The sequence below is a fragment of the Sulfurimonas sp. NWX367 genome (assembly GCF_039667065.1).
Taxonomy (GTDB): domain Bacteria; phylum Campylobacterota; class Campylobacteria; order Campylobacterales; family Sulfurimonadaceae; genus Sulfurimonas; species Sulfurimonas hydrogeniphila.
Genome location: NZ_JALCZM010000001.1, coordinates 805,026 through 862,696 on the forward strand (window position 1 = coordinate 805,026; position 57,671 = coordinate 862,696).

General features: G+C 38.2%; 60 protein-coding genes and 6 tRNA genes (2 of these 66 cut by a window edge). 12 read left to right on the forward strand and 54 right to left on the reverse strand.

Annotated features, from left to right (window positions below; genetic code table 11):
• Window positions 1–640: the 5' end (the start) of an ABC transporter transmembrane domain-containing protein gene (locus MNY28_RS04165; protein WP_346388994.1), read on the reverse strand. It extends 1,073 nt beyond the left edge of the window; the window shows 640 of its 1,713 coding nt (coding positions 1–640); its start codon is at window positions 638–640; its stop codon lies beyond the left edge, outside the window.
• Window positions 641–732: 92 nt separating this feature from the next.
• Between MNY28_RS04165 and MNY28_RS04170 the strand changes: the two genes are divergently transcribed.
• Entirely contained in the window at window positions 733–1,815 is a 1,083-nt protein-coding gene (locus tag MNY28_RS04170) for a glycosyltransferase family 9 protein (RefSeq protein ID WP_346388995.1), read from the forward strand.
• A gap of 139 nt (window positions 1,816–1,954) precedes the next feature.
• On the opposite strand, the gene MNY28_RS04175 is transcribed toward MNY28_RS04170, so the two are convergent.
• From MNY28_RS04175 to MNY28_RS04205, 7 genes are all read right to left on the reverse strand, one after another.
• Window positions 1,955–2,031, reverse strand: a tRNA-Asp gene (locus MNY28_RS04175).
• A gap of 253 nt (window positions 2,032–2,284) precedes the next feature.
• Window positions 2,285–2,360 (reverse strand) — tRNA-Val (locus tag MNY28_RS04180).
• A gap of 28 nt (window positions 2,361–2,388) precedes the next feature.
• A tRNA-Glu gene (locus tag MNY28_RS04185) sits at window positions 2,389–2,464 on the reverse strand.
• A 32-nt stretch (window positions 2,465–2,496) separates the two neighbouring features.
• Window positions 2,497–2,573, reverse strand: a tRNA-Asp gene (locus MNY28_RS04190).
• Between the two features lie 253 nt (window positions 2,574–2,826).
• Window positions 2,827–2,902: transfer RNA gene (locus MNY28_RS04195), tRNA-Val, on the reverse strand.
• Window positions 2,903–2,917: 15 nt separating this feature from the next.
• A tRNA-Lys gene (locus MNY28_RS04200) sits at window positions 2,918–2,993 on the reverse strand.
• A gap of 74 nt (window positions 2,994–3,067) precedes the next feature.
• Window positions 3,068–4,156, reverse strand: coding sequence for a CinA family protein (locus tag MNY28_RS04205; protein ID WP_151899936.1), 1,089 nt, complete (start codon window positions 4,154–4,156; stop codon window positions 3,068–3,070).
• 114 nt (window positions 4,157–4,270) lie between these two features.
• Between MNY28_RS04205 and ileS the strand changes: the two genes are divergently transcribed.
• The 6 genes from ileS (at window position 4,271) to MNY28_RS04235 (ending at window position 13,460) form a co-directional block, all read left to right on the forward strand.
• Complete coding sequence (gene ileS / locus MNY28_RS04210) at window positions 4,271–7,039, forward strand: isoleucine--tRNA ligase (RefSeq protein ID WP_346388996.1); 2,769 nt, start codon at window positions 4,271–4,273, stop codon at window positions 7,037–7,039.
• A gap of 108 nt (window positions 7,040–7,147) precedes the next feature.
• Window positions 7,148–8,488 (forward strand): Asp-tRNA(Asn)/Glu-tRNA(Gln) amidotransferase subunit GatA, encoded by a 1,341-nt coding sequence (gatA, locus tag MNY28_RS04215; protein ID WP_346388997.1) that lies wholly within the window; start codon window positions 7,148–7,150, stop codon window positions 8,486–8,488.
• A gap of 51 nt (window positions 8,489–8,539) precedes the next feature.
• Window positions 8,540–8,947 (forward strand): hypothetical protein, encoded by a 408-nt coding sequence (locus MNY28_RS04220; RefSeq protein WP_193150172.1) that lies wholly within the window; start codon window positions 8,540–8,542, stop codon window positions 8,945–8,947.
• An 84-nt stretch (window positions 8,948–9,031) separates the two neighbouring features.
• Entirely contained in the window at window positions 9,032–9,382 is a 351-nt protein-coding gene (locus MNY28_RS04225; protein ID WP_230973306.1) for a hypothetical protein, read from the forward strand.
• A gap of 65 nt (window positions 9,383–9,447) precedes the next feature.
• Complete coding sequence (guaB, locus tag MNY28_RS04230) at window positions 9,448–10,893, forward strand: IMP dehydrogenase (protein WP_346388998.1); 1,446 nt, start codon at window positions 9,448–9,450, stop codon at window positions 10,891–10,893.
• Between the two features lie 80 nt (window positions 10,894–10,973).
• Window positions 10,974–13,460 (forward strand): EAL domain-containing protein, encoded by a 2,487-nt coding sequence (locus MNY28_RS04235; protein WP_346388999.1) that lies wholly within the window; start codon window positions 10,974–10,976, stop codon window positions 13,458–13,460.
• On the opposite strand, the gene MNY28_RS04240 is transcribed toward MNY28_RS04235, so the two are convergent.
• Window positions 13,453–14,796, reverse strand: coding sequence for a PepSY domain-containing protein (locus MNY28_RS04240; protein WP_346389000.1), 1,344 nt, complete (start codon window positions 14,794–14,796; stop codon window positions 13,453–13,455). The genes MNY28_RS04235 and MNY28_RS04240 overlap by 8 nt on opposite strands.
• Window positions 14,790–16,841, reverse strand: a complete 2,052-nt coding sequence (locus tag MNY28_RS04245) for a TonB-dependent receptor (RefSeq protein WP_346389001.1) — start codon at window positions 16,839–16,841, stop codon at window positions 14,790–14,792. Before MNY28_RS04245 ends, MNY28_RS04240 begins: the two co-directional genes overlap by 7 nt.
• An 86-nt stretch (window positions 16,842–16,927) precedes the next feature.
• Between MNY28_RS04245 and MNY28_RS04250 the strand changes: the two genes are divergently transcribed.
• A complete protein-coding gene (locus MNY28_RS04250; protein WP_346389002.1) occupies window positions 16,928–17,431 on the forward strand; it encodes an RDD family protein in 504 nt (167 codons plus the stop codon).
• On the opposite strand, the gene MNY28_RS04255 is transcribed toward MNY28_RS04250, so the two are convergent.
• The 35 genes from MNY28_RS04255 to MNY28_RS04425 all read right to left on the reverse strand — a co-directional run bounded on the left by MNY28_RS04255 (window position 17,415) and on the right by MNY28_RS04425 (window position 43,422).
• Window positions 17,415–18,137: an ATP-binding protein gene (locus MNY28_RS04255; RefSeq protein WP_346389003.1), complete on the reverse strand. Its 723-nt coding sequence runs from the start codon at window positions 18,135–18,137 to the stop codon at window positions 17,415–17,417. The two genes, MNY28_RS04250 and MNY28_RS04255, sit on opposite strands and share 17 nt — an antisense overlap.
• A gap of 16 nt (window positions 18,138–18,153) precedes the next feature.
• A complete protein-coding gene (locus MNY28_RS04260) occupies window positions 18,154–18,846 on the reverse strand; it encodes a 5'-methylthioadenosine/adenosylhomocysteine nucleosidase (RefSeq protein WP_346389004.1) in 693 nt (230 codons plus the stop codon).
• Window positions 18,847–18,848: 2 nt separating this feature from the next.
• Window positions 18,849–19,571: a nitrilase-related carbon-nitrogen hydrolase gene (locus tag MNY28_RS04265; protein WP_346389005.1), complete on the reverse strand. Its 723-nt coding sequence runs from the start codon at window positions 19,569–19,571 to the stop codon at window positions 18,849–18,851.
• Between the two features lies 1 nt (window position 19,572).
• Window positions 19,573–20,511 carry an ACP S-malonyltransferase gene (fabD, locus tag MNY28_RS04270; protein WP_346389006.1) on the reverse strand — a complete coding sequence of 313 codons (939 nt, stop codon included), beginning with the start codon at window positions 20,509–20,511 and terminating at the stop codon, window positions 19,573–19,575.
• On the reverse strand, window positions 20,508–21,311 hold the full coding sequence (locus tag MNY28_RS04275; protein WP_230973305.1) for a Fis family transcriptional regulator: 804 nt from the start codon (window positions 21,309–21,311) through the stop codon (window positions 20,508–20,510). Before MNY28_RS04275 ends, fabD begins: the two co-directional genes overlap by 4 nt.
• Window positions 21,259–21,783 carry a peptidylprolyl isomerase gene (locus MNY28_RS04280; RefSeq protein ID WP_151899923.1) on the reverse strand — a complete coding sequence of 175 codons (525 nt, stop codon included), beginning with the start codon at window positions 21,781–21,783 and terminating at the stop codon, window positions 21,259–21,261. The genes MNY28_RS04275 and MNY28_RS04280 overlap by 53 nt, the downstream gene beginning before the upstream one ends.
• A gap of 75 nt (window positions 21,784–21,858) precedes the next feature.
• On the reverse strand, window positions 21,859–22,764 hold the full coding sequence (locus MNY28_RS04285) for a tetratricopeptide repeat protein (protein WP_346389007.1): 906 nt from the start codon (window positions 22,762–22,764) through the stop codon (window positions 21,859–21,861).
• Between the two features lie 9 nt (window positions 22,765–22,773).
• Window positions 22,774–23,331, reverse strand: a complete 558-nt coding sequence (gene pal, locus MNY28_RS04290; RefSeq protein ID WP_151899921.1) for a peptidoglycan-associated lipoprotein Pal — start codon at window positions 23,329–23,331, stop codon at window positions 22,774–22,776.
• A 72-nt stretch (window positions 23,332–23,403) separates the two neighbouring features.
• A complete protein-coding gene (tolB, locus tag MNY28_RS04295; RefSeq protein WP_346389008.1) occupies window positions 23,404–24,654 on the reverse strand; it encodes a Tol-Pal system protein TolB in 1,251 nt (416 codons plus the stop codon).
• A gap of 3 nt (window positions 24,655–24,657) precedes the next feature.
• Window positions 24,658–25,374, reverse strand: a complete 717-nt coding sequence (locus MNY28_RS04300) for a TonB C-terminal domain-containing protein (RefSeq protein ID WP_346389009.1) — start codon at window positions 25,372–25,374, stop codon at window positions 24,658–24,660.
• Window positions 25,367–25,759, reverse strand: coding sequence for a biopolymer transporter ExbD (locus MNY28_RS04305; protein ID WP_346389010.1), 393 nt, complete (start codon window positions 25,757–25,759; stop codon window positions 25,367–25,369). Before MNY28_RS04305 ends, MNY28_RS04300 begins: the two co-directional genes overlap by 8 nt.
• A 4-nt stretch (window positions 25,760–25,763) precedes the next feature.
• The gene (locus tag MNY28_RS04310; RefSeq protein WP_346389011.1) at window positions 25,764–26,330 is read right to left on the reverse strand and encodes a MotA/TolQ/ExbB proton channel family protein; all 567 of its coding nucleotides are present in this window, start codon (window positions 26,328–26,330) and stop codon (window positions 25,764–25,766) included.
• Between the two features lie 7 nt (window positions 26,331–26,337).
• The gene (gene atpC, locus MNY28_RS04315) at window positions 26,338–26,730 is read right to left on the reverse strand and encodes an ATP synthase F1 subunit epsilon (protein ID WP_151899917.1); all 393 of its coding nucleotides are present in this window, start codon (window positions 26,728–26,730) and stop codon (window positions 26,338–26,340) included.
• Between the two features lie 27 nt (window positions 26,731–26,757).
• Window positions 26,758–28,152 (reverse strand): F0F1 ATP synthase subunit beta, encoded by a 1,395-nt coding sequence (gene atpD, locus MNY28_RS04320; RefSeq protein ID WP_151899916.1) that lies wholly within the window; start codon window positions 28,150–28,152, stop codon window positions 26,758–26,760.
• 11 nt (window positions 28,153–28,163) lie between these two features.
• Entirely contained in the window at window positions 28,164–29,054 is an 891-nt protein-coding gene (gene atpG, locus MNY28_RS04325; protein WP_151899915.1) for an ATP synthase F1 subunit gamma, read from the reverse strand.
• A 10-nt stretch (window positions 29,055–29,064) separates the two neighbouring features.
• Window positions 29,065–30,582 carry a F0F1 ATP synthase subunit alpha gene (gene atpA / locus MNY28_RS04330; protein WP_151899914.1) on the reverse strand — a complete coding sequence of 506 codons (1,518 nt, stop codon included), beginning with the start codon at window positions 30,580–30,582 and terminating at the stop codon, window positions 29,065–29,067.
• A gap of 23 nt (window positions 30,583–30,605) precedes the next feature.
• On the reverse strand, window positions 30,606–31,139 hold the full coding sequence (locus MNY28_RS04335; protein WP_151899913.1) for a F0F1 ATP synthase subunit delta: 534 nt from the start codon (window positions 31,137–31,139) through the stop codon (window positions 30,606–30,608).
• 1 nt (window position 31,140) lies between these two features.
• Window positions 31,141–31,653, reverse strand: a complete 513-nt coding sequence (locus tag MNY28_RS04340; protein ID WP_193150191.1) for a F0F1 ATP synthase subunit B — start codon at window positions 31,651–31,653, stop codon at window positions 31,141–31,143.
• Window positions 31,654–31,662: 9 nt separating this feature from the next.
• Window positions 31,663–32,085 (reverse strand): FoF1 ATP synthase subunit B', encoded by a 423-nt coding sequence (locus MNY28_RS04345; RefSeq protein WP_151899911.1) that lies wholly within the window; start codon window positions 32,083–32,085, stop codon window positions 31,663–31,665.
• A gap of 84 nt (window positions 32,086–32,169) precedes the next feature.
• Window positions 32,170–33,018: a ParB/RepB/Spo0J family partition protein gene (locus MNY28_RS04350; RefSeq protein ID WP_346389012.1), complete on the reverse strand. Its 849-nt coding sequence runs from the start codon at window positions 33,016–33,018 to the stop codon at window positions 32,170–32,172.
• Complete coding sequence (locus MNY28_RS04355) at window positions 33,018–33,800, reverse strand: AAA family ATPase (protein WP_151899909.1); 783 nt, start codon at window positions 33,798–33,800, stop codon at window positions 33,018–33,020. The genes MNY28_RS04350 and MNY28_RS04355 overlap by 1 nt, the downstream gene beginning before the upstream one ends.
• Window positions 33,797–34,432, reverse strand: a complete 636-nt coding sequence (locus MNY28_RS04360) for a biotin--[acetyl-CoA-carboxylase] ligase (RefSeq protein WP_346389013.1) — start codon at window positions 34,430–34,432, stop codon at window positions 33,797–33,799. Before MNY28_RS04360 ends, MNY28_RS04355 begins: the two co-directional genes overlap by 4 nt.
• On the reverse strand, window positions 34,413–35,327 hold the full coding sequence (gene fmt, locus MNY28_RS04365) for a methionyl-tRNA formyltransferase (RefSeq protein ID WP_346389014.1): 915 nt from the start codon (window positions 35,325–35,327) through the stop codon (window positions 34,413–34,415). Before fmt ends, MNY28_RS04360 begins: the two co-directional genes overlap by 20 nt.
• A gap of 2 nt (window positions 35,328–35,329) precedes the next feature.
• Window positions 35,330–36,091 (reverse strand): glutamate 5-kinase, encoded by a 762-nt coding sequence (gene proB, locus MNY28_RS04370; protein WP_346389015.1) that lies wholly within the window; start codon window positions 36,089–36,091, stop codon window positions 35,330–35,332.
• 4 nt (window positions 36,092–36,095) lie between these two features.
• Window positions 36,096–37,196 (reverse strand): GTPase ObgE, encoded by a 1,101-nt coding sequence (gene obgE, locus MNY28_RS04375; RefSeq protein WP_151899905.1) that lies wholly within the window; start codon window positions 37,194–37,196, stop codon window positions 36,096–36,098.
• A 149-nt stretch (window positions 37,197–37,345) separates the two neighbouring features.
• Window positions 37,346–37,603 (reverse strand): 50S ribosomal protein L27, encoded by a 258-nt coding sequence (gene rpmA, locus MNY28_RS04380; protein WP_151899904.1) that lies wholly within the window; start codon window positions 37,601–37,603, stop codon window positions 37,346–37,348.
• A 19-nt stretch (window positions 37,604–37,622) separates the two neighbouring features.
• A complete protein-coding gene (gene rplU / locus MNY28_RS04385) occupies window positions 37,623–37,931 on the reverse strand; it encodes a 50S ribosomal protein L21 (protein ID WP_151899903.1) in 309 nt (102 codons plus the stop codon).
• 97 nt (window positions 37,932–38,028) lie between these two features.
• Window positions 38,029–38,421, reverse strand: coding sequence for a RidA family protein (locus MNY28_RS04390; RefSeq protein WP_151899902.1), 393 nt, complete (start codon window positions 38,419–38,421; stop codon window positions 38,029–38,031).
• Entirely contained in the window at window positions 38,399–38,830 is a 432-nt protein-coding gene (locus MNY28_RS04395; protein ID WP_346389016.1) for a DUF255 domain-containing protein, read from the reverse strand. The genes MNY28_RS04390 and MNY28_RS04395 overlap by 23 nt, the downstream gene beginning before the upstream one ends.
• On the reverse strand, window positions 38,827–39,930 hold the full coding sequence (dapE, locus tag MNY28_RS04400) for a succinyl-diaminopimelate desuccinylase (RefSeq protein WP_346389039.1): 1,104 nt from the start codon (window positions 39,928–39,930) through the stop codon (window positions 38,827–38,829). The genes MNY28_RS04395 and dapE overlap by 4 nt, the downstream gene beginning before the upstream one ends.
• Window positions 39,931–39,933: 3 nt before the next feature.
• Window positions 39,934–40,284: a hypothetical protein gene (locus MNY28_RS04405; protein ID WP_151899900.1), complete on the reverse strand. Its 351-nt coding sequence runs from the start codon at window positions 40,282–40,284 to the stop codon at window positions 39,934–39,936.
• The gene (trpC, locus tag MNY28_RS04410) at window positions 40,271–41,074 is read right to left on the reverse strand and encodes an indole-3-glycerol phosphate synthase TrpC (RefSeq protein WP_151901490.1); all 804 of its coding nucleotides are present in this window, start codon (window positions 41,072–41,074) and stop codon (window positions 40,271–40,273) included. Before trpC ends, MNY28_RS04405 begins: the two co-directional genes overlap by 14 nt.
• Window positions 41,071–42,366: a hypothetical protein gene (locus tag MNY28_RS04415; RefSeq protein ID WP_346389017.1), complete on the reverse strand. Its 1,296-nt coding sequence runs from the start codon at window positions 42,364–42,366 to the stop codon at window positions 41,071–41,073. The genes trpC and MNY28_RS04415 overlap by 4 nt, the downstream gene beginning before the upstream one ends.
• Window positions 42,359–42,739, reverse strand: a complete 381-nt coding sequence (locus tag MNY28_RS04420) for a YkgJ family cysteine cluster protein (RefSeq protein WP_151899898.1) — start codon at window positions 42,737–42,739, stop codon at window positions 42,359–42,361. Before MNY28_RS04420 ends, MNY28_RS04415 begins: the two co-directional genes overlap by 8 nt.
• Window positions 42,727–43,422: a methyltransferase gene (locus MNY28_RS04425; RefSeq protein WP_151899897.1), complete on the reverse strand. Its 696-nt coding sequence runs from the start codon at window positions 43,420–43,422 to the stop codon at window positions 42,727–42,729. The genes MNY28_RS04420 and MNY28_RS04425 overlap by 13 nt, the downstream gene beginning before the upstream one ends.
• A gap of 55 nt (window positions 43,423–43,477) precedes the next feature.
• Here MNY28_RS04425 and kdsB point away from each other — a divergent pair, with 55 nt between their 5' ends.
• Window positions 43,478–44,194, forward strand: a complete 717-nt coding sequence (kdsB, locus tag MNY28_RS04430; protein ID WP_346389018.1) for a 3-deoxy-manno-octulosonate cytidylyltransferase — start codon at window positions 43,478–43,480, stop codon at window positions 44,192–44,194.
• A gap of 63 nt (window positions 44,195–44,257) precedes the next feature.
• Here kdsB and rpsO read toward each other — a convergent pair whose 3' ends face one another.
• On the reverse strand, window positions 44,258–44,533 hold the full coding sequence (gene rpsO, locus MNY28_RS04435; RefSeq protein ID WP_151899895.1) for a 30S ribosomal protein S15: 276 nt from the start codon (window positions 44,531–44,533) through the stop codon (window positions 44,258–44,260).
• Window positions 44,534–44,695: 162 nt separating this feature from the next.
• Here rpsO and MNY28_RS04440 point away from each other — a divergent pair, with 162 nt between their 5' ends.
• Genes MNY28_RS04440 through MNY28_RS04450 form a run of 3 tightly spaced genes read left to right on the forward strand, consistent with a single transcriptional unit; the run spans window position 44,696 to window position 48,397 of the window.
• Window positions 44,696–45,100, forward strand: coding sequence for an Rrf2 family transcriptional regulator (locus tag MNY28_RS04440; protein WP_151899894.1), 405 nt, complete (start codon window positions 44,696–44,698; stop codon window positions 45,098–45,100).
• Between the two features lie 20 nt (window positions 45,101–45,120).
• On the forward strand, window positions 45,121–47,307 hold the full coding sequence (gene flhA / locus MNY28_RS04445; RefSeq protein ID WP_346389019.1) for a flagellar biosynthesis protein FlhA: 2,187 nt from the start codon (window positions 45,121–45,123) through the stop codon (window positions 47,305–47,307).
• Between the two features lie 10 nt (window positions 47,308–47,317).
• Complete coding sequence (locus MNY28_RS04450; RefSeq protein ID WP_151899892.1) at window positions 47,318–48,397, forward strand: phosphoesterase; 1,080 nt, start codon at window positions 47,318–47,320, stop codon at window positions 48,395–48,397.
• A gap of 14 nt (window positions 48,398–48,411) precedes the next feature.
• Here MNY28_RS04450 and MNY28_RS04455 read toward each other — a convergent pair whose 3' ends face one another.
• The 8 genes from MNY28_RS04455 to MNY28_RS04490 all read right to left on the reverse strand — a co-directional run.
• Window positions 48,412–49,797 (reverse strand): N-acetylmuramoyl-L-alanine amidase, encoded by a 1,386-nt coding sequence (locus tag MNY28_RS04455; RefSeq protein WP_346389020.1) that lies wholly within the window; start codon window positions 49,795–49,797, stop codon window positions 48,412–48,414.
• A gap of 6 nt (window positions 49,798–49,803) precedes the next feature.
• Window positions 49,804–50,895, reverse strand: a complete 1,092-nt coding sequence (locus MNY28_RS04460; RefSeq protein ID WP_151899891.1) for a nitronate monooxygenase family protein — start codon at window positions 50,893–50,895, stop codon at window positions 49,804–49,806.
• A 1-nt stretch (window position 50,896) separates the two neighbouring features.
• A complete protein-coding gene (gene tyrS, locus MNY28_RS04465; protein WP_346389021.1) occupies window positions 50,897–52,096 on the reverse strand; it encodes a tyrosine--tRNA ligase in 1,200 nt (399 codons plus the stop codon).
• Between the two features lie 19 nt (window positions 52,097–52,115).
• A complete protein-coding gene (locus MNY28_RS04470; protein WP_346389040.1) occupies window positions 52,116–54,254 on the reverse strand; it encodes a RelA/SpoT family protein in 2,139 nt (712 codons plus the stop codon).
• Between the two features lie 19 nt (window positions 54,255–54,273).
• Window positions 54,274–54,495, reverse strand: a complete 222-nt coding sequence (locus MNY28_RS04475) for a DNA-directed RNA polymerase subunit omega (protein WP_151899888.1) — start codon at window positions 54,493–54,495, stop codon at window positions 54,274–54,276.
• 19 nt (window positions 54,496–54,514) lie between these two features.
• Window positions 54,515–55,225: a UMP kinase gene (gene pyrH, locus MNY28_RS04480; RefSeq protein WP_151899887.1), complete on the reverse strand. Its 711-nt coding sequence runs from the start codon at window positions 55,223–55,225 to the stop codon at window positions 54,515–54,517.
• Between the two features lie 66 nt (window positions 55,226–55,291).
• A complete protein-coding gene (locus MNY28_RS04485; protein WP_346389022.1) occupies window positions 55,292–55,900 on the reverse strand; it encodes a diguanylate cyclase in 609 nt (202 codons plus the stop codon).
• Between the two features lie 69 nt (window positions 55,901–55,969).
• On the reverse strand, window positions 55,970–57,671 hold the 3' portion of the coding sequence (locus MNY28_RS04490) for a nitrate reductase (protein WP_151899886.1). The gene runs 590 nt beyond the window's last position; 1,702 of the gene's 2,292 nt are visible here — the last part of the coding sequence; its start codon lies beyond the right edge, outside the window; its stop codon occupies window positions 55,970–55,972.

The window sequence follows — 57,671 nt, forward strand, 5'->3', positions numbered from 1 at the left end:
TTGCATTGGCTTTAATGATTTCACTGTTGTTAAAAACTTCTGTCAAACGCGATACCAAATCGGCATTTTTACTCTGGGAACGGTGTGAATATTTTTTGAGTTTTTTGGCAATAAGCATCAAAGGGTAAATAATCAAAGGCACAACAATAAGTGTATAAAAAGAGAGTAAAGGGTTGAGATAGACAATGTACCCCACGAGTGCAATAACCGTTAAAAGGTCACGAAACATATCAGGAAGCATATTTGAAACAAAATACTGAATTCGGCCTATGTCATTTGTCACACGAGAAATAAGCTCTCCGCTCCGGTTTGCATACAAAAATGCCATATCAAGATGAATCATTTTGTCTAAAAGTATTTCACGAAAACGGGTCACAATACTCTGTCCGATGTACTCCATGAAAATTGTCTGAATATACTTTCCAATCGCTTTTGTCACATAAATGGCAATAAGCCCAAGAGGAATAATGTAGAGCATTGTTTTGTCTTTTTTAATGAACATATCATCCATCATTGGCTTCATAATCTGGGCAGTTCCCACAGTTGACACAAGAATGAGCAACCCACCAAAAATGACAAGCAAATAGTAGAGTTTATACTCTTTTATATAAGGCCAAAACCGTTTAACAATCTCTTTCAAATGCACTCCGTTAAGTTAATATGACATTTTACACTAACTATCCTATATAAATGTTAATTGGCTATAATTACACAAAAAAAACAAAGATTCCTATGAAATATCCTTTACATGTAACCCTAAGAAAAAAACTCTCGAGTATTCTCAATAGTGTGCTTTCTTTATTTTCTCACAAATCACAGCCTGCTCAATATATTGACAAAGAGCGCATCAAAAGCATTGTCATAATACGGCCAAATTACCGAATAGGGAACCTGCTTTTTTTAACGCCTCTTATCAACGAACTTTCAAAAGAGATGCCAAACGCCAAAATAGACATCATTGTCGGTATGAAACTTGCCGGAAAAATTCTTGAACCTCTGCCAAATGTTGACAAAGTCATAGACATCCCCCGAAAACTGCTTTTGCATCCGCTTGAAATGTTTGCCTATATCAAACAGGCCAGAACAAAACAGTATGATGTTGCGTTAAATATTTCCGGTGGTTCCACCAGTGCCCAAATCGTCACGGCACTCACAAGAGCAAAATACAAAGCCAGCTTCGCAAGTGACAAACTCTGGGCAAATTTCACACATATTCAAGATAGAGGCTTAAAGACCTACAGGCATATGGGACTTGAAAGTCTGGAATTTTTACGGTTTTTCAAAATTGATTTTCCCAAAAAAATGCCAACACTTGATATAAAACCGACACAAGAGGAGAAAGAAAAGGCAAAGCAAGACTTGCTTTCACTGTTACATGTAAACAACATTGATACCGATACAAAGGTTATAGCCATCTTCAGAAATGCAAGATTTGACAAAAAAATAAGTGATGAATGGTGGAATGAATGGGTAGACACACTCCTTAAACTCGATGAGAATATTGTTATTATAGATATCCTTTCACCCGATATTCCTACAAAACTCAACGAAAAAGTTTTGGAATATGCCAACAAAGATTTAAGAGTTTTAGGGGCGTTTTTTCAGGCATGTGATCTGTATGTCAGTGCGGACACAGGACCTATGCATCTTGCAGTCGCTTCAGGTGCAAAAGTTTTGGCACTTTTCAACAAGACAGATATTCAAGTCTACGGTGCTTTGGGAAAACAGAACAGAACCATAAACATAGAAAAACTCTCCCCCGGGGATGTTGCACACATTACAACTGACTTTCTCAGTACTGTCAGTCCGGACTAATTGAGTCTCAATGCCACCGCAGTGAAGTACGGGCTCCGAAAAAACTGTTTGACGTAACAGTATTAATATACATTTGAATAGATGATGTGAAAACAGAATTTGATGATTGAATAAGTATACTGAATGAATGAAAAGAGAATGGCGCGGTGGATGGGGCTCGAACCCACGACCCCCTGCGTGACAGGCAGGTATTCTAACCAACTGAACTACCACCGCAACCTAAAATTATGCTTTTTGCTTTACTCGGCGTTAGAACCTTTCGCTCAATCGTCACATAGTATAACTATGCTCCTCTTTCACTCTAGAACCTGCCTTGATTAAAACAAAAATCAAGAATTTTATAAAAAATTATCACATTTTCTTTTTTAAAGAAAGAAAAAACTTGTTTTTTGCATTAGTTGTGCTTAAGTTTTTAGTGAAGCGTACTCAAGTACGTGAACTAAAAATTTGAGTGCAAATAATCAAAAAATGGTGGGCACTACTGGACTCGAACCAGTGACATCTACCTTGTAAGGGTAGCGCTCTACCAACTGAGCTAAGCGCCCAAAATTATGTTTCAAACACCAATTAAAATGGCGACCCCTAAAGGATTTGAACCTCTGTTACTACCATGAAGTGATAGTGTCCTTGGCCACTAGACGAAAGGGTCACTTTCTTCAATAACAAGGTTATTAAAACATATGGCGCGGTGGATGGGGCTCGAACCCACGACCCCCTGCGTGACAGGCAGGTATTCTAACCAACTGAACTACCACCGCAACCTAAAATTATGCTTTTTGCTTTACTCGGCGTTAGAACCTTTCGCTCAATCGTCACATAGTATAACTATGCTCCTCTTTCACTCTAGAACCTGCCTTGATTAAAACAAAAATCAAGAATTTTATAAAAAATTATCACATTTTCTTTTTTAAAGAAAGAAAAAACTTGTTTTTTGCATTAGTTGTGCTTAAGTTTTTAGTGAAGCGTACTTAAGTACGTGAACTAAAAATTTGAGTGCAAATAATCAAAAAATGGTGGGCACTACTGGACTCGAACCAGTGACATCTACCTTGTAAGGGTAGCGCTCTACCAACTGAGCTAAGCGCCCATTTAATAAAATAAATGGTGTCCTGTGATGGATTCGAACCATCGGCCACATCATTAAAAGTGACGTGCTCTACCAGCTGAGCTAACAAGACATTTGCCTCTTATTGTTAAGAGGTCGAAATTATAGACAAATAGATTTTAATTGTCAAGATATTTTCTCCTAAATTTAGAAAAAAGTCTCTTTATCAAGCAAAAGCAACATTTTTACTGCCATAAGGGCACTCTGTTCCTGCACATAATTCCTGTCACCGTGAAAATGCAGATGCTTTTCAGTGTGTTGCGTTTTACTTCGTACACCTATATACACCGTACCGACCGGTTTAAATTGTGTACCTCCTGTGTCTCCGGCGATTCCGCTTACTGCCAAAGCATAATCTGCTCCACTGACATTGAGTGCACCTTCACTCATTTCTCTGACAACTTCGGCACTGACTGCACCGTTTTCTTCAAGTATGGCATGATCAACTGCCAACCAGTTTTCTTTGAGTGTATTGGAATAAGTTACCAAGCCTCCCTCTAAAATTTTTGATGCGCCGTTGTGTTTTGTAAAAAAGTAACTGAGCAGTCCTCCTGTGCAACTCTCGGCAAATGTTATTTTTTTTCCTGAATGTGAAAGTTTTTCTATGATATACTCAATAATATTTGATGATGCAATAAGCTTTTTAGGCAACAGGTTTTTTGCTGCATGAATAAATTTGGTAATATCCCCGTACTTGTTACTCGTCACATCTACTCTGTGCCACCCTTGCACCTCCTGTGTTACATCAATATTGACTTCATATGTTTGTGCGATTGGAGTCAAAATTGTCACTATAGTGGATTTGTCTTCTTCAAATATATGTATGGTTGCCCTTATCTCTTCATTTTTCAAAAGCAATTCGGGCATTTTTTGTCCTTCATCCATCTGTACTACATTTATCAAAGAGCTTTGAAATTCCAAAAGATAGGAACGTTCTGCAAACAATGAGGCTTTCTGCGGTATGAGCATCCCCTCTTTTAAAATCTGATTATCACTGGTTGCAGTGCATATCACTTTTCCGACAGTTGAAAAGTTTTGTTTACATGTAACGATAATAACCCGGTTGGATGCATGGAGTTCTTCTTCAAGATAAAGAAAAAAGGAGTTGTCACTGTCCTTAAAATAAGTTATATTATCTATAAAACCACTGTTTTTTTCAATATCCCGCAAAATATATTCCTGTAACGATTTGTTATAAACAAATTTATTTCCAATGATTATCAGATGTGTTTTCATACTCTGTACAGCCTTGTTTGAAGAATTTTATTTGGCTTATTATAACACTTTTATTAGGTTTTAAACACTTAAAAGGTATACTGCAAAAATTTATAATAATATTTTGAGGTTTCAATGGACTACAAAGACACACTACTTTTACCAACAACTACGTTTGCCATGCGAGGCAACTTAATAAACAATGAACCGAAGCGTTATGCTGCATGGGACAAAAAGAAAGTTTATCATAAGATGAAGGCAAAACGTGCCGGTGCAAAACACTTCACCCTTCATGACGGTCCTCCCTATGCAAACGGGCATATTCACATAGGTCATGCACTCAATAAAATTCTCAAAGATATTATCATCAAAAACAACTATTTCAACGGTAAATCTGTCCGTTTTACTCCGGGCTGGGACTGTCACGGACTGCCAATTGAGCAGCAGGTTGAAAAAAAGCTTGGCGGAAAACAGAAAAAAGAGCAGCTTGAAACTGCCGAGATAAGAAAACTTTGCCGCGAACATGCTGCGAAGTTTGTAAACATTCAAAAAGAAGAGTTTAAAACACTTGGAATTATTGCTGACTGGGAAAAACCGTATGTGACAATGGACTACAGATTTGAAGCAAATATTTTCAGAACACTCTGCAGTGTTGCAAAAAAAGGTCTTTTGATTGAGCGCAGCAAACCTGTCTTTTGGTCATGGGCTGAACGAACTGCACTGGCAGAAGCCGAAGTTGAATATGAGGACAAAGAAGACTACTCGATTTTTGTAGCATTTGAACTCAGCAATGAAGCCAAAGAAAAACTCGGACTGGACAAAGAAACAAAAGCAGCACCGGTTATCTGGACGACTACACCATGGACAATTCCTGCAAATACGGGGATTTCGCTAAACCCTGAAGAAGAGTATGTTCTTACAACTGAGGGTTATATTGTTGCAAAAAAACTATTGAATGCTTTGGTTGAAGACGGCATTCTCAAAGGCGGTGTCGCCAAAACTTTTGATGCGACTCTGTTTGAAAACCTCAACGCCATCAACCCGCTCAATGGCAGAAATTCCCGTATTGTTTTAGGGGAGCATGTTTTAGTTGACAATGGTACAGGTTGTGTGCATACCGCTCCGGGTCACGGTGAAGATGACTACCGTGTCGGACTGAAATATGACCTTGAAGTTGTTATGCCTGTGGATGAAACAGGATGTTATGATGCAACTGTTGTGCGTGATGCTTTGATTCCGAATGCGCAGGATTTTGTAGGGCGTCACATCTTTAAATCAAATGAAGACATCATTGAGATGATGGGTGAGAACGTATTACATGTAAGCAAATTTATGCACTCGTATCCGCATTGCTGGAGAAGTCATACACCGCTTATCTATCGTGCTACAAAACAATGGTTTATCTCTGTTGATGAAAAACCGCAAGACGAGGAGAAGACACTCAGAAACATTGCCCTTGATGAGATTGAAAAAACACTTTTCATACCGCAAACCGGAAAAAACCGTTTGACTTCTATGGTTGCGAATCGTCCTGACTGGTGTATTTCCCGCCAGCGCGACTGGGGTGTTCCTATTGCATTTTTCAGAGTAAAAGAGACCGGTGAAGTTTTACTTGATGAAAAGGTGCTCAACTTTGTAGCCATGATATTTGAAATGCAGGGAAGTGATGCCTGGTACTCTATGGATATCGCACAGCTTCTCTACCCGGGAAGCGGTTACAAGCCCGAAGAGCTTGAAAAAGTAACAGATATTTTGGATGTATGGTTTGATTCAGGTTCTACCTGGAATTCGGTACTGAAATCCCGTAATTATGATGCGGGAGACTATCCTGCTGACTTGTATGTCGAGGGGTCTGACCAACATCGCGGCTGGTTCCAGTCATCACTCTTTTTATCTTCTGCGGTTGAGCACAAAGCACCCTACAAAGGTGTATTGACGCATGGTTTCACAGTAGATGAAAAAGGTGAAAAGATGTCCAAGTCAAAAGGCAATGTCATCGCACCCGAGAAAGTTTTAAAAGAATACGGCAGTGAAATTTTACGCCTATGGGTTGCTTCATCGGACTATCAGGGTGATTTGAAAATTTCTCAGGGGATTTTAAAGCAGACTTCTGAAAACTATCGTAAACTGAGAAACACCTTTAGAATTATGCTTGCCAATATCAATGACCTCGAGAACCTGACACCATACGAAGATATGGGTGATTTGGATAAATGGATTTTAAATGTTGCACAAAACACGCTTGATGAAGTACATAAACATTTTAGTGAATATAACTTTGTCAACGGTATGAGCACACTCAACAACTTTATTGTTAACGAACTCAGCGGCATGTATATCGATATGACAAAAGACAATCTTTACTGTAATGCTAAAGATTCTACGAGAAGACGTGCAAGCCAAAGTGCAATGGCAATCATTACAAAAACACTGCTTTTGATTATGGCTCCTGTTATAACCTACACAGCAGATGAGATAGTAGACAATGCCCCTGCCATCATCAAAGGTGATGCCGAAGATATTTTTGACATGACCTATGAAAAAATTGAAGCCGGTGACATACCTTTTGATGCTGAGTATATGGTAAAAGCCCGTGAAGGTTTCGGCGCAGAAGTTGATAAACTCAAAAAAGAAAAAATCATCAAAAACACCCTTGAACTTGTCATTTACACAGAATCAAAAACTGTCCTTGAGATGAACAGTACCGATGCAGAAGACTGGTTTGTTGTTTCCGGAATTTTTGAAGACAAACCCGAAGAAGAGATTATAGCCAGCTTTAAAGTTGATGAAGACACCTTCAGCATCGCAAAAGCCACACTGCACAAATGTCCAAGATGCTGGAAATACCAGGCTGAAGCAGAGGAGTGCCTTTGTAAAAGATGCCAAAGCGTAGTCAATGATTAATTACAGTGAGCCCGTTAGTACAACATTTATCGGAACAACCATACTTGCTGTATTTGTTATGATTGGCATAGGTATTTTAGCTGTTAAAAAATTTAAAAAGGAAAGTTAGTGATTACATTAAAAGAAGCGCTTGCAATGAGCAAAGATGAACTTAATAAATTTAAAGATGAATTACAAACAAAAATAGAAGCAAACAAAGATTTAAATGCGTATATAGATGTAAATACTTTTGGTGAGGGCGTGCCTGTTGCCATTAAAGACAATATTCAGGTCAAAGAGTGGTCTGTTACTTCTGCTTCAAAAATTTTGCAAGGCTACATTGCGCCTTACAATGCCACTGTCATAGAAAAACTTTTAGCTGCCGGGCTCTCTCCTTTTGGTCGTACAAACATGGATGAATTTGCCATGGGTTCGACAACTGAGACAAGCTGCTACGGCAAAACACTTAACCCTGTCAATCCTGAACATGTTCCCGGTGGAAGTTCGGGAGGAAGTGCCGCTGCAGTTGGAGCGGGTTTGGCTATAGCTGCACTTGGCAGTGATACAGGCGGAAGTATCCGCCAACCCGCAGCGTATTGCGGTATCGTAGGCATGAAACCGACTTACGGAAGAGTCAGCCGTTACGGTTTGGGGGCTTATGCTTCAAGTCTGGATCAAATCGGACCGATGACACAAAATGTAGAAGATGCTGCTATTTTTTATGACATTATCAGTGGGAGTGATGTCAAAGATTCAACAAATGCCATGAGAGATGACAAAGTCAGTGACAATCTCAATCCTGAAAGAAAACTCACTATTGCCATTTTGCCAAAGTATATAGAAAATGCGAGTGATGATGTGAAAGAGGCTTACCGCAAAGCAGTTGAAGCACTCAAAGCACAGGGACACACCATCGTTGAAAAAGAGATGATGGATGCAAAATATGACATTTCTGCATACTATGTGACGGCTACAGCAGAGGCAACAACCAATCTTGGGCGATATGACGGTATACGTTACGGCAACCGTGTTGAAGGTGCAAATTTAGAAGAGACCTACTACAAAACAAGAAGCGAAGGTTTTGGGGATGAAGTCAAACGCCGTATCCTGCTTGGCAATTTTGTGCTCTCAAGCGGCTACTATGAAGCCTACTATGTAAAAGCACAAAAAACACGCCATTTGATAAAAGAGGAGTATGCAAAAATCTTTAACGATGTTGACTTGATTCTCTCTCCGGTTGCTCCGAATGTTGCTCCAAAATTCGGAGAACTTGCAAATCCGATGGAGATGTATCTGAGTGATATCTATACAATCAGTGTCAACCTTGCAGGTCTGCCTGCCCTTTCATTGCCAATAATGAAAAATGCAGCAGGGATGCCTGTCGGACTGCAGCTTATAGCAAACGCCTATGAAGAGCAGACACTCTTTGACGGTGCTATGAGCCTTGAAAAAGAGATTGCCTATAAATAATGTAATGACAATGAGATAATTTTTTGCTACTATTTTAAAAAAGGAAGTAAAATGGCATATTTTGACAATGTAAAAGTAAAAGACAAACTCTACGGCTTGGTTTTTGGCCGGGGAAAGGTTTCTCAGGTTTTTGAAGATTCTCATTACAAAATGATGGTAAAATTTAAAAACGGGCATGAGGTTCCTTATACAGAAGACGGTATACCAGGCTGGGGAAATTTCAAAAAACAGACGATCTTTTACAAAGACGATATAGATTTGACAGATGTTGATTTTGCCCCTGTCACAAAAGTATTGAGTCCTAAAAAAATCATTAAACTCCGGGAAAAGAAAAAGCTCGAAGTCAGACTGCCCTCGGGAATATGGACAAACTGTACAAAATGTGTAGCAAGTTATGTTGAAGATATGCTCGAATCTGAGAACTATCATCTCTTTAGAAAAACACCTAAAAAAGGATAAGTCATCACATATACAATCATTCATACCATACATATTTTTGCTGTTTTTATTTACGGAGGATTTCTCTTTACCGATAATCTTTTTATGGCAAAGATGAAACAGTCATTAACGGAAGAAGAACATAAAAAGGCACGTGAAGCCATTATGATACATGTACGAAAAGTTGTACCCAAGGCTCTTATTGTTGCTGTACTTTCGGGAATGTATCTTTTTTCACAGGTTTTTGGAAAAATTTCCCCTGATGGATTAAGCAGTTTTCAGATAGCTCTTTCAATCAAAGCCTTTTTAGGTCTTTGGCTTGGTTTTCGCGGTGTCAATCAGGTATTTTTCGGTATACAGCCATGGGTATTCAAGAGCCATATTTTCCCTTTTGTTCTTGTCGTTATTATCATTTTACTTTCCCAGTTTATGTTTTTAGATTTTACCTCTTTTTAACCACAAAAGAGGTATAATGCAAAAATTTCTAATAATTAATTTTATACTCTGCAAAAGGATACCCCATGAGAATTCGTAAACGCGCCCTGACATTTGAAGATGTACTTTTAGTACCACAGTATTCGGAAGTACTTCCTAAAGAGGTCTCACTTGAGACAAAACTCACTCGTAATATCACTCTTAAAATTCCTATGGTTTCAGCTGCTATGGATACAGTTACAGAATACCGTGCGGCTATTGCAATGGCAAGACTCGGAGGTATCGGAATTATTCATAAAAACATGGATGTCGAAACACAGTGCAAACAGGTCAAAAAAGTAAAAAAATCTGAAAGCGGCATTATCATTGATCCGATTTATGTCCACCCGGATGCTACTTTAGCGGATGCAGAAGCCTTGATGAAAGAGTTTAAAATCTCCGGTGTTCCTGTTGTAGACGGACATAACAAACTTCTTGGTATTTTAACAAACCGTGATATGCGATTTGAAAAAGATATGCGAAAACGTGCAGACGAAGTAATGACAAAAATGCCGCTCATTACTGCAAAAAAAGGAATCTCTCTGGATGAAGCCGCTGATATAATGCACCAACATAAAATAGAAAAACTCCCTATCATAGATGATGAAGGCTTTTTAAAAGGGCTCGTAACCATCAAAGATATCAAAAAACGCATAGAGTATCCAAACTCGAACAAAGATGCCTTCGGTCGTCTGATAGTTGGCGCGGCTATCGGTGTCGGTCAGATGGACAGAGCCAAAGCCCTTGTGGATGCCGGTGCGGATGTTCTTGTTCTGGATTCTGCACATGGTCATTCCAAAGGTATTTTAGATACTGTCAAAGCGATTAAAGAGTCTTTGGAAGTTGATGTAATTGCCGGGAACATTGCAACCAAAGAGGCAGTTCTTGCACTAATAGAAGCAGGCGCCGATGCTGTAAAAGTGGGAATTGGCCCCGGTTCAATCTGTACAACACGTATCGTAGCAGGTGTCGGTGTACCACAAATTTCCGCCATAGATGAGTGTGCGGAAGTTGCCCGTCCCCACGGTGTGCCTGTTATCGCAGACGGAGGTATCAAATACTCCGGCGATATTGCAAAAGCACTTGCTGTCGGTGCAAGCTGTATTATGGCAGGTTCTCTTTTAGCGGGTACGGAAGAGTCTCCGGGTGAGACGATAATGTTTCAGGGACGTCAGTACAAATCATACCGCGGTATGGGCTCTATCGGGGCTATGCAAAAAGGAAGCAATGACAGATATTTCCAGGAAGGTACAGCCGCTGACAAACTTGTTCCCGAGGGAATTGAGGGACGTGTTCCCTTTCGTGGTTCAATCGCCGGAATTGTGCATCAGATGATGGGTGGATTACGCTCTGCTATGGGCTACTGCGGCAGTGAAAGCATTGAAGCTTTCTGGGACAAGGCAGAATTTGTTGAAATCACATCAGCAGGACTCAAAGAATCTCATGTTCATGATGTCATCATCACGCAAGAGGCACCGAACTATCACGTATAGTTAAATTTTTAAATACATACTTTAATGTTCAATCAATGTATTATAATATATAATAGATTATAACACTGAGGAATTAAAGTATGAACCTTCTGCAAGATGTAAGAGAGTACACAGATTTAAGAATTTTATATGTCGAGAACAGACTCTCGGTAAGAAACAAAATTCATTCTCTCCTTCAAAACCTTTCTTTACATGTAACGGTAAGTGATAATGTCAAAGAGGCGCTTTCTCTTTATAAAACATACTATTCCAAACACAGTAAATATTATGATATAGTTGTCCTTAGCCTGGATTTCACAAACTCCCAGGGCATAGAACTGGCAAAAGAGATTAAAAAACAGCATGAAAATCAGGTTATTGCCCTTATAACACAAAAAGGAAGCTCTCATTTTTTTCCGGAGGCTATCGGTTTAGGAATAGACAAATATATCAGTGAACCTCTTAAAAATACAGATGATACACTGCTTGCCCTACTGGAACTTGCAAAAAAATCTCTCCTTGTACAGGAGTTGGAAAATAAAGCATTTTTGTTACTGCAAAAAGAGAAAATGATTGATGAAAATATCTTTTTGACAGTTTCGGATATTCATGGAAATATAACAAATATTTCGCAGGCCTATTTGGATTTTACAGGCTACACAAAAGAAGAAATACTTGGCAAAAATCACAGTATTTTTAAAAACCATGATATCCACAGAGAAACCATAAAAAATTTGTGGGAGACTGTCTCTGCCAATAATACCTGGGAAGGTGATTTAAAAAATACAAAAAGTACAGGTGAAGAATATTGGGTACATGCAGTTATTACACCTTTGCATGACAAAAGCAAAAACATCATCGGTTATACCTCTTTGTTAAAAGACATCACCTATCAAAAAAGACTGGAATATTTTTCTACTCTTGACCCGATTACCTCTTTATATAACAAACAATACTTTCATAACTACCTCAAAACAGAATACAAGCGTGCCATTTGGAAAGAGGAATTGTTTGCCCTCTTACTGATTAAAATCGATGATGAACCCATTGAAGATGAGACAATCCTGCAGGTATCTCATTTTTTACAAGAACTCAAAAACCCGCAAAATTCTGAATTATTTCGGATATCACACAATGAATTTGCTCTGACTGTGCACAACAAAGAAGATGAATATATAAATGATACAGCAAAGAATATTCTTGAATTGAATACTCTAAAATCCTTACATCTTTCAGTAGGTGGCATTAATCTTGATACGTCAAAATTTTATCTTAACTGTGATGATTTATACAGCATAGCCGATGAAAACCTGCATAAAGCGCAAAAAAACACTGTGATGCTTGATGTCAACGAATATGCCATTAAAAATCTCAAAAGCCTGGATAGATTTACAAAACTTCCAAATCATACCGCACTGCATGAAGATCTTTCTCTGCTTAAAAAAGAGGCGATGCTGATAATTTTACATGTAAACCAGCTGAATGTATTAAAAGACCTTTACGGCAATGCTGTTGTCCAGGATATCATTAGACAAAAAACCAGAGAACTGCATAATATAGTCCATGATGAAGAAGTGACCTTATATAATCTTAATTTGCAGGAATTCGCATTTTTAATCACAAATAAAAATCTTTTTGAGAAGTATTTACTTTTAATGCAGCACTCTTTACTGCTTCCGACTGAAGCAGAGGAAAATGAAAGCAATGAATCTATAGTGGCTGACTTTACAGCAGGTATTGCCTACGGTATAGATACTGTTTTGGCACATGCAAACATTGCACTGCAAGAAGCACTTATTTCACAAAAAAAATACAAAATCTATAAAAACAGACAGTCCCTCAAAGATGAAAAAGCACAGAAAATTCAGAGACTTAAAGTCTATAAAACAGCACTTTACAACGGTGACATCATTCCGTATTTTCAACCTATTATAGAGGCAAAAAGCGGAAAAACTGTCAAATATGAAGCATTGGCAAGAATACAGACAAGCAGCGGTGAAATTATCTCGCCTTATTACTTTTTGGATGCGGCAAAAGAAGATAAAACATTTGAATTTTTTACACGACAGATGATGCAAAAAGTATTTAATGTCTATGCAAAAAACAATATTCAAATTTCTATCAATCTCAGTTATGAGAACCTCAACTCTGCCTCTATGCTTGATTATATAAAAAACCGTTTGGAAAAATACGGAGGGGAAAGAATTACATTTGAAATACTCGAATCAGAAGATATTGACGATTATGCTGTTGTCGAAGCCTTTATTTTATTTGTAAAAAAATACGGATGCCAAGTGGCTATTGACGATTTTGGTTCGGGCTATTCCAACTTTACAAATATTTTGAGACTGCATCTTGACTATATAAAACTCGATGGCTCACTGATAACACAGCTCAATAAAGATGAAAATATTAACAATATGGTACGGGGGATTATACAGTATGCCAAACAGGCTGATATTCGTACCGTTGCCGAATTTGTCAGCACAGAAGAACTGGCGCTGCTTGTCAAAGAGTTTGGCGTCGATTTTTTACAGGGTTATTACTATGGAGAACCGCAGGCTCCAAAGTACTATGGGCTCACTTAAAGAAAAGATACTTGAAATGCTTTCTTTTGTGTCTCCATCGTAGAAACCCGCTTACCAGCAGCAACAGCAAAGACAAAGCAGCTGCATCATTTACCCATATCCACCAGGAAGCGAAAAAACTGCCATCATGCAGTGTTAAAAGTACAGAGTAGAGTGTTGCCTCATGAAACTGTGGTAACTTTACACTCTTTTGCACAGGGCTGAAATATTCTACTCTGTTCTCTTTTTCTATAATGTCACGGAACATATGCGGTGCATTTTTTAAAATTTCAAAATGCTTTGCATCCAAAATACGGTTGGGGGCTCCCATTCCGCTGACATAGAGGCGTTTTCCTCTTCGTATCATTCTGTACGCAAAACCTCTGTTTTCCAATTGCCATTTGTTTAAATCCCTACTTTTGTAGATACCGTAACGATTCCCTATTCTATACACTTTCCCGTCGTAGTCAACAGACCAGATGTCAGCTTTTAGAGTATTGTATATTGGTGGTAAAACTTTATGTGGAATTGTCACAGATTTCATAAATTTTCCAAGTGCTGACGCATGATCTAAAAAAAGTCCGGTTGTCAATAAAATAAAAAGAGGGAATATAGAAAAAATGACAAAAATATTTGCATGTGTTTTTATCATTTTTCTTGCAAACTGTGCCTTTTGTTTAGAGCGTATCAAATACCAAATGATATACCCGCTTATACTGAGCCATAATAAAACCAGTGCCCCGTAATCATTGAGAAAAAGAGAAAGGTCTCCGTCAAAAAGTCCTCTTGCATAGTGTAAATCCCGTATAAATCTTGAAAGTTTTATATCTTCTTGCAGTGCTTCTTTTGGCAGAAATATTTCTGTGCTTGTTGTAACTTTTCTACTCTTTATATCTACTACATACACTCTCTCTTTCTCTTCAACCGCTACCAGTTTATTTTCATATAAGGCCAAGGAGCTTATATATCTGTTTTTAAGGACCAACGGTGTCAGTTTTTTAAAATCATAGCAGTATACGCCCTGCGATGTTGCTATGTACAGTGTGTGTTTCTGCTCCCTTATCGCATTACACTGCAGGGAACTGATTTTTTCAAAATGCTTTCCTGCATCCGTGCTTTTAAACAAACCCCGTTTACCGCCCGCTATGACAGTATCGGAGTTTTTTTTATCAATATAATACGCTTCAAAAAGCCTTTTGTCCGCCTCTATACTCTTTTGCGGCACACTCTTGAAAGTTATCGTATATAAAAAACTCCATTTGTCATGATCCAGTAAAAATCCCGTAAAAGCCAAAAGAGCCAATACTGCGGCAAAACTCAATCCGACAATTTTATGAAGTTTATAGATTTTTACCATTTATACTCTAAGCCCGCATAAAACTGTCTTGGATCACCGGGCGTATAGTCTTCTCTTCCGTAGGCATACCGAGCATTGACAGCATATCTTTTATCTGTAATATTGGTAATTTTGGCAAAAACTCTTACCCTCTTTGAGTAGTTATAATTCATTTTAACATTGCCGATACTGTATCCGTCATATTTCTCAACCGTATGTGCATCATCCATCCAATAGGAACCGACATATTGCCATTCGCCCTGCAGGGTAACTCCTTTGAGAGCGTCCGGCATATAAAAAAGACGTACATTTGCTATATTGTTCGGTGCTCCTGCCATTTCATTATCGCCAAGAACAGGATCATTGTCATAATTGTGTTTTGTATAGGTATATGCAACTGCCGTCTCCAGTTCCCGAGATATCTCCTCTTTGAGTGTCACTTCTACCCCTCTGTGTATAGAACTGCCACCATTGCGGTAACCGCCGGTATTTCTATCTCGTATGATGGTATCCTCTATAGTCATATAATAGACTGCCAATTCAAAAGATGTCTTTTTGGAAAAAGATTTTTTTAATCCTATCTCGTAGGTATTTGATGTTTCGGGATCAAGGTTTATCTGTTCGTATCCTGCCTTTACAGAATACAGACGTGTTGCCTGTGGAATTCTAAAACCGTTTGCATACCGTGCATAAAGATTTAAATCCTTCGCAGGAAAATAACTCAAAGCCAGTTTTGGACTTAGATAATTATAGCTGTCATCTCTGTCTGCAGGTCTGTAATATGTTCCCGAGGCGTCATAACTGTTATCTGCGAGTTTATTATCATAACTGTAACTGTTATAGTCATATCGCAAGCCGGCACTCACAATCAGGGCACTCCACAGTTTGTATTCTGTGTGGATGTAAGGGGCTATGGCAAAATAATTTACCGTATAGTCATACAATGCCCCTGTAAGATAGGTAGCACCGCCCCATCCTGTCGTTGTAATATCAAAATTCTGATTATATTTCAGAGAAGACTGTGTATATTCTGTATCAAAGCCAAAAACTATTTTTCCCCATTCTTTTTCATAAGTATTTCTCTGTTGCAGGCCAAAGGTATAAATTTCATTATCATTGCTTGGAAGATTTGTTTCCCAGGTTGCAACATATCTGTTTCTGTTGTAACGCAGATACGGGATCAGAGAAATTTCCAAATCATTATACCTGTAATTATTCAGTTGGACACTGACCCTCGCATAGTCAAACTTTCTCTCTACATCTGTTTTTTGCAAGGCTGTATAATAATTCGGATCATCACTTGCAGCCGTTGAGCCGTTTGTTATATTTGCATAGTTATTAAAACTGTCAGCCTGTTGCGCCACAGTTTTAGAAAAATTTGCAATAATTTTTATATCATTATCATCGTTCACTCTTTTGTCATAACGAAAATTGGATTCAACTCTGTCAGTTTTTGTATGCTCCCGCCAACCGTCACTGTGCATATAAGATATATTTGCACGATATCCGCTCTCTTTGTCTATAGCATCACTCACCTCCGCACTTCCAAGGCCGTATCCATAGCTTCCGCCCATACCTTTGAGTAAAACAACCTTCTCTTTTGAAGGTTTTTTCAAGGATTGTACATCAATGGTGGCAGCAACGGCATCGGATCCATACAAAGCAGTTCCTGCTCCCTTTATCACTTCAACAGACGAAGCACTCTGAAATGTAGTATAGGCAAGCCCGTTATGATTGAAAAAACCGCTTGACTGCACAGGAATTCCGTCCTGCATAAAGAGATAATAGGGACCGGTATTCACAGGCATACGAATGGAGGTCATATGTCCTATAACAGAACCGGTTTGTTCAATACGCACACCGGAAAGGGAGTTGAGCAGGTCTTTTTGAAATATAACCTGATCAAGCTCTATCTCCTTTTCCCCTTTCGTGCTTATACTCAGAGGCTGTTCTAAAATACTTTCTTTTACACCTGTTGCTATCACACTGACAGGACTGATTTCTACCACACTCTCTGCTAATGCCAACGATGCACACAAAGATAAAAACAAAATTTTTCTATTCATTACATTTCTCCCGCAAAATATGTAAAAGTGTATAGAAAAAGTGTTACATTAGTATTAAGTAAGATTTTTTACGCTATCTTTAGGGTATGAAAAAAAATATTAGATATGCAGGGTTTTGGATACGCTTTTTTGCCTCATTTTTTGATACGCTCTTTTTGGCTCTGCCTGTAGGTATCATTATTTATTTTGTAAGTGATGGCAACTGGTTTGATTTTGTACAGTACCAAAACAATATTCAAATGGCAATGAACGGGAATATACATGCTCTTGACCAACAGCCCCATACCTCTTTAACATGGGAATTTGTTTTTGAGATTTCAGTTTTGCTTGTAACAATTCTTTTTTGGGAAAAGTGGCGCGGAGCAACCCCCGGGAAAAAATTTCTACATGTAAAGATAGTTGATGCCTTTACATGTAAAGATATAAACAACAAACAGGCGATCACACGTTCTTTGGCCTATATCCCCTCATTACTGTTGTTCGGACTCGGATTTTTGATGGTGGCTTTTCGAAAAGACAAAAGAGGACTGCATGATTTAATTGCCGGAACCATTGTAATCTATGATGAAGAGGCTACTCCTCACTCATAAAAAAACTATCGACTGAGATGTTTTTAAAAGCGGCATTCAGTGAAGTAAAAAGCTGAGGGTGTTCTTTTTCCATTGATGAGAGCATCTCTTTCATCTGTGCTCTTGCATAGGGCATTTTGACATCAAAACGCATGGCAGGACAGGCTTCATCGCCTATGGCTTCTATGCCGTTGTCTTCCACAAAAGCACGCAGCTGACGTTCACGCATCTGAATCAGAGGACGAATCACAACAAGCCCGTTTTGGGCTGTATATTTCGGAGCAAGACTGCGCATCTGTCCATTGTAAATAAAATTCATAAAAAAGCTCTCTGCCGCATCATCCATATGGTGGCCAAGTGCAACCTTGTTACATCCCAGTTCTTTGGCAACACTGTAAAGATACCCTCGCCGCATACGGGAAAAAAAGCTGCAAAATGAAGAATTTTTGCGAATTTTTTCTTTTGCCAAATCATAGGTCTGGGTCTCTTTTACTATATGTTCTATACCATATTCCCTGCAATGTGCGGAGAGTTTGTCAAAATTTTCACCCATTCCGTAGCTTACGGTAACGGCAATAAAATCAAAGGCAAAAGGGGCCCGGCGCTGCTGCTCTTTCATCGCATGAATCATTGTCAGAGAGTCTTTACCTCCGCTGAGTCCGACAAGAATTTTGTCCCCCTCTTCTATCAAGGAAAACTCGGCATTTGTTTTACCGAGTTTTGACATAATTTTTTTGGAAAGTTTAACCGACAAGTTTATCAACCATTTTCATAATAAATTCAGCAGATTCCACGGCACTGGTCTCTAAAAACTCATCAAAAGAAAAACTTGCATCCATGTCTGCCGCATCACTTATTGCACGAAGAATAAAAAAAGGCACATCCAAAGCATCACATACAACAGCGACACTTGCCCCTTCCATTTCCAGTGCATCTGCATGAAACGTCTCTCCAATCCAGTTTTTTCTTTTTTCATCTGCTACAAACTGATCACCCGTTGCAATAATACCTTCTTGGACATTTTTGCCCATCTCTTTTGCAACCTCTTTTGACAGGGCTGTCAGTTCTTTGTCTGCTTCAACATAAACAGCACCCTCTGGCACATATCCAAAAGGATGTCCAAAGGCTGTAATATCAAGATCGTGTTGGGCAAGTTTTGTAGCTACAATCAAATCTCCTACTTTTAGCTTTGGCGATATTGCTCCGGCAACACCTGAAAACAGAAGTTTTTGCGCTCCAAAATGTTCACACATGGTGGTTGCCGTCAATGTTGAAAAAACTTTTCCTATTTTTGAATAGGCTATGACAAGATCTGTGCCTTTGTAATTTGCTTCATAATATTTGTTTCCTGCATATACAGTCGTTTTGTATTCACCTAATTTTTCTAAAATCGGTGCGATTTCTTCAGGCATTGCACCCATTATTGCTATTGTCATATTTATTCCTCGATTGTAAATGTCTGTATTGATTTTTCAAACAGTGGCAACTGATGCACTCTTTTGCCCTCTTTTTGAACGATACAGCTTCCGCCCCAAAAGCCAAGTCCGTCTTCAAATCCCACACGGTTGACAAAAAGAAGCTCTGCACGGCACTCTTTTGCAACATTGCTGATAATTCCATACCATTTGTCTTGAATATCCAAAGATTTTTCATTAAATCCGCGAGCAGGGGATGCCACAAGAACGATAATCAAGTCCGGATCAAGGCTGGTGAGTTCTTCATGCACACTGGTATGCCACAAATCCTCACAGATGAGCATCGAAACTTTTTTTCTCCCCGCAACAAATGATTCAAATCTGTCACCGCCTTCAAAATAGCGTGCTTCTTCAAACATTCCGTAATTTGGCAGGTGTACTTTTATATGTTTGGAGAGAAGTTTTCCGCCGCTGTAGTACAGTGCTGTATTTCTAAAAACATTCCCGTCTTTGAGTGCTGCGCCGACAACAATATCAATATCTTTGCTCAACTCTTCAAAAACACTCAGTTCTTCAAGCAAATAGGCATCTTCAAAAAGTTTATCCTGAAGCAAATACCCACTTAAAGAGAGTTCAGGAAAGACTATAAGATCTGAACTTTCTTTGACATCATTTATCCAGACAACTGCCTCGGTAATATTTGTACGGTTTAACTTCGGTGAAGTTTGTGCAAGTGTGACTCTCATATTAAGAGCAAACTTCCTCTTTCACTTTTTGTAATGATGCCATATCTGATATATTGAGTGTTTTCAACTCTTTTGCAATTCTTCTGTTAAGACCTTTTAGTACAACTCCGTTGCCAAATTCTATGGCCAGGTCAACTTCAGGCGCTATTGCCTGAATTGACTGTTTGTATTTTACCGGTTTTACAAGCTGCTCTTTTAAAAGGTCAACTGCTTCCGCTTTTGTACTGTAGGGTTTTGTTGTAACATTTGAAATCACAGGGGCTTCAAAATTCTCTTGTATCTGTGTTTGCATAATTTCGGCAAGAGATTCCTGTGCAGGTGCCAGTATATCACAGTGTGATGCAACAGACATATTTAAAAGCAAGGCTCGTTTTGCTCCTGCTTCTTTAAAAGTCTGCTCCAGTGATGCCAGGTCTTCTTTATTTCCCGCAACTACAAGTTGTCCGTCCTGGTTATAGTTGGCAGGCCATACCTGTTTGCCTTCGTTTTGTGCATCACTGCAGATTTTTTCCACACTTGCGTCATCAAGGCCGACAATTGCCATCATACCGGCATTTTTTCCTTCACAGGCTTCTTGCATAAAAGCACCGCGTTTATGCACAAGTTCTACGGCATCTACATAATCAATGGCACCTGCTGCACATAAAGCAGAAAACTCACCCAGAGAGTGTCCTAAAAAAAGTTCGGCTTTAGTATCGGGACAAGCCTCTTTGAAAAGTCTGTATGCTATCATCTGAACAAGTAAAATTGCCGGCTGTGTATAGGCCGTCTGTCCCAGTTTTTCATTTTCTTCAAAAATAAGTTCTTTAAAATCCACACCGATTCTTTCACCGGCTTTATCAAACATTTCACGTGCAGTTTCAGAATTTTCATAAAAATCTTTTCCCATACCAACTGCCTGAGAACCCTGTCCTGCAAATATCATAGCTATTTTTTTCATATTTTTCCTTCTATATATTTTTTATTTTCTGTTATCTTTTTTCGTAATGTGTTTCTGTTTAAACCCAGACTTTCAGCTAACTGTACCTGTGATTTAAACTTATGCAGACCTGCTTTGAGAAGCGGTACTTCATAAAGATACAAATAGTTTCTGTAATCACTCTTGGAACCAAGTTTGTCGTAAAGATAATGTTCAATAATGTCCATTAGCTCACTGTCTTGAATATCTTGAAGTAAATAATTTATCATCACCTGTCTTTTTAAAGAGATGGCATTTTGGGACAAATCAGGCTTAAAATTACTTACGTCAAAGTTACTGCACTCACCAAATAACACAATAGCTTCGCTCACAAACTTTTCGATTAATGCTTTGACATCTTCCATTCTCTCTCGTAAAGGAGGAATATTAAACTTCACACTGAAAAGTTCATCAATTGCCCGGTGGGAAAAAGAGTCTTTTGCCGTTGCTATAACTCTTACATTGTTTTCTTTTACAGCCTGTACCAAACGTTCAATATTGGGTGAATTGTCAAGATTTGTGATTATGATAGCTTGTGTGTTTTCTAACGAAAGAAGCAGCTCATCAAAATTAGATGCGTCAATTATAAATGCATCAGGGAGAATAAAAGAAGCCAAGGTCTTTTTTCCAACACCGTGTTCACCTGTAATAAGTGCATTTACCGTAAGTGTTTTTAAAAGAGTCGCTGTCTTTTTAGCCTGGGAGGAAGCCTCACAGGCAGTTAGAAATTTAGTTACATCCACAACCGCTGCCGCCACCTGTTCCACAACAACCCTCTTCATCAGAAGGTTTGTTTTCTTCCGGAACACCAGTCATTGCTTCTTCAGCAGAGGCATCTCTTACATTGTTAATGGCAACAGTGAACATTAAATCTTTTCCGGCAAGAGGATGATTAAAATCAATGACAACAGTATCATCTTTGATTTCTTTCACTATAACCTGCACAGTTCCGCCATCTTCACCCTGACCGTAAAGAGTCATGCCCTCAGTTAAATCAATTCCGGCAAACTGCTCTTTTGGAACCTCTTGCGTTGCATCTGCATTATATTCACCATAGGCATCTGCTGCTTTAACTAAAATGTCAGCTTTGTCACCTGTATTCATATCTTTGATTCCGTTTTCAAGTCCTGGAATAATTTGTCCTTTTCCGAACATAAATACCAATGGAGCTCCACCTTTGTTACTGTCTACGATTTGATCGCCATCACGTACTTCATATTCCATTGATACAATTTGATTGTCTTGAATTGCCATTATTTTACCTTTTATTTTTTTGGGATTTTATCATAATAATCTATATTATTGCTGAAAAGCATCTTTTACCCCAGTTTAGTCTAAATGTTTCTTAGCCTCTTTTGCTTCTTTTGAATGAGGATATTTTGCAATTACAGCATTGTAAAATGTCTTTGCATGTGCCTTGTCTCCTGTTTTATCCATCGCAATTGCAGTATGTAACAACAGTTTTGGCATATACGAAGCTTTGTCATACAAAGAAGCACTTTTTTTAAAATATGAAATTGCCTCTGCATAATTTTTTCTTTTAAAGTTCATCTCACCTATCATATAATGTGCATAGGCCGGTTTGTATTTTCTTTTAATGAGTTCTTTATAGTTTTGAATCGCTTTTGTATAGTATCTTTTGTCAAAATTTGCTTTTGCCTGGTTGTATAACTGTGCACTGCTTATTTTTCCCGGTTTCACACTGTTTTTTCTAGACTGCATCTCTTTTGCAATCAATGTTTTAAAATCATTGATATCTTTTACAAGAGTATTGAATGTACCTTTGCTTACATACTGGGCATTTATTTTATCTACGACTTTTGAAAGCTCAAAGATCATAGTTTGCAGTTTTGCTATCTCATCTTGATTTTTCTGTACTTTTTCAGCCAGCCTGGTTTGAAACTCATGAATATTGTCAAGATTTACTCTGTTTTGCTCTTTGAATTTTTGTAATTCTCGCTTATTTTCATGAGAGCGTACACTCAGATTCTCTACAACACTTTGTATACCGTCTACCCTTTCGCGCAATGAATCAAGTTTACTGGCTTGTGATTTTGTATTTATGGCAACTTTTTTCAAAGTATCTTTTGTTTGCAAAATAACTTTTTCACTTTGAGTAAGTCCGTAGGGTGTCGGTGCGGTCAAGTCGCCTGCTCCGAACGCAGAAGGTTCAGAAGCAAACGATAAAGAAGAGACAAAAGTAAGAAGTAATAAAGTGCGTATATTACTTTTCATCTATAAAACTTATGGTAAAAGTTTGAAATTTACACGACGGTTTTTAGCCCAGCATTCTCTTGTGTGCTCAGTACATACAGGATTACTCTCTCCGTAACTGACCATAGAAATACGAGAAGCGTCAATGCCCTCGGCAACCAAAGCTTTTTTTACACTGTTTGCACGTTTGAGTCCAAGTGCAAAATTGTACTCATCACTTCCCCACTCATCACAGTTGCCTTCAAGTTTTATATTAAAAGACTTTGCAGTAGTTTTTCCAAGTTCTGCTGCAGTATCCACTTTCTCCTGCATGTCAGGTCTAATGTTATACTTGTCAAAATCAAAATAGACTGTAGGGAATTTTGATTCAATTGCACTGGCACTTAACTGATTGCTGTTGAGTGTATTTGAAGATGAACTAATTTCCGCATTTTCACCTGTCACAGTTTCAGTCATCACTTCTTCAACTTCTTGTGCTACCGGTGCTGTGACTTCTTCAGTCTTTGTGTCGACTGCCGGTTCTTTTGTACTACAACCACTGAAAACCAAAAGTGCTACTACAACACTTGAAAGAACTATACTTTTCATTATTTATTTCCTTGCTTTTAAAATTGATATATTATACCAAAAAAATGTAATAAGTGATGAACACTTAAAACTTTACCAGTCCATAGATTGTATTTTTCCTGATTTTAGAGGAAAAAGATAGTTTTTATTGTGCATCAGCCGAATAATGCCAATGGCACTTTGCGATTTGTAGTTTTTTATAAATATAATCGCATCACCGTCTTTGGAAAACCTTGGAAACTCATTCACTCCTGTCGCAGTGAGCCTGCGAATAAAATCGGTCTCTGTGGAGATAAGATGCAGATTAAATGTATTTGCACTAAAAGCATTTGAACTCTCACGGGCCTCATAGACTACATAATGTCCTTGCGCACTGCATGAAGAGTTTGCTTTTCCATAATAGACCAGCTGTTCCACAAGCCCGTTGTCCAATCTTTTGGAAAACACATTGGGATAGCCTAAACGGGATGAAATAAAAATAATTTTATCATCTCCCATAAACTGTCCGTTTACATCTATTCCGCTGTATGTGGTAATTCTTTTATATTTTTTTGTCTCTGTATTGTAAAGATAAATATCCGGCTGACCGTCTCTTGCCATTGTGAGCAGCAGCTTTTTTCCGTCTTCGCTGACATCTGAACATACCATCATCCCGTCAGAAGATATAATGTTTTTCACTTTTGCAGTTTTAATGTCAACATATTTCAAAGTAGGTTCAAAAGAATCCAAAGATGTATAATAAAATGCGGTCTGTGCTTTGTTCGCCCATTTTGGAAAGATATTCAATCCGCCTGAGATGATTACATGCTGGTAAGAGAGTGTATAGTCCGCAATAATAATTTCACTTTTTTTAGGCGCAACTATACGGGAAAATATAACTTTTCTCTTCATCCATCCAACAGAAGGTTCACCCATAAACTCATTGATATCATAAGCCATTGCATGAGATATAAACATATAGATTTTTTTGTTGTTTACTCTGTATCGTTTTGAAAAGACTACTTCATTTTGGTGAAACAGAGTCATTTCAATATTTAAAGCTTTGTTGTCATCCTCAAACAGTTTATAGCGCAAAACATAATTCATATCTTTATTGGCAACAAGTACATTTGTATCATCAAAATCGGCAAACCTGTGATGTCTGTCAACATTAAATAAAGAAATAACATTTAAATCTGCTATCAAAGCTTTAAAAAAACGCAGCTTAAATGTGTCATTATAGCTGAGCGACGCATCTTCAACTGCCAAGGAAGGCAAAGAGTCTGCTTTTTTCACTACTTCTATAGTTGCATCACCTGCAAAAGCAAGGCTGATTAAAATGAACAAAGAAAAAAATATTTTCAAAATCTACTCCTTAGAAATTAATATAACAATCGTTCTGCTCGGTCTGTTTTTCGGGTTAACAGGAAATACAACATCTTTTAATCGTTCTTTAATCCTGTCTGCTTCTTCATTGAGTGCTTCATTCTTAGAATAACTCAGTATTCTAAAATCAATAAGTTTACCAAAAGGGTCAAGTTCGATTACTGTTTTTACACTGTTGCCCTCACTGTTTTGCGGTACATTAAAATGTTGATAAACAATATCCTGAATTTTAGCCAAATATTCATTAACTTCATTCGCAGCAGATGTTGCTTCACTTTTTGACGGGTCATGACTTGCCTGAAGTGTACTGATCTTTTGTGTGACAGACTCTCTGTCTTCTTGTTTTGTGGGCCTGATTTTTCTTGTAATCTGTTCTATCCGTCTTTTATTGTCAGTTTTTTTAACTTTTTTTACATTGTTGTCTATTTTTTTTGTCCATACATCACTGAACAGATTATTGATATCTATGTTTTTTACAACTTTTTTAGTTGCGGGAACTGTTTTGGAACTTTTCTTTTTCGTCGGGTGCTTTGTATTTGTGACATTAATTGAAACAGAAATATAATTTTCTTTTTTATAGCCATATGCTTTTGTTTTGGAAGCATGAAACATCATATAAAGAAATGAGAATAAAAAAAATGCAAAAAGAAAGAGTGACAAAAAGCCACTTATGTAAAAATAACGGCTGTTGTTATCCATTTGTAGCTAAAGATACCTCAGTGAAACCTGCCTGTTTAACCGCAGCAAGCACTGACATAACTATACCATAGTCCAAACGTTTATCTGCACTGATTAATACAGTTGCTTTTTTATTTAACTTTCTTGCATACAATGAAAAGTTATCCATAAAAGCATTTAAGAGATAGTTGTCTTTATTGACTTTTATATTTCTGTCTTTGTCTATTGTTATATGCACAGGAGGAATCTTCGAGAGTTGCTCAGTTGTTGAGCCCTGCGGCAGTTTTATATTTTCTTCATATATAATATTTGGAGCGATAACCATTAAAACGACAAGCAATACAAGCATTACATCCACAAGGGGAGTAATATTGAGCTCTGGTTTTTCTTCCCAATCATACAGCACTGTTTTACGCCTTACGTGCTAAAATCGCATCACTTTGCATTTGGAGATAGCTTATAAGTTCATATGACTTTCTTTTTAAAACCTGATGGTATGTATAGGCGAATGTGGCTACAAATATACCTGAAGCGGTTGCCACTAATGCATCCGAAACGCCACTGGCAATAATTGACATACCTCCGCTGTTTTGTCCGATATGAGAAAATGTATCTAAAATAGAAACAACTGTACCAAACAGTCCGATAAAAGGAGAGGTAGAAGCAAAAACAGAAAGTACAGAAAGTCCTTTTGTCGCTTCTTTTGTCGCAGCAAGCATACCGAGTCCTAAAACTTCTTTTGAAACAACATTACTGGTTTTTATAAAATTATTTAAAAAAGAGTTTTCATTTACAGTAGTAGCTCCAAGTAAAAGTGATTCAAGAGAAGCACTTTCACGAGAAAGCCAGTTATTAAGAGAAAAATAGCGGTAAAAAAACACCCAGTTCAATACTATAAAGTATAAAGAGAGCAGTAGCAATACTCCGAGAGTCACAGGGTGGCTTTTTAGATAAAAATCTATTAAATTATTAATCATACGGTTACTATATTAACTTTTGTGCGGCAGATTCTATTTTTGCTGATACTGATGCGATAGCAGTGCTTGAATCTGCAATTTCATTAATAAGTTTTTTTGCTGCATCAAGTGCCTGCGCAATCTCAGATTCAGTTTCACCGCGAATTGCAGCAGCACCTTCAACCAAAATAACAACTTTTTCTTCATCAACTTGAACAACACCCCAATTAACAACAATAGACTCGACTGATTTATCTTCTTTTTCGATATCTACCACGCCAGCTTCTAACAATGTAGTTAGAGATGCATGACCTGCCAGAACACCAAACTCTCCCTCTTTTCCAGGAAGAACAACACTGACAGCTTTACCATTATAGATTTCACCGTCAGGCGTTAGGATTTCAAGTTTAAATGTATCCATTACAGTCCTTTGTCTTAAGCAATATGCTTATTTATTTTTCTCATTCTTAGCAATAGCTTCATCCATATTTCCGACCATATAGAATGCACTTTCAGACATGTGGTCATAGTCACCGTTTAGGATGCCTTTGAAACCTGCAATTGTGTCTTCAAGTTTAACATATTTTCCTGGAGCACCAGTGAAAACTTCTGCAACAAAGAATGGCTGAGAAAGAAACTTCTCAATTTTACGGGCACGTTCAACAACATTTTTGTCATCTTCACTAAGTTCATCCATACCAAGAATCGCAATAATATCCTGCAAATCTTTATATTTTTGAAGTGTTTGCTGTACACCGCGAGCTACATTGTAGTGCTCTTCACCCAAAATTTGCGGATCAAGCAGTCTTGAAGTTGAATCCAATGGATCAACCGCAGGATAGATACCTTTTTCCGCAATTTTACGGTTAAGAACCGTTGTTGCATCCAAGTGGGCAAAAACTGAAGCCGGAGCAGGGTCAGTCAAGTCATCTGCCGGTACATATACTGCCTGTACAGAAGTAATTGAACCGTTTTTAGTTGATGTAATACGATCCTGCAGTGCACCCATTTCACGAGCCAATGTCGGCTGATAACCAACAGCTGAAGGGATACGTCCAAGAAGTGCAGACATCTCTGAACCTGACTGTGCAAAACGGAAGATGTTGTCAATAAACATCAATACATCAAGTTTCTTTTCGTCACGGAAATACTCAGCCATAGTAAGACCTGTAAGCGCAATACGGTTACGTGCTCCTGGAGGCTCAGACATCTGACCATAGCACAGTGCAACTTTGTCAAGTACGTTCGATTCTTTCATCTCGTAGTAAAGGTCATTTCCTTCACGAGTTCTCTCACCGACACCGGCAAATACAGAAAGACCGTCATGCCCGTGTGCAACATTGTGGATAAGCTCCATGATGATAACTGTTTTACCGACACCAGCCCCTCCGAAGAGTCCGACTTTACCACCTTTTGCATATGGAGCAAGCAAGTCAACAACCTTAATACCTGTTTCAAACATCTCTGTAGTTGTTGACTGATCAACCAACGGTGGAGGATCACGGTGAATTGACCATGTCGGAGCATCAGTAACCTGCTCTCCTCCATCAATTGTTTCACCAATTACGTTAAAGATACGGCCGAGTACTTTTTCACCAACCGGAACACTGATCGGTGCACCTGTAGCTTTTGCGTCCATACCACGAACCAAACCTTCACTCATATCCATTGCAATCGTTCTAACACGACCGTCACCTAAGTGTGCTGCAACTTCTAATACCAAACGATGTTCACTACCTTCTAAATTAACATTCACTTCAATTGCTTCGTTAATTACTGGAAGATAACCATCAAAATCAACATCAACAACAGGACCCATTACCTGGCTAATTTTTCCAATCATATTTTTCTCCATTATTTCATAGACTCCACACCACTGATAATTTCTATCAGCTCTGTAGTAATAGCGGCTTGACGCGCTTTATTGTATTGTACATTTAAACTTTTTACCATCTCTTTTGCATTGTTCGTTGCTGTATCCATAGCCTGCATACGTGCAGAATGCTCTGCAGCAACTGAATCAATCAAAGAGTAGTACATATTGTAATTTACATATTTTTCAATTAAAGACTCAAGCATTTTATCTTCATCTTCTGCTTCAATTTCCATCATTGATTTTGATTCTACTTCTTTACAATCAAAATCATTTACATCAATAGGTAAAACATTGTTTACATGTAACTCTTGTGTTATCATGTTTTTATAGCCGTTATAAATAATATGAACAGCATCCGTTTTACCCTCTTTGTAATCTTCGATAGAAGTTTTTATAAATTCATCAGATCTCGTTTTATTCGGCTTAGAACTTAAGTTTATGACAGTATCAAACATTTCAACTTCATTATACTTATAGTATTCTATCCCTTTTTTACCGATTCCGCGTAAACGCACTTTTACTTTTTTCTCTTTGTACTCTTTTAGAAGTTTATTCACAGCTTTAATTGTTTGAATATTAAAACCGCCACATAAACCTTTATCTGCAGTTACAAAAATAATGTCAACCATTTTTGGGTTTTCAATTGCTGTAAAAAAGCGATTTTCCAACCCTCCAACTCTGTTGCATTCTATGCGTCCAGCTATTTCGGCAATGACCTGATTCATTTTTTGAGCATAAAGACGAGAACGTTTTGCAAGTTCTTCTGCACGGCGAAGCTTGGCAGTTGATACAAGCTTCATCGCACGAGTCGTCTTTTGAGTGTTTGAAACACTCTTAATCTGTCTTTGAATATCTTTCAAGTTTGCCATAAGTTATTCCTTAGTTAGCTACAAAGCTGGCTTTGAACTCTTCTAGTGCTTTCATCAATAGTGTTTTTGTTTCATCATCTACTTTTTTAGTACTTCTGATATTTTCAAAGATCTGAGGATATGATGCTTCTATAAACGGATACAGTTCTGCTTCAAAACGAACAACATTTGATACATCCATATCATCCAGGAAACCTTCATTTCCGGCAAATATAATAACAACCTGTTTTTCAGCAGGAAGTGGTGAAAAAGGCCCCTGTTTTAGGATTTCAACCATTCTTTGTCCACGCTCTAACTGTTTACGTGAAACTTCATCAAGATCAGATGCGAACTGGGCAAATGCCTGCAATTCTCTAAATGATGCAAGATCAAGTCTTAATGTACCTGCCACCTGTTTTGTAGCTTTAATTTGCGCAGCACCACCAACACGAGATACTGAAAGACCGACATTGATCGCAGGACGAACACCTGAATTAAACAAGTCAGTTTCCAAGAAAATCTGACCATCGGTAATAGAGATAACATTCGTAGGAATATATGCCGCAACGTCTCCGGCCTGTGTTTCAATAATAGGAAGAGCAGTTAAAGAACCGGCTCCGTTTTCGTCAGACATTTTTGCAGCACGCTCAAGTAAACGAGAGTGAACATAAAAAACATCACCAGGATATGCTTCACGACCCGGAGGACGACGAAGAATCAGTGACATTTCACGATATGCAACCGCATGTTTTGACAAATCATCATATACAATCAAACCGTGTCTTGCATTGTCACGGAAATACTCACCCATAGTAACACCGGTATACGGAGCTAAAAATTGAAGTGCAGCAGCTTCAGCAGCAGTAGCAGATACAATAATTGTATATTCCATTGCTCCGTGATCTTCCAGACGACGAACGATTTGTGCAACAGTTGACTCTTTTTGACCGATGGCAACATATATACATACAACACCGTTGCCTTTTTGGTTGATGATTGCATCTAACGCAACTGTAGTTTTACCGGTTTGTCTGTCACCGATGATAAGTTCACGTTGCCCGCGACCAATCGGAACAAGTGCATCAATTGCTTTGATACCCGTTGCAAGTGGCTCATGTACAGATTTTCTGTCCATAATTCCAGGTGCTTTTTCTTCTACAAAACGAACTTCTGTAGTATCAATCGGACCCTTACCGTCAATCGGTTCGCCAAGTGCATTTACAACACGGCCAAGAAGGGCATCCCCTACAGGAACTTTTAGAAGTGTTCCCAAACGCTTCACGCTCATTCCCTCACGAAGTTCAGGACCAGAACCGAGAATAACAACACCAACGCTGCTCTCTTCCAGGTTTAGAACCAAACCTTTTGTTCCCTCTTCAAATTCTACCATTTCTCCTGCCATAACATTGCTCAGTCCGTAAACCTTCGCAACACCATCGGCATAAGAAACAATTTTACCTGTTTCATTGATATCAACACTTAGTTCAAAGTTGTCGATACGCTCTTTAATTATTGAGCTGATTTCATCAGCTTGAATTTTTGCTACCACTATTGTTCTCCTCTCATTGAAAGTTAAATTGCTTTTATTATATGTTCTATAATTTGTCTGTCTATTCTGTCTTTAGAAAAATTAATTTCTATACCAAGACCTTCTACTTCTACTTTTATACCGTTAAAGTCATTTTTAACAAATGTCAGGCTGATAGTTACATCATACTTTTTGCCTAAGCCGGCACTCAATTCTTCTATTACTTTTGAATTGATATCTGTATCACTGTAAATAACACCTTCATAAGTTTTAGCCGCTTTTGCCAAATCACTTTTCAATTCCTGTGCAATTGCCGGAATAATATTGATACGTTTGTTTTCTACCAACAGCTTGATAAAGTTGTTGATTTTATCAGAGTTGGCACTTTTTACCGCCTCTAACAAAATCTTTGATTTTTCTTGAGCTTTTATGCTTGGGTTAGCAATAATACTGACAAACTTGTCATTTTTAAATGACTCTGCCAAGGCAGAAAATACTGTTGTCATATTTTGCATAGATGCTAAGTCAGAACCCATACCTAAAGCTTTTATGTATCGTTTTGCAATCAGTTCTTCCATATCAGGCAACCTTTTTCAAAATGATATTAGCCATAGTTTCTCTGTCAAAACTATCACTGCTTTGTTTCAATGTCTCTTTTATGACATCTTCAACAACACTGCGAATCATTTTCTTTTCTTCAAATTCTTTTTTGAGAGCAAATTTTTTCACCATAGCTTCAATATCACTTTCTGCCTGTGCAATAATCGTGTCATTCAAAATTTTGTTCTCTTTTTTAGAAACAATCGCCAACTCTTCAGCAAACTTTTCAGCCTCAGAAATTTTTGCCAATGCCTCTTTTTTAAGAGCGATTGATTCATTCAGCTTTTCCTGAACCTTTTTCAATTCGTCAGCTATTGCCTGACTTCTTGATGCAAAGAAATTCTTTACAGGTTCCCCAACTAGATACCAAACAAGCCCGGCAAATAACAGAAAGTTTACAGTTCTTTGAACTATGTCTGTTCCTGCATGCTCGTGCCCAGATGCCAATGCATAAGTTGATATCATTAGCATTAATACTAAAATTCTACTCACATTACACCTTTATATCTGACTAAATTTAGCTTTTACAGCTTCTTTAAATACCGGAACTTGTGACATTAAGTCAGAAGTCAACTCATCTTTAGATTTTGCAAGTGATTGCTCAAACTCTAAATACTCTGCCGCGAGTTCAGCACGTTTTGATTCTAACTTACTGTCAGCTAATTCCTTAGCATCCGCGATAACTTTTTCTCTTAGGGCCGCAGCTTCCAGCTTGGCATTCATAATTATTGACTCTGCTTTTGCTTTGAGCTCATTGATTTCATTGTCATTTGATCCTACTTTTTCAAGATCTTTTTTAATGTCATCATCACGCTTTTGCATAAAAGAAAGTAATGGGTTATAAAGCCAACTGTTCAGAACGGCTATAAGGGAAACAAATACAACAAATGTAGCCAAAAGTAGTATTGGATTTATATCTAACATAGCACCTCCTAAAAGTTGCGTGATTATACTATTATAAAATTGAAACGATAGTTAAATGGAGGTATAAATTTGTTATTTGAGTGATTAGTTTCTAAAATGTGTCAAAAATTCATCAATTTCATCTTGTGATGCAAAACTGACGGTTATTTTATTTTTAGAAGCCTTTACATGGAATCCAAGTGCACTGAATTTTTCTTTTATCTGTGTAAAATCATAATCGGCATCGCTCTTTTTGACAGACTCAGTTGGTGCAGGCTCTACATTTTTCATGTTTTTTATCATAGCTTCAACTTCGCGTACACTCAGTTTCTGCCCTATAATCGAATTGAGTATCAGCTGCTGGTCTTTTTCATTTAACCCAACCATTACTTTTGCATGTCCTGCTGAAATCTTTTTTTCAACCAGTGCCTTTTGTGTCTTTGGAGCAAGCTGCAGCAGACGCAGAGTATTTGTTATATGGGTTCTGCTTTTATGAATAATATTGGCAAGTTCGTCATGTGTTACATCATGCAGCTTTATAAGTTCTGTATATGCCTCTGCCAGTTCTACAGCATTTAATTCTTCTCTTTGAATATTTTCAATCAACGCGAATTGCCGCATTTTTTGTTCATCAGAGTTGAGAACTACTGCCCGTATCTCTTTGAGTTTTGCAAGCTTTGAGGCGCGTAGTCGCCGCTCTCCTGCAATTAAGATATATCCGTCAATATCTTCTGTTACAACTATAGGCTGAATCAGTCCGTCATTTTTTATGGATTCGGCAAGTTCCAAAAGGGCAGTTTCGTCAAAGGATTTTCTTGGCTGAAAAGGATTCGGTCGGATATCTTTGAGCGGAATCTCCAATACAGCATCATACTGGCTTCCTTCATTTTCATATGCCTCGTCTATTTCTCCAAGAAGAGCGTCCAGCCCTCTGCCTAATTTTTGTGACTTCATTATCGTATAATCGCCTGTGCTAAATTTTGGTATGCAATAGAACCGCTTGATTTTACATCATACAAAATTGCAGGTTTTCCGAATGACGGAGATTCTGCAAGTCTTACATTTCTCGGTACCACTATATATTTATCTGCAGCATCTTTAAACAGTTTGCCTTTAAAATGCTGACGCAAATCTGCAAATACCTGTTTGGACAAATTGTTTTGTGATGAAAACATAGTTGGAAGAAAGCCTCTTACCGCAAGTTTCGGATTAATTGATTTTCTTACCAACTTGACAGTATTGAGAAGCTGTGCCAACCCTTCAAGTGCAAAAAATTCACACTGTATCGGAATAATGACCGAGTTTGCCGCTGAAAGTGCATTGATTGTCATCGGACCAAGCGCCGGCGGAGAATCTATAATAATATAATCATACTCTTTTTGTACATTTGCAATCGCTTTTTTCAAAACAAGTTCACGCCCTTTGGCTTTGTCTGCATCATAATACTCTTTTTCTATTCCCACAAGACCTATGTTTGAAGGTGCTAAATGCAGTGTAGGCAGATCTGATTTGAGAATAATTTCTTTGAGCTTTTTTGTACCTATAAGCACATGATAAATATTAAACTCATAATCATTTCTGTGAAAGCCCAATGATGTCGTGGCATTTGCCTGCGGATCTGAGTCAATCAAAAGCACTTTTTTTTCTGCAACAGCAAGTGACGCTGCCAAGTTTACAGCGGTAGTCGTTTTGCCTACTCCGCCCTTTTGATTTGCAATTACTATTACTTCACTCATCGCCTGCTGTATATCCTCTCACCATTTATATTCAAACTGCCATCACTCTCGAGTACACAAGACTCAAGTGATATTTTTTTACCATCACTATGGGTAAAAAACTCCTTGTTGTTTTCAAATTCTAACTTATATTTGCTAAAAACTTGCTTCCATAAAACCTTTTTTTCTATATTTTTCAAATATGCTGCAATTAATATTTTTCTGTTGAGCGCAATATCCAATGATGCAAAGCCCTGTGGTGCTGTTACAAGGTTTATTCCCACACCGCAGACAAGTGTATCGTCTACTCTGTTTGTAATCATTCCGCCTGTTTTTTTTGTACCGATATAAAAATCATTCGGCCACTTTAAAAAAACTTTTGAACCAAATTCAGATAAAGTTTCTTTGAGCAGATAAGAAAAGTACAGTGACACAGATTCTAATTTTAAATCATGAGGCAATTGTTCTATATCCAGGGCAAAGGACATAAAAAGATTTCCTTTTTGGGAACTCCATTCGTTATTTCGACTGCCGATTCCCTTTGTCTGAATATCTGCAACCACAGCCACAGGAGCAGTCAGCTTCTTGTTTTTCAACTGTTCTTTTAAAAAAAGCTGCGTTGATGGCAGTGTATTATAGTAATGTATCTTCAAGTCCGAGTCTTTTCCCGTTAATATAAGAGATAACATCCATCTCTTTTTTTGACTGTGGCTGTACCTTATAAATACGAAGAGCCCCCTGCTTACATGTAACGACAATACTTTTTTTGTCTATTGCAGTTATTTTGCCGGCATCAGCATGTTCTTCATCTTTTTTTTCAAGCTGTATCTCTTTTAGTTTCAGTCCGCTTGCAAGATAAATTCCCGGCCATGGTGTAAAAGCACGGTATTTGTTATAAATCTCCTGCGCATTGTCAAAGACAACTGCACCGTCTGCTTTTGTTATTTTTTTACAATAAGAAGCATGTGCATCATCCTGTTTTTTGGGCGTATATATATGAAAATTGCGCAGCACATCTATCGTCAGATCAGCAGCAGTCTGTGTAAGCTTTTCAAACAACTCTTCAACCATCATCTCCTCACTGACAGAGACTTTTTCGATTTTTAAAATGTCACCCGTATCAAGCCCCTCTTCCATAAGCATGGCAGTTACACCGGTTGTCTTGTCACCGTTTAACAAGGTTTGCTGTATCGGACTTGCTCCGCGATATTGCGGTAACACCGAAGCGTGAAGATTGATACAGGGTGCATGATCTAAAATTTCTCGTGGTAAAATCTGCCCGTATGCAGCCACTACTATAAAATCACAGGGAATTTCAAGAATCTCTTTTACAGTTTCCTCATCCCGAAGTTTTTTTGGCTGATAGAGCGGAATGTTATGCTCTTGCGCAGTAAGCTTCACAGGAGGAGGCGTAAGTACTTTTTTGCGCCCGACAGGTTTGTCAGGCTGTGTATAGACGGCAACAACATTTATATCTTCTGTTGCTATTACTTTTTGAAGAATTTTCTGGGCATACTCAGGTGTCCCCATAAATATTATATTTTTCATTGCTAACCTTTACATGTAAAGAGAGTACCGCCCTTGTGGGAACCTTCAAGCATAAAACTTTTCACATCACTTAAATCAAAACCACTGGCAAGAAATGTATCTATGTTTGCCTGCAGAAGATATTCTGCGGCTTTTAGTTTCGTAACGATACCCCCTGTTGCAAAAACATTGTTTGGAGTGACTTCTTTATGCAGTTCTTCCTCACTGATTTTGTTTACTGTTTTGAATGCTTTTGCCTCGGGATTTTTTCTCGGATCGCTGTCATAATAGGCATCAATATCTGAAAGAATCACAAGCATATCGGCCTGCATGTCTTTTGCTATATATGCTGAGAGCTGGTCATTGTCACCAAGTTCAAGTTCATCTGTTGCCGTTGCATCATTTTCATTGACAATAGGAAGCACACTGTTTTGCAAAAGTGTTTCAACAGTTGCGCGCACACGCTTAATATCAGAAGGAGTATTCAAATTTGCAGCAGTCACTAACACCTGTGCTGTCAGTATTTCGTATTTTGAAAACTTGTTCGCATATTTATTCATCAAAATAGGCTGGCCTATTGCAGCTAAAGCCTGTTTGTTCGCAATATTGTTTCTATCAAGTTTCAGCTCGGTATAACCACCCGCAACTGCACCGGAAGAGACCAAAATCACTTCATGCTCTTTTTTTAACTCGCTTAGAAATTCTACGAGAGAACGCATACGATCAAGTGCTATATTGCCATCCTGGGTTAAGACGGCACTGCCTACTTTGACTACAACACGCATGGAATTACTGCCTTGTTTGCTGTACTAAATTAAAGAGTGCGTACTTCAAAGGTTCAATATTTTTGTTAATCGCGGAAGAAATAGGCACAACAAAATAAGGTTTTTCTCTATCATACCCTAATGTTTCATCAACACTCCCCTGAATAAAATAAGGCAAATCCTCATCAAAATCAAATTCACTTCCCTTGCTGGACTCAAGATCAAGCATCTTGATAAATTCGGCGATTTTTTGGGAAACTTCTTCTTGAGGCACTATATCTGTTCGTGTTAATGCTATTGCATATCGCGAAGTGCCCAACTTTTGTGAAAAAGAAGCTACTTCGTCTTTGAGTACCTCTATCTGTTCTTTGAGATCTCTGTACGATGCCAAGTCTATCATAAACAGCAATATCTCTGTTCTTTCGATATGACGAAGAAATTCTATTCCAAGGCCTTTGCCTTCATGCGCTCCGCCGATAATTCCGGGAATATCTGCCATAACAAATGATTCATAATCTCCGATATTTACCTGACCGAGTTTCGGCGTTAATGTTGTAAACTCATAATTTGCAATTTCAGGTCTTGCATTGGACACAGTAGAAATAAGCGTAGACTTTCCGACATTTGGAAAACCGACCAGTCCGATATCTGCAATCAGTTTCAAATCAAGCTTGATATTTCTCGTTTCACCCTTTTCACCAGGCTGTGCATACGTCGGTCTTTGGTTTGTCGGTGACTTAAAGTGTGTATTGCCGAGTCCGCCTTTTCCGCCTTGCAGAAATTTCACTTCCTGTCCGTCTTCAACCATATCAAAAAGAACTTCACCGCTTTCCTGGTCAATAATCTGTGTTCCGGGTGGGACAATAATGACTTTTTTTGCCCCTGATTTTCCGGTACAGTTTGAACCTTCGCCGGGTTTGCCGTTTTCAGCTTTTATATGCATTTTTCTCTGGAAGTGTGAAAGTGTATGCGTATTGTTGTCACACTTAAACCATATATCACCGCCTTTTCCGCCGTCGCCACCGTTTGGACCACCATTGAGTACAAACTTTTCACGGCGAAAAGCCACACACCCTTGCCCGCCTTTTCCAGAACTAACTGTTAATTCGACACTATCTGTAAACATTCGTGAATCCTTTTTATGGCTTTATGCCATTGTAAATACTTAAGAAAATACTATGAATTATAAAGTAACTTATTAAATATTTTGAATTTTCTTTGTGGAATATGTTTCCATCGGATATGATGGAAACAAGAGGTTTTATACTGTAGAAATTACGCAGCAGGTATAATGGAAACTTGTTGACGCTTTTTGTCTTTTCGCTCAAACGCAACAACACCGTCAACCAAAGCAAATATAGTATGATCTTTTCCCATACCTACATTTTTGCCTGGATGAACTTTTGTTCCTCTTTGACGAATAATGATGTTACCGGCCACTACAGCCTCTCCACCAAATTTTTTTACACCAAGTCTTCTACCAGCCGAATCACGATTATTCTGTGTACTACCCTGACCTTTCTTATGTGCCATTACTTATCTCCTTAATTTATTACGCAGCTATTTTCGTGATTTTAACACGAGTATAGTCTCTTCTGAAACCACGTTTTACTTTAGAATCTTTACGACGACGCTTTTTGAAAATTACAACTTTCTTGTCACGTCCTTCTGCAATAACTTCAGCAGTTACAACTGCACCCTCTACAAAAGGAGTTCCGATCTTAAGCTCTCCGGCATTCACAGCCAGAACCTCTTTAATCTCTACCGTAGCACCAGTGTCAAGAGATAATTTATCCAATGATAAAACATCACCCTCTTGAACTTTATACTGCTTACCACCATTTTTAATAATTGCGTACATCTATGGTCCTTACATATTTTTAGCTTGTATTTCTACAAAAGTCCGGAATTATACCCATTCAAGCTTTAAGTCTTGATTAAACAAAAAGAAATACAACTTAAAAAGAGTAGTCTGTCACTAATGCCACGGCATCTATTTCTACCAAAGCATTCTTAGGCAGTGTTTTTACCGCTACTGTTGCGCGTGCCGGCTTATGTTCACCGAATGCTTTTTCATATATTGCATTAACTGTGGCAAACGAGTCCATATCTGCCAAAAAAATTGTTGTTTTTACCACATCCTGTAAAGAACTTCCCGCTTCTTCCAAAACTGCCTGAAGATTTTTTAAAACTGCAACTGTTTGTATTGATACATCTTCTTGAAGCAGCTCATCTGTGCCTGAAGCCGTTAAAGCGATCTGCCCTGATGTATAAACGATTCCGTTTGCCACGATTGCCTGTGAATAGGGTCCTATTGCCGAAGGTGCTTTATCTGTCTTTACTTGTTTCATAGTTTTCATCCTTTAGTATTTCATAATGTTCCTGGGCATTGTCCATAAATGCATTGAACATCTCTTCGTCTCTGTATCCTAAAGATGCATACAGTATTTTTCCTGTTTCATCCAAAAAATAGTGTCTTGGAACAGGAGATGTTTTCAAAAATTTCGGTATTGCATGTCTGTCTCTTGAGAGTAAAACAGTAACAAATTCTTTATTAACTCTCTCTTTAATCTTTGTATTTTGCAAAGTTGTCTTTTCAAATTTTTTGCACCACCCGCATGTGTCAGAAATGATTAACACATAGATAAGCTTATGCTCTTTTTTTGCATCTGACAATGCTTTCAAATAGTCATGACTCCACTGAAGCGGTGCACAAAAAAGAGTGACACTGAAAAAGAGCAGCACAAAAAGAGATTTCACTGCCTGTTCCACTCGCTGATAAGAGTTTTAAAAACGCTGTAGAGATCTTGCACCTCTTTTTGTGTTGTTCTCTCATTTATCGAGTGAATGGTGTCATTTTTTACACCAAACTCAACCACATCTATACCAAGAGGTGCAATGAATCTTGCATCGCTTGTTCCGCCTGCCGTAGAGTGTTTTGGCACTTTACATGTAACCATTTCTATAGCCGTGTCTATTTTTTTGACAAGTTTCGTATCCGTATCTGTTTTAAAAGGATAGGAACCTTGTGTCAGACGCAGTTCATAGTCCAATCCCTGTAAATGTCTGGCAACAAATTCTTCTACCTCTTTTTGTGTGGTTTTTGTATTGTTGCGCACATTAAACATCATTTTCAGCTCATTGGGTGTAACATTTGTCACCTGCATACCAGAACGAATATCGGTAATGACAAACTTTGAAGGTGCAAAAAACTCATCTCCCTCATCCAAATCAACACCTGCCATATCACCCAAAACTTTTGCTATTTGGTGTATGGGGTTTATCGCTTTTTCGGGATAAGCTGCATGCCCCTGTTTTCCTTTAAGAGTAAGGTACCCGTTAATAGAACCGCGGCGTCCCACTTTTATGGCATCGCCAAACTCTTTTTCGCATGTAGGCTCTGCAACCACACAGGCATCCGGAAGCATATTGTTCTTTTTCAAATATTCCAGTACTTTGACCGTACCGTTCGTTGCTTCACCCTCTTCATCCGAAGTTAAAAGCAAAGAGAGCGTGCCTTTAAAGTTTTTCGTATCTTTTACAGCCTGAATAAAAGCGGCGAGTCCGCTTTTCATATCCTGTGCGCCCCGTCCGTATATATAGCCCCCTTTTTCCACGGCTTCATACGGGTTTGTATCCCATCCTTTTCCTGCAGGAACAACATCAACATGCCCGGCAAAACAGAGATGCTCACCCTCGGAAAATCTTTTATAGATAAAAAGATTTTTAACATCTTCAATATCAATTCTTATCGCTTCAAAACCGGGAAGATAATCCTCAACAAAATTCAAAATACCGCCATCATCCGGTGTTTCACTTTTTGAGTTGATCAGATATTTAAAAAGTTGAATCACATCCATCATTTAATTCTTTGGGTTTTCATAAAACACATAGGGTGTTGAATAATTACTGATTTCAAAGTAGACTTTTTTCTCCCCTTTATCAACTACAAAATTTCTGTTAGTATCTATATAACCATACCCGTAGCGGTAGTTTCTCGGTGTATTTCCGTCTGTACTCGTCGCTGTGGTAAGTTTGTCAATTTTGATAAATCTCTGCACCAGTTTGCCGCCCATATAAATATCAAGCACACCGTTTGTTCCTGTCCAGTTTTGGATAGAGCGTCCTATTTTATTTTGTGCTTCTTGCGTACATCCGCTCAAAAAGAACACTGTGAGTGTAAAAAGCAGAATAATAATTTTATTTTTTTTCATAATTTTCTCCGAATTTCAGTTTCTTTACTGCCAACTCTTCATCTTCTTGCCGCATTAATGATTCACCGACCAAAAATGCGTCAACCCCTGCTTTGCTTAAATCTTCAAGCTGTCCATGCTCGTATATGCCACTCTCCGCCACAATAATTTTTCCGTTTGGTATTAAAGGAATCAATTCATAGCAAAGGTTCATATTCATCTCAAACGTCTGCAGATTTCTGTGATTTATTCCGATAATATCTGCTCCGGCATAAATAGCTTTTACCAAATCTTTTTTGTCATGCACCTCAACCAAAACTTCCAATCCCAAGTGTCTTGCATAGCCCAGCAAATCTTTGAGCTCTTTCTTGCTTAAAGCTGCTGCAATAAGCAAAATAAAATCAGCCCCAAAAACCAGAGCTTCAAGTACCTGATATTTTGAAATAATAAAATCTTTTCTTAAAAGAGGAACAGAAACATATCTGCGAATACCTGCAAGATAATCAAGAGAACCTTGAAAAAAGTGCGGTTCTGTTAAAACAGAAATAGCACTTGCCCCTCCCCGTTCATAGGCCTGAGCAATGGCGAGCGGATCAAAATCTTCACGAATGACACCCTTTGAAGGTGAGGCCTTTTTCACCTCAGCAATAATTCTGTACGGGTCTTCCTCTGTAGCTTTTAAAAACGGAATTACATCACGCGGCTGTCTGGCATTGAATGCAAGAGAACGGCCTAGCCAGTCCAGAGAAAATTCTTTCTCTCTTTGTATCAGATCTTCTTTTGTTTTTTTAATAATATCATCTAAAATCATTTTTTCTTCTTCCCCTTTTTGTGTTCTAAACTCTTTTTGTAACATGCCTCTATTTTCTTTACATGTAAGAGTACTTCAGGATTGTCTCCGCCTTCCATATTGACTACTCTCTTCATCACTTTTTTCGCTTCAACGCACTTTCCAAGTTTATAATAGCCCCATGCCAGGGAATCCAGATAAAATGCAGAATCCGGATTTGTTTTTAATACTTTTTTGATGTAGTACATACCTTTTTTGATATCCAGGTCATGATCAATCAGAATATAGCCCAAATAGTTTAGATAGAGTGGTTCATCTGTCTCTTTGGTAACTTTTGTCAACTTTTTTACGATAGACGCCAAAAGCTTTTTTGTCATTTTCTTGCTGTGTGCTTCATACTCATAAACAGCACTTTGTCCCAAATATTTTATATCCCCGCTTTTTTCATAAAGTTTCTGCGCCAAAGCACTTGCTTTTGCATAATTTTTCCCTGTCGTATAGAGTTCTAAAAGTACCGTATCATCTGCATGTGTCTCTTCCAAAAAGTCAATAAGTTTGACATAGTCTCTTTTATAGGCATATATACGGATTATTTTTTGTGCGACTGATTTGTCTTTTTTTAAATTGTAGAGTCTTTTATATACAGAGAGCAAACCTTCAATATTGTTTTCATTACTGTAAATTCCGATCAAACGGTTACAAATAAGCTGTGAGCATCCGTGCATGCGTGTATGTGTCTCAAGATAGGCAATCGCATCTTTTTTCCTGTGCAGATTAACATACAGAATAATTGCCATTTTATCAAGTATTTTTTCGTTATACTCTTTCATATACGCACTGTTAAGATACTTTAAAGCTACATCAAATTCCTGGTTTTTGATATACACATCACTGGCTAAAAGGTAATCCTCTGCTTTTTGTGTTTTTTTTGCAAGTGCTATTGAGAGTTTTTTTGCATAATCGAGTTTTCCCATTTCCGTCAAAGCAATGATTTTTAGACGGATAAGCGCTGGATCAGAGAAAGTACCCTCTGTTATTTCATCAACTTTTTCAATCACTTTTTCATTCTTTTTTGCCAAAAGATAGTTATGCAAAGAGCGATACAGATACTCTTTTTTGGATGCTTTGTCATAAAGTTCTTCAAAACGCTTTGCCGCCACATCATAATGTTTTGTAAGTTCAGCATTTAACGCAAGCATGATATAGAGATCTTCGCCCTCAAAAGCTTTTTCATTTGGACTTATCGGTCTGGGATGCGTTGAGCATGAAACAAAAAACAGCGACACTGTTACTAAAAGGAGAATTCTAATCATCTATTATTCCTGGACACTCAAGTTTTAGCTCATCAACTCTGGTTTTGTAATAATCCCAAAAAGGAAATGTTTTACACTGATTTGGACGGGCACTGTATATTTTACACCCATTTGTTTTTCTGTCATAAAAAACACATTCATAGGAGTCATTAATTTTATTTTCTTTGATAGAGTATTTATACCCTTTCTTAAAGAGATATTTTAACGCAAATTCATTAACATCCATTGCTAAAACTTCTGCAATTGCAAATATTTCATTTTTAGTGACATATATATAACCACTCTCCCCTGTACAGCATCTGCCTTCGCATGCAGCACATGCACTGGCATCAAAAGCATAGGGATAATTTTCTTTTTTTATTATATTTGACATTTTATACTCTGTGTATTGGCTTTTTTATAAATGTTTTGTACTTTTTGTGAAGGATTGTCTCCCTCAAAACTTATCAATGGAGGCCAGACCTTCATCATTGCCTTTGAACCGTTTCTTGCATGTATCATTACAAGTGATGCACTCCTGTCAATTTTGGGGTGGACAAACTGCACATCCACTATCTTCATTTTGACTCTCTCAAGTTCAACGCAGACATTTCCAAACTGAGTCGCATCATAACAAAATATAAAATGTGAATGTGGCCGCAACAAACGCGATACCTTTTTAAAAAACTTCTCTAAGGGGAGGTGTACATTATAGCGTGCATTAAATAATATCTCATTTTGGCTTTTTTGTACACCAGCCGGATAGAACGGCGGGTTCGAAATAATATAGTCATATTTCTGTATTTCTTGCATATCCAAAAAATCACACTCATGCAGTCTATACGCTATTTTGTTCACTCGGGCATTCGTTTTTGAAAAATGCCTGAAAACTTCCTGCTTTTCCACTGCTTCAAGTTCTATTTTTTCATTGTCTCTTGCAACAAGCAGTCCTACCACTCCGCAACCTGCACCTACATCCAAAACTTTCCCTTTGGGATGAAAAGAGTTGATAAAATCGTACAAAAAAAGAGAGTCGCTGTTATAGCAGTAACCAGAATCCGGTTGGTAAAGAAGCATGAATTAAAGTCCCTTGGGTTATAATATTGCAATTATATCATAAGGGCAGATTAATATGATTATTATTCCGGCAAGATTGGCATCCACACGGTTTCCGCAAAAGGTTTTAGCAGACATAGGAGGCTTGCCTATGGTGGTAAGAACGGCACAAAGAGTATCACATTTGGATGATGTAGTTGTCGCGTGCGATGATGAACGTATCATTACTACATGTAAAAAGCATGGAATCAAAGCTATGCTGACATCCACAACACATAAAAGCGGTACGGACAGAATTCATGAATGTGCCACTATTTTAAATTTATCGGATGAAGAACTTATTATCAATGTACAGGCAGATGAACCTTTTATAGAGCCTGATGTTGTTGAGTCCCTTATACAAAAACTCAAAGAACTGCAAAAAGAAAAAAAAGATTTTATTATGGGAAGCTGCTACAACGCTGTTAATGCACAAGCGGCAGAGGATTCCAATCTCGTCAAAGTTGTGCTCGATGCAAACAGCAATGCCGTCTATTTTTCCCGTGCTAAAATACCATTCAATCAAAGCGGAGAAGCTGTCTATTTCGGACATATCGGTATTTACGGTTTTTCTAAAAAAAGCTTAAAAGAGTTTTGTTCACTCCCTGATGCCCCTGTTGAAGACATAGAAAAACTAGAGCAGCTTCGTGCAATATACCATGGAAAAAATATAGCTATGGTCAAAGTGGCGAGTACGGGTTTTGGTATAGATACAAAAGATGATTTACAAAAGGCGGTTGAGATTTTTTTATAAAAATTAGTTTACATGTAAGGAAGAAGTCCCTTAAAAGGGACTTTTAAAGAAAAAGTTTAAAACTTAGATATTGTCACGGATGCCTAAATCTTCGATGAGTTTCATATAGGCGTCTTTGTCTTTTCTTTTGAAGTATTTCATCAAACGACGACGCTGACCAACTAATTTCAGTAATCCCAAACGAGATGCGTGATCTTTTTTGAAAACTTTTAAGTGTTCTGTTAACTCTTTAATTCTTTCAGTTAAAAGTGCAATTTGGACTTCACTTGAACCAGTGTCATTTTCACTGCGACCGTATTTCGCAACTATTTCTTGTTTTTTAGCCGAATCTAAAGCCATAATAGCCTCCTGATAGGTATAATAATCTAACTCAAATGCACAATGCAGAAGAATTGAAGCGTGATTATAGCAAAACTTTTCTTTAAATTTTATTTTTGTTTATTTCAGCAGTAATTTTGGATATAATATCATTTTAAAAGTTTAAATAATGAAAGTAAATACATGCTTATAACCCGTGCCAGCGAATATGCCATCTTATCACTTATACTGCTTTGCAAAGCAGAAGCGCCAATGGACAGTGATACTCTTTCCAAAGAGCTTTCTATCTCCAAAAGTTTTTTGGCAAAAATTCTTCAGTCTATGGCAAAAGCGCAGATTTTAAACTCATACAAAGGTGTCAATGGTGGTTTTGCACTCAACAAAGATCCCAAAGATATCAATATGCTTAGTGTCGCGTCCTGCGTAGAAGGCAAAGCACCTACTGTTTTTGAGTGTGCTCCCTCTTTGGAAGACTGTCCTTCCGAAAAAGCCAGTACATGTACAATATGGCCTTTTTTACACAAACTCCAGGGGAAAATAGATTTGTTTTTGGCAAACTTGACTTTGGCAGACTTACTCGACGACTAAATTTGGTGAGACACTGACACTTGGCAAGAAAATTGACAACAAAACAAAAAATCGGAACCTCCCTTAACTTTTTACTAGGCAAACGTGATCTTGGTGTTGTCTTTTTTGTAATGGCAATACTCGCCATTATCATTGTTCCTCTGCCTTCTTCGATATTGGATGTTTTGCTGACAATTTCAATTGCCTTGTCTGTTTTAATCTTGCTTATTTCATTATATGTACCAAAACCGACAGACTTGACTACCTTCCCGACACTTATACTGATTCTCACCCTTTTTAGGCTTTCACTCAACATTGCGACAACCAGAATGATTTTAAGTCACGGTTATGAGGGGCCGGAACAGGTAAGTGATGTTATTACAAGTTTTGGTGATTTTGTTGTCGGGGGAAACTATGTTATCGGAATTATCGTTTTTTCCATTTTGGTTCTTATAAACTTTATGGTTATCACAAAAGGTTCCACAAGGGTTGCAGAAGTTGCAGCACGTTTTGTACTTGACTCTATGCCCGGAAAGCAGATGGCGGTTGATGCGGATTTAAATGCAGGACTCATTGATGATGCCGAAGCAAAACAACGCCGTGCAGAAATTCTTCAGGATGCCAATTTTTACGGGGCGATGGACGGTTCTTCAAAATTTGTCAAAGGCGATGCTGTTGCAGGTATTATTATTACTCTTATAAATATCATCGGCGGTTTTCTCATCGGTGTTTTTCAGTACGATATGAGCGTTGCAGACAGTGCTTCTACCTTCACACTCCTTACAATCGGGGATGGTCTTGTCAGCCAGATTCCGGCACTCATTACCTCAACTGCAACCGGTATTATCATTACCCGTTCCTCAAGTGACGGTGACAATTTTGCCGAAGGCACTATTTCACAGATGATCGGAAATGCAAAGATTATGATGATAGTCGGCTTTATCATGCTCCTGTTTGCTCTTGTTCCTGGCCTGCCTACTGCTTCTATGGGATTTGTCGGAATGATATTCGCCCTGCTTGGGTGGTCTATCTACAAATATGAAAAAGGGGAACTTTCCATTTTGGATGTTGAGAATCTCCTTGGTGTCAAGACAAAAGAAGAGACAGAAAAAGAGAAAGAGAGAATCAAACCGAAAAAAACGAACGAAGAAATTGCAAAAGAAGAGGAAAATGCGCTTGATGACATACTCAAAGTAGAAATGCTTGAACTGACTTTGGGATATCAACTTATAAAACTGGCCGACAGTTCCCAGGGTGGTGATTTGCTTGAACGTATCCGTTCCATGCGAAGAAAAATAGCAAATGACTATGGATTTTTAATGCCGCAGGTCAGAATACGTGACAACTTACATCTCAAACCTAACCAATATCAGGTACTGCTTAAAGGCATTGCCATTGGTGAGGGTGAGATCATGCCTGATAAATTTCTTGCGATGGACAGCGGTATGGCTACAGGAGAGATTCAGGGAGAACCGACAAAAGAACCTGCTTTTGGACTCGACGCCCTGTGGATAGCACCGGAACAAAAAGAAGATGCCATTATCAACGGATACACCGTTGTTGATCCTGCTACAGTCATCTCCACACATATGAGCGAACTCATCAAACGCAATGCCGAAGAGCTTTTAACCCGTCAAGAAGTACAGTCACTTATTGATAAAATAAAAGATGATTATCCTGTAATCATTGATGACGTTTTAAAAGTGGCTTCTATCGGTCTTATTCAAAGAGTTCTCAAAGCACTGTTGCATGAAAAAATTCCGCTCAAAGATATGCTTACTATTTTAGAGACAATTGCAGATATTGCCGAATACACAAAAAATGTTGACCTTATAACAGAACAGGTAAGAGCCAGACTTTCTCGCGTCATTACCCAAATGTATGCAGGGGATGACGGGGTGATACGCCTTTTGACATTTGATACACAGACTGAGCAGTTGTTACTGCAAAAATCACAAGAACAAGACGGTGTGAGAAACCTCATGCTCAATGTAGGAGAAATAAATGCCCTGATTCAGGCAACAAGCACAAAGGCTGCAGACTTACTGCAAAAAGGGATTTCCCCTGTTATTATTATCGTCGATCCACAAATCCGTCGCAGTGTTGCAGAAATATTTGAGAGATTTTCTCTTGATGTTGTAACACTCTCTCATGCAGAAATTGATTCAAGTGCTACATTTGAAGTGATGGGCTCTATTTCAATTCAAACACAAGAAACAAATAACTAAAAGGGTACAAATGAAAAACAGAACTATTCATCATCTTTCACACATTGATTTGGATGGCTACAGCTGCCAGCTGGTCATGCAGTACACACCGTACAAAAGATTTAACTACAACTCCAATTACGGAGCAGAAGTGAAACAAAAGCTCGACCTTATGCTGGAAAACATCAGAAAAGCAAAAGAAAAAGCTTACATACTTATCACGGATCTGAATCTTACAGCGGATGAATCCCGTTGGCTCAGCCATGAAGTAAAAAAAATGAATGACGGTGCATTTGATGTCAAATTACAACTTCTTGATCACCATGGAAGCGGGGAAGAGAGTGCAAAAAAACATGAATGGTACTATCTTGATACCAGCCGCTGCGCTACAAAAATCACCTATGACTATGCAAAAGAACACTTTGAGCTCAACGAACCTGCATGGATGGAGAAGTATGTTGATGTTGTTAATGCAGTAGATTTATGGAAACAGGAAGAACATGACAATTTTGAATACGGGAAAGTCTGTATGCGTCTTGTGACAGAAACAAAAGAGCTCAACCGAATTATGTTTCCTGATGAAGATTCAAACTACAAACTCACACTGTTGCATGAAGCGGCAAAATTCATTCATGAACCTGATGCTCCTATTTTACTTGATGAAAAAATCCACTCTTTAAAAAAGAATTTTTTCAGACGCGACAAAGATGATACACTCGACAATCTTGCCACACGGTATGTCGTTGAACTTATGGGCAAAGCCAGAAGTGAAAAAACAATCTATTACAAGGGATACAGAGGCTACCTGAGTTATGGAATAGGAAACACCTCCATAGTCGGCAACGGATTTTTAACAGCCTACCCTGAATATGATTTCATTGTGGATGTCAGCTATCGGGGAACAATGAGTCTGCGTGCAAGCGACAAGGTAAGTGTTGCACAGATATCCAAAGAGTGGGCAAACGGCGGAGGGCACCCAAATGCTGCCGGAGGAAGAATTATGGGATTCAAAGAGCAGTTCCGTTATGACAAAGTCAAACAGCAGATTGAAAAAGTCATCAACGACAAAGAAGCTGTTGCCGGGGATTTGGAATATAAAAAAGAGGACTAAGCCTCAAGGCTGCTTTATCTTTTTTGAGAGTTTATAAAATAGCGTTCCACTCCATTGGCAAGCCCCTGTGCCATTGTTTTTTGGTAACTTCTGCTTACAAGCCGTCTGGCTTCTGTCGGATGTGTTATAAATCCGACTTCTACCAGAACAGAAGGCATTTGTGCCCCTACAAGCACCCAAAACGGTCCTTCTCTGACCCCTGCATCTTTCACATTCTTATATCTGCTTTTGAGTGTTGCTAACGCCCCTCTTTGCAGATCAATTGCCAGCTTGTTCGATGCAACAATATTGTGTGAATTTATGGTGTTTAAAAAGCTTTGCTTTCCGTAATAATCCATCTCATCCAAATCTGCCGAATTTTCCATTTCTGCCACTTTTTTTGCCCTGCTTGAACGGGATGTTGAAAGAAAATAGCATTCCAGTCCACAAACTTTTTTGGCATCTTTGCGTCCAACTGCATTGGCATGGATACTGATAAAAATATCTGCATTTTTTCTGTTTGCATATTTTGTTCTGTTTCTTAATTTTATAAAGCGATCACTGTCGCGTGTCATGTACACTGTAAAACCTCTTGCACGAAGTATACGCTTTAACTCTCTTGCTATACTTAAGACCACAATTTTTTCTCTGTATTTTCTGTATCCTATGGCTCCCGGGTCTTTTCCGCCATGCCCTGCATCTATGACTATGATTTTATTTCTGTCGAGTCTTTTGGGTGACTTTTTCTTGTATTTGTTAAATACTGCAACACTCTTTGTTTTTACTGACTTGTTGATAATTTTTATAGAAAGCTCTTTGCCTTTTTTGAAAAAACGGATTTTTAAAGGAGTTTTGTTTTGAATAACCAACCGCAATGTATTTGGATTGTACTGTGCCAGTTTAATTTTATCAACCCCCACTTGTTTGAGAGTATTTGACTTCTTCAACATGGAAGCATGTATATCAAAAACATATTTATAGATGCTCTTTTTTTTATCATTGAGCGTAAAATAGTTCACCTGTTTCTTTTGAAGATTTTTATCAAACTGTAATACCAGTCTTTTATTATAAAAGCGAACTGATTTTAATTTATGTGAAGATGTGACTTTAATGTTTTTTTTTGCTTTGTAATTTTTTCTGGACGCAGGGGAGAGGTGTTTATACTCCTGTTCATATCTTTTTACATCAATATGTAATTTATGTCCACTGGAGATTATCCCTTTTAGAGCGGAGTGTTTAAGTTTTTTATCTCCGTTCAACAATGCTCTTAAATACAGATTTTTATAATCATTATATGCACGAAACTGATTGCTTTTACTCGAAGATTTTAAAAAAGAATCTGCCCTTTTTAAAATCTCCTGATCATTGACAGCATGTAAAACAGTAATAAAAAAAAGTATGAGAGCAAAAACTTTTACCATACAGTATTATTCACCATGCATAAGCTTGTCAATAAGTTCTTTTACTGTAATAATTTCATTTAGTTTATAGCCATTGGTTCCAGAGAAAAAGAGTCCTGTTTCCAGGTTGCCCTCATAAGCATCACTTAATCTGTCTGCAATACAAAAACCGACAATTTTAGCCTCTTCTCCCCGGTTACACGGTGCAACACAGTTTGAAATACACTTAATTGCAGGACCTTCTCTTTTTTCTACCATATGAGTGAGATTTGTCACAACTCCCTGTGCAGGGTATCCCACAGGAGAACTCATCAGTTTAATATCACCCTCTTTTGCATCAAGAAGGACTTTTTTAAAGTTTGCATGCGCATCACACTCATAAGTACCGATAAAACGTGTTCCCATTTGAACACCGCTCGCACCGAGTTCCATCATGGCTTCTATATCGTTTTTGTCCCAAACACCACCTGCAGCAATTACCGGCATGCCGCCCCATTGTTCTGCTTCTTCTACAACAGGTTTTACAAGGTTTTCCAACTGATATTCAGGCATTGAACACTGTTCGTATGTAAAGCCCTGATGCCCACCGCTTTTGGGACCTTCAAGAATAACTGCGTCAGGAAGACGGTTATAGCGCTTCTGCCATCTTTTACAAATAATTTTCAAAGCTTTTGCAGAGGATACAATAGGTACAAGCGCTACATCAGGATAGCCTTCTGTGAACTCCGGCATATTTGTCGGCAGCCCTGCACCTGTTATTACAATATTGATACCGGCTTCGCAGGCATCGCGAACAACACGTCCGTAGTCATTGATAGCATACAAAACATTTGCGGCCAAAGGCTTGTCGCCACAGATTTTTCTGGCATTTTTTATTATTTCGGTAAAGCCCTCTTTTGAGTAAAAGTTTGCTTCGCTCAAAGGCCTGTCTGCTACCAGTTTTTTTGCAAACTCTTTATCTTTGTAGTAACCTGTTCCAACAGAACTGATAACTCCAAGTCCGCCTTCTTTTGAAACAGTACCAGCTAACTGATCCCAACTGATCCCAACGCCCATACCACCTTGTACTATTGGTTTTTCAATCTCATATTTACCAATTTTTAAAGACTTGAAACTCATTTTATTTAACCTTTAACTTTGCAAATTTTCTTTTTCCAACCTGTAACAGGTACTCTCCTGATGACAATTCCAACTTTTCATCAGATACTTTTTTCTGGTCTATTTTAACACCACCCTGCTTGATATCTCTTCTGGCCTGGGATGTTGAGGGTTCCATCTTGCAGTCAACCAAAGCTTTTGCAATCCAAATCGGTCCCTCACAGCTAAACTCTGCAATATCACTTGGAATTTGGCTTTTTGAATGGACCTTGTCAAACTCTTCTTTTGCATTTTGTGCTGCTTCTTTATCATGAAAACGTGCTGTGATTTCCAATGCCAAGTCTTCTTTTACTTTTTTCGGATGTAATTTTCCTTCTTTTACTGCTCTCTCAAGTGCTGCAATCTCATCAAGACTTTTATCGCTCAAAAGCTCAAAATATCTCCACATCAGCTCATCGGATATACTTAAAACTTTACCAAACATATCATTTGGTTCATCTGAAACACCAATATAATTTCCCAGAGACTTACTCATTTTCTGGACACCGTCAAGACCTTCGAGAATAGGCATCATTAAAACAGCCTGCTGCTTCTTAATATTATATACTTTTTGCAGCTGTCTTCCCATTAAAAGATTAAATTTTTGATCTGTTCCGCCTATTTCTATATCAGATTTCAAGTGTACACTGTCATAACCCTGCAACAACGGATACATAAACTCACTTGTGGCAATTGCGACATTTGTTTTAAATCTTTTTGAAAAATCATCACGCTCCAGCATACGTGCCACTGTTAAATTTGAGGCAAGCGCTATTAAATCAGCTGCACTCATTTTTCCCAGCCAGTCATCATTGTAGACTATGTCTGTTTTACTCTCATCTAAAATTTTAAAAGCCTGTGTCGTATAACTCTCAATATTTTTGATTATATCTTCTTTTGACAATACTTTTCGTGTGGCATTTTTCCCTGTCGGATCACCAATTGTTGCCGTAAAACTTCCTATAAGAAACTGTACTCTTGCACCATATTTCTGAAAGGTTGCAAGTTTTTGTAAAAGAACAGTATGTCCAAGATGCAAATCCGGTGCAGTCGGGTCAAAACCGGCTTTTACCGTATATGTCTTTCCCTCTTGAAAATAAGCTTTTAAAAGTTTTTCTATTCTTTCGTTGTCAATAATCTCTGCACAACCTCTGTTTATCTCTCTTAAAGCTTCATCTATCATTTTTTCTCTCTATATTTATTTAATTTTTATAAGCATCATCAGTTCTCACCAAATTGACAACTTTTATTTTAGACTCTATTTTAGCACGAAGTGAATTAATATCAGCTTCTTTTGCCTCAAAAACAAGCTCACAGTACTTAATATAATCAGCACTCTCTTTGCCCAGCTCAATTGCATTGATATCCACATCCAATTTAACCAGGAAACTTAAAAACTCAGCCAAAGCACCTTTTTCATTATGCAAAGAGGCAATCAGTTTGTATCGGTAAATTTTTTCCTGCTTCCAGCGGACAAAGACCATCGGATCATGTGCATCGAGCATTTTTGTAGCATTATTGCACAGTTTGTGATGGACATGCACCTTTGTTTTATCCAAAAATCCCATAATTTCATCCCCGTGTTTAGGATGACAGCAGTAATCAAACACTATATCGGTAATGTTTGTTGTAGAGAATATCTCAATACCTGCAATTTCATACCCTTTGAGTTTGAATCTGTGTCGGGAAATAAACTTTTTAAATCTGTTGTTTTTACTGATTTCTACTATATATTTATGAATAACATTCTTAAAATGTTCTATGTCGTTAGGAATAGAGGTCACACTGTCACACTGATGTTTCAAAAACCATTCCTGCACTCTCGCGAAATTCAGCTTCATTGCAGTTGCAACAATACTCACAGCCACTTTTGCATTAAGATCACGTATTCTTGCATTGCAGTTTAGTTTCATATTTGTTTTGGCTTTTGATGTTTTGACCGCATCAATCCAGGAACATCTTGTAACAATTTCATCTCCGGTAATAATTTTTACTATATCACCATTATTGAGTTCGCTCATTAAAGAGGCTTTTGTTTTGTTGATTAAAGCGCTCACAGCTTTGTTTCCGACTTCTGAGTGTACAGCGTAAGCAAAATCAAGTGCCACTGCTCCGCGGGGAAGGGTAAAAGCATCACCGGACGGAGAAAAAACCGAAATGTCTTCAGAATACAAATCATTTTTAATGAGTGCATAAAAATCCTCTACAGACTCATTTTGGTACTGCAGACTGTCTAACCAGTCCAGCTTGATATTGTTGCCGCCGCTTTTATATTTCCAGTGTGCGGCAACTCCGAGTTCAGCAGTTTTATGCATATCATAGGTTCGAATCTGTACTTCAAAAATTGCAGCATCATGAAAAACAGTTGTGTGAATGGTCTGGTATCCATTGTCTTTTGCAACAGCAATATAATCTTTAAAACGTGAGGCAAGCGGACGAAAATTAAGATGAATAAGCCCCAAAATCGTATAACACTTTACAGGGTCTTTTGTAAGAATCCGAACAGCCAAAAGATCCAGCACCTCATCAATACTCACACCTTTTCTCTGCATCTTCAGATAAATAGAATATTTATGTTTTATTCTGGACAAAATCTCAAAATCATCTTCACAAAAGCCATTTTTCACAAGAATCTTCATTATTGATTCTTTGATTGCATCAAGTTTCATCTCAATTGCATGATAGTTTGTCTGAAGATAATTTTCTATTTCCTGCTTTTCCTTGGGAAACAAATAGCCGAAACTTAAGTCTTCAAGTATATTTTTTAAAAATGAAATCCCCAATCTGTGTGCAATAGGGGCATACACAACCAATGTCTCTTCGGCAATTCGTTTTTGCTTGTGAGCGGGCAAGGCATCAAGGGTGAGCATATTGTGCAGTCTGTCACACAGTTTGACAACAAGCACCCGTACATCATGAATACTGGCAATAAGCATTTTTCTAAAAGAGAGTGCCGATACAACAAGCTTTTCATCAGAATTGGAGGGAATGAGTTCATGATCTCTAATCGTATCTATTTTTGTAAGTCCCTCCACCAAATGGGCAACATCCTTACCAAACAAATCTTCTATCTGTTCAATAGTAACAGGAGTGTCTTCAACTACATCATGCAATAAGGCAGCAATAGCCATCGACTCATCATTTGTTATAGAAACAACAATGGAGGCTACTAAAATGGGATGGATTATGTAAGCTTCACCACTTTTTCTATACTGCCCTTCGTGTGCTTTTATAGAAAAGTCTAATGCTTTTTCAAGTGGTTCACTTTGGGGTATTTGAGAAAAAAGATAAGCTATTGCAGATTCAACATCATTGATGTGTTTTACCTGTTCTATATCCATTTGACTCAAAGGCAAAAACTTATTTCTCTTTGTCGCTAAAGCCTTTGACTCTAATAAGTCCTTCAGCTATTTCCATAAGCGCCAAATCAGTTGACTTGATACTGCTTGTATTGACATTTAATTTGCTTGGAGCACCGTTTTCCAGTTCATCACATCTTTTTGCAACTGCAATTGCCAGTTGATATCTATCCATACTTGGATTTTCATCTAAAACTTTCGCTGTTAATTCTTCAACTTTCATTCTCTGTTTTTCCTTTAGTTTATTTTACTATTGAGCAGTTGCTCATATTGCCATTTAAAATATCCAATAAGTTACCTTGCTTGGACATATCGCAGACAATAATAGGCAGACTGTTGTCTTTTGCCAGTGCTATTGAGGTATCATCCATAACTTTTATATGATCCTGCAATGCCTGGTCATAGGTCAGTTCGGGTAATTTCACCGCATCCGGGTATTTGGCAGGGTCCTTGTCATAGACACCGTCAACTTTTGTGGCCTTGATAATAACTTCTGCACCGATTTCAACAGCTCTAAGTGTTGCTGCCGTATCTGTAGTAAAAAACGGATTTCCCGTCCCTGCTGCAAAAATAACAACACGTCCTTTTTCAAGATGGCGTGTCGCTTTACGATTAATATACGGTTCAGCAATCTGTTCCATTTTTATAGCGGTTTGCATACGTACCTGCATTCCGGCATGCTCACAGGCCTCCTGCATTGCTACACCGTTTATCACAGTTGCAAGCATTCCCATATAATCTCCGGATGTACGCTTAATAATTCCGTCTTGGGCAGCAGTCACACCACGAATGATATTCCCGCCTCCAATGACTATACCGACTTCTATACCTGCATCAACAAGAGTTTTAATCTCCTGGGCAATATACTTTAAAATCTTTGTATCGATTCCATGACCTGCTTCTCCAGCAAGAGCTTCACCCGAAAATTTAACTAAAACACGTTTGTTTGCCATGCATATACCTTTTTATAAAATCCGTGAATTATACTTAAAATTGGCTTTTGTTTTGCTTTGAACTATTCAATCTCTATCAATTGCAGCCTTTCTCGCTTTTTCCATTAATGCATCCGGATTTGCAGCCCCATCCGGATACACAGATGTACCTATGGAAACCTTAAAATCTATAGTATATTTTGTATTGAGTTCGGGAGCCTGTGCAAATGATTCTTCTACTCTTTGACATACTCTCCTGTAATTTTCTTCTTGTAAATATTCATTAAAAACAATGATAAAAGAGTCATCACTGATATGGCCGATTATATCCTCACTCCGTGTACTTTGCAGCAGTCTGTTACTTGCTTCAAGCATAAATTCCTCTGCCAGCACTTTGGAATGCAGCTGAACTTCATGAAAATTTTTTATTTTTATTACCATAACCAAAAAAGATTTATTATGTCGCAAAGCTCTTTGTATCTGTTCAGAAATTACTATTTTAACATTTTCTTTATTTGGGAGAGAGGTGACAGGATGATAGTAGGCATTTTTTATGAGTCTGTTTTCATCTTCCAAGCGTTTTTTTATCTTTTTTCTGTATTTGATATTAAAAAACAGACTTGCAAGCAAAAGTATACTGCCTGTAAAAAGAGTGTATTGATACAGTTCACATTCCTGCATAATTATGACCGCCATTTTTGAAGTTTTTGGACTGTTTAACTTAACGGGATTTGAAAGGACCCGTAAATAATTATAACATAACTTCTATTGTTGCAAATGCACCTCTTTTTCTTTATAGGCAACCCCTTCATAAACGACCTTGTGATGTGCAATCGCTCCGCTTGATTGTTCCTCTTCAAGTATCAGACCCTCCGGTACCTCTTCTGAGTGAAGCTGTATTGCCGTTTGTTTGAAATTAGGTTCCCCTGACTTTGGACAAAAACTTTCATTAGTCAACGTATTGACAAGCTGTTCATTAAAATGGAACGGGACAAATACCGTGCCTTCGCGTACACTTGATGTCACCCGTACAATAACATCATCAATGCGCCCCCTTGGAGATGAAAGACTCATTCTGTCACCGCTTTTTACTTTGAGTTTGACCGCATCTTTTGGATTTATGTCCACCCAGGCTTCAGGAGCCAAATTGTCAAGAATTGCTATATCTCTTGTTTTTGTTCGTGTATGCCACTGCTCAACTGTCCTTCCAGTGTTTAAAATAACGGGAAACTCAGGGCTTACAGGCTCTGCCATCGGATGCCATTGCACACATACAAGTTTTGCTTTTTTATCGGATGTTCTAAAAGGAATATCTTTGGTGTAGAGTCTTTTACTCCCTTTTGGGAACTGTTCGTTACATGGCCATTGAATCCCGCCCAACTCTTCTATAAGCTCATAACTCATACCGCTGTAGTCACACAACTGTCCTTTTGAGACTTTTTTCCACTCCTCAAAAGCATCACGAGGCTGGCTCCAGTTTGGAAAAAGCATTTCATTCACACCTTCAAAATATTTTGAAAATTCAAGAATGATATCAAAATCGCTTTTTGCCTCACCTATCGGTTCTACTGCTTTGTTCGCCTTGTTGCAGCGACGTTCAGAATTCGTATAAACGCCCTCTTTCTCACCCCAGGTCGCAGCAGCGAAAACAACATCTGCTATTTGTGCCGTATCGCCTAAAAAAGCATCCTGCACGACCAGCAAATCAAGTTTTTTCAGTGTTTTTCGCAGTTTGTCCTGATTGACAAAACTAACCAGCGGATTTGTCGCCGTTATCCAAAGTGCTTTTATTTCACCTCTGTCTATGGCATCAATAATTTCGGCATATTTATAGCCACGTTCACGCGGAATAATTTCCTGAGGAACATTGACAATTTCCGCATATTCTTTTAAAGCCTTTTCATCCCCAAAGTTTCTGTATCCCGGAAGAGATGAAGTGAACCCTGTCTCACGTGTTCCCATCGCATTACACTGCCCTGTTATACTAAAAGGCCCCGTTCCCTCTCGACCGATATGCCCTGTCAAAAGATGCAGATTAATGATGGCACTGACAGTATCTGTTCCCATAAAAGACTGGTTCACACCCATTGTCCAACCGGTGATAACACTTTTACTTGAGACAAATTCACGTGCGAGTTCATACAGGGTTTTGACATCAATGCCTGTAATGTTTGCCACCTCCTGGGGCGGATAATCCTGCAAATGCTTTTTCAGCTCTTTGTATCCGTTTGTATTTGCTTTTATATAACCTTCATCTTCCCATCCCTGCTCCATCACAATGTAAGCCAGACCGTTGTAAAGCGCCAGATCTGTACGCGGTTTTACAGGCACATACACATCTGCCATTTGGGATGTTTTCGAGGCCCTGGGGTCTATAACGATGACTTTCTTTTTTGGGTTTTTGTTTACATGTAAGGTAAGTATCGGATGATTGTCCGCAATATTGGCTCCCACCAAAAAAATAGTA

Excerpts from the sequence above, each read along its gene's own strand:
- MNY28_RS04170 (WP_346388995.1), top strand. The coding sequence starts at position 733 with ATGAAATATCCTTTACATGTAACCCTAAGAAAAAAACTCTCGAGTATT.
- MNY28_RS04205 (WP_151899936.1), bottom strand. The coding sequence starts at position 4,156 with ATGAAAACACATCTGATAATCATTGGAAATAAATTTGTTTATAACAAA.
- ileS (WP_346388996.1), top strand. The coding sequence starts at position 4,271 with ATGGACTACAAAGACACACTACTTTTACCAACAACTACGTTTGCCATG.
- MNY28_RS04220 (WP_193150172.1), top strand. The coding sequence starts at position 8,540 with ATGGCATATTTTGACAATGTAAAAGTAAAAGACAAACTCTACGGCTTG.
- MNY28_RS04225 (WP_230973306.1), top strand. The coding sequence starts at position 9,032 with ATGGCAAAGATGAAACAGTCATTAACGGAAGAAGAACATAAAAAGGCA.
- guaB (WP_346388998.1), top strand. The coding sequence starts at position 9,448 with ATGAGAATTCGTAAACGCGCCCTGACATTTGAAGATGTACTTTTAGTA.
- MNY28_RS04235 (WP_346388999.1), top strand. The coding sequence starts at position 10,974 with ATGAACCTTCTGCAAGATGTAAGAGAGTACACAGATTTAAGAATTTTA.
- MNY28_RS04240 (WP_346389000.1), bottom strand. The coding sequence starts at position 14,796 with ATGGTAAAAATCTATAAACTTCATAAAATTGTCGGATTGAGTTTTGCC.
- MNY28_RS04245 (WP_346389001.1), bottom strand. The coding sequence starts at position 16,841 with ATGAATAGAAAAATTTTGTTTTTATCTTTGTGTGCATCGTTGGCATTA.
- MNY28_RS04250 (WP_346389002.1), top strand. The coding sequence starts at position 16,928 with ATGAAAAAAAATATTAGATATGCAGGGTTTTGGATACGCTTTTTTGCC.
- MNY28_RS04255 (WP_346389003.1), bottom strand. The coding sequence starts at position 18,137 with ATGTCAAAACTCGGTAAAACAAATGCCGAGTTTTCCTTGATAGAAGAG.
- MNY28_RS04260 (WP_346389004.1), bottom strand. The coding sequence starts at position 18,846 with ATGACAATAGCAATAATGGGTGCAATGCCTGAAGAAATCGCACCGATT.
- MNY28_RS04265 (WP_346389005.1), bottom strand. The coding sequence starts at position 19,571 with ATGAGAGTCACACTTGCACAAACTTCACCGAAGTTAAACCGTACAAAT.
- fabD (WP_346389006.1), bottom strand. The coding sequence starts at position 20,511 with ATGAAAAAAATAGCTATGATATTTGCAGGACAGGGTTCTCAGGCAGTT.
- MNY28_RS04275 (WP_230973305.1), bottom strand. The coding sequence starts at position 21,311 with ATGAAGAGGGTTGTTGTGGAACAGGTGGCGGCAGCGGTTGTGGATGTA.
- MNY28_RS04280 (WP_151899923.1), bottom strand. The coding sequence starts at position 21,783 with ATGGCAATTCAAGACAATCAAATTGTATCAATGGAATATGAAGTACGT.
- MNY28_RS04285 (WP_346389007.1), bottom strand. The coding sequence starts at position 22,764 with ATGAAAAGTAATATACGCACTTTATTACTTCTTACTTTTGTCTCTTCT.
- pal (WP_151899921.1), bottom strand. The coding sequence starts at position 23,331 with ATGAAAAGTATAGTTCTTTCAAGTGTTGTAGTAGCACTTTTGGTTTTC.
- MNY28_RS04300 (WP_346389009.1), bottom strand. The coding sequence starts at position 25,374 with ATGGATAACAACAGCCGTTATTTTTACATAAGTGGCTTTTTGTCACTC.
- MNY28_RS04310 (WP_346389011.1), bottom strand. The coding sequence starts at position 26,330 with ATGATTAATAATTTAATAGATTTTTATCTAAAAAGCCACCCTGTGACT.
- atpC (WP_151899917.1), bottom strand. The coding sequence starts at position 26,730 with ATGGATACATTTAAACTTGAAATCCTAACGCCTGACGGTGAAATCTAT.
- atpD (WP_151899916.1), bottom strand. The coding sequence starts at position 28,152 with ATGATTGGAAAAATTAGCCAGGTAATGGGTCCTGTTGTTGATGTTGAT.
- atpG (WP_151899915.1), bottom strand. The coding sequence starts at position 29,054 with ATGGCAAACTTGAAAGATATTCAAAGACAGATTAAGAGTGTTTCAAAC.
- MNY28_RS04335 (WP_151899913.1), bottom strand. The coding sequence starts at position 31,139 with ATGGAAGAACTGATTGCAAAACGATACATAAAAGCTTTAGGTATGGGT.
- MNY28_RS04345 (WP_151899911.1), bottom strand. The coding sequence starts at position 32,085 with ATGTTAGATATAAATCCAATACTACTTTTGGCTACATTTGTTGTATTT.
- MNY28_RS04350 (WP_346389012.1), bottom strand. The coding sequence starts at position 33,018 with ATGAAGTCACAAAAATTAGGCAGAGGGCTGGACGCTCTTCTTGGAGAA.
- MNY28_RS04355 (WP_151899909.1), bottom strand. The coding sequence starts at position 33,800 with ATGAGTGAAGTAATAGTAATTGCAAATCAAAAGGGCGGAGTAGGCAAA.
- fmt (WP_346389014.1), bottom strand. The coding sequence starts at position 35,327 with ATGAAAAATATAATATTTATGGGGACACCTGAGTATGCCCAGAAAATT.
- proB (WP_346389015.1), bottom strand. The coding sequence starts at position 36,091 with ATGCGTGTTGTAGTCAAAGTAGGCAGTGCCGTCTTAACCCAGGATGGC.
- obgE (WP_151899905.1), bottom strand. The coding sequence starts at position 37,196 with ATGTTTACAGATAGTGTCGAATTAACAGTTAGTTCTGGAAAAGGCGGG.
- rpmA (WP_151899904.1), bottom strand. The coding sequence starts at position 37,603 with ATGGCACATAAGAAAGGTCAGGGTAGTACACAGAATAATCGTGATTCG.
- rplU (WP_151899903.1), bottom strand. The coding sequence starts at position 37,931 with ATGTACGCAATTATTAAAAATGGTGGTAAGCAGTATAAAGTTCAAGAG.
- MNY28_RS04390 (WP_151899902.1), bottom strand. The coding sequence starts at position 38,421 with ATGAAACAAGTAAAGACAGATAAAGCACCTTCGGCAATAGGACCCTAT.
- dapE (WP_346389039.1), bottom strand. The coding sequence starts at position 39,930 with ATGGATGTGATTCAACTTTTTAAATATCTGATCAACTCAAAAAGTGAA.
- MNY28_RS04405 (WP_151899900.1), bottom strand. The coding sequence starts at position 40,284 with ATGAAAAAAAATAAAATTATTATTCTGCTTTTTACACTCACAGTGTTC.
- trpC (WP_151901490.1), bottom strand. The coding sequence starts at position 41,074 with ATGATTTTAGATGATATTATTAAAAAAACAAAAGAAGATCTGATACAA.
- MNY28_RS04415 (WP_346389017.1), bottom strand. The coding sequence starts at position 42,366 with ATGATTAGAATTCTCCTTTTAGTAACAGTGTCGCTGTTTTTTGTTTCA.
- MNY28_RS04420 (WP_151899898.1), bottom strand. The coding sequence starts at position 42,739 with ATGTCAAATATAATAAAAAAAGAAAATTATCCCTATGCTTTTGATGCC.
- MNY28_RS04425 (WP_151899897.1), bottom strand. The coding sequence starts at position 43,422 with ATGCTTCTTTACCAACCGGATTCTGGTTACTGCTATAACAGCGACTCT.
- kdsB (WP_346389018.1), top strand. The coding sequence starts at position 43,478 with ATGATTATTATTCCGGCAAGATTGGCATCCACACGGTTTCCGCAAAAG.
- rpsO (WP_151899895.1), bottom strand. The coding sequence starts at position 44,533 with ATGGCTTTAGATTCGGCTAAAAAACAAGAAATAGTTGCGAAATACGGT.
- MNY28_RS04440 (WP_151899894.1), top strand. The coding sequence starts at position 44,696 with ATGCTTATAACCCGTGCCAGCGAATATGCCATCTTATCACTTATACTG.
- MNY28_RS04450 (WP_151899892.1), top strand. The coding sequence starts at position 47,318 with ATGAAAAACAGAACTATTCATCATCTTTCACACATTGATTTGGATGGC.
- MNY28_RS04455 (WP_346389020.1), bottom strand. The coding sequence starts at position 49,797 with ATGGTAAAAGTTTTTGCTCTCATACTTTTTTTTATTACTGTTTTACAT.
- MNY28_RS04460 (WP_151899891.1), bottom strand. The coding sequence starts at position 50,895 with ATGAGTTTCAAGTCTTTAAAAATTGGTAAATATGAGATTGAAAAACCA.
- tyrS (WP_346389021.1), bottom strand. The coding sequence starts at position 52,096 with ATGATAGATGAAGCTTTAAGAGAGATAAACAGAGGTTGTGCAGAGATT.
- MNY28_RS04470 (WP_346389040.1), bottom strand. The coding sequence starts at position 54,254 with ATGGATATAGAACAGGTAAAACACATCAATGATGTTGAATCTGCAATA.
- MNY28_RS04475 (WP_151899888.1), bottom strand. The coding sequence starts at position 54,495 with ATGAAAGTTGAAGAATTAACAGCGAAAGTTTTAGATGAAAATCCAAGT.
- pyrH (WP_151899887.1), bottom strand. The coding sequence starts at position 55,225 with ATGGCAAACAAACGTGTTTTAGTTAAATTTTCGGGTGAAGCTCTTGCT.
- MNY28_RS04485 (WP_346389022.1), bottom strand. The coding sequence starts at position 55,900 with ATGGCGGTCATAATTATGCAGGAATGTGAACTGTATCAATACACTCTT.